Source organism: Reyranella sp. GW821-FHT14A01 (assembly GCF_058803965.1).
The window spans coordinates 111,381-166,183 of the sequence record NZ_JBXAPM010000014.1; the positions used below are offsets into that span (position 1 = coordinate 111,381).

The 54,803-nt window shown below is 62.1% G+C and carries 58 protein-coding genes (2 of these 58 cut by a window edge); 33 read left to right on the forward strand and 25 right to left on the reverse strand.

Translation table 11 applies throughout. The features are described from left to right. Window positions 1-996, forward strand: the 3' portion of a protein-coding gene (gene pdxR / locus AC1ROX_RS24090) for a MocR-like pyridoxine biosynthesis transcription factor PdxR (protein WP_493129950.1). The gene continues 408 nt to the left of window position 1, outside the view; 996 of the gene's 1,404 nt are visible here — the last part of the coding sequence; the start codon falls outside the window, past its left edge; the stop codon is at window positions 994-996. On the opposite strand, the gene AC1ROX_RS24095 is transcribed toward pdxR, so the two are convergent. Continuing rightward, entirely contained in the window at window positions 990-1,286 is a 297-nt protein-coding gene (locus tag AC1ROX_RS24095) for a hypothetical protein (protein WP_493129952.1), read from the reverse strand. The two genes, pdxR and AC1ROX_RS24095, sit on opposite strands and share 7 nt — an antisense overlap. A gap of 84 nt (window positions 1,287-1,370) precedes the next feature. Beyond that, window positions 1,371-1,811, reverse strand: coding sequence for a cupin domain-containing protein (locus tag AC1ROX_RS24100; RefSeq protein WP_493129954.1), 441 nt, complete (start codon window positions 1,809-1,811; stop codon window positions 1,371-1,373). A gap of 188 nt (window positions 1,812-1,999) precedes the next feature. Between AC1ROX_RS24100 and AC1ROX_RS24105 the strand changes: the two genes are divergently transcribed. Further along, window positions 2,000-2,902 (forward strand): 2-hydroxyacid dehydrogenase, encoded by a 903-nt coding sequence (locus AC1ROX_RS24105; protein WP_493129956.1) that lies wholly within the window; start codon window positions 2,000-2,002, stop codon window positions 2,900-2,902. Window positions 2,903-2,912: 10 nt separating this feature from the next. Here AC1ROX_RS24105 and AC1ROX_RS24110 read toward each other — a convergent pair whose 3' ends face one another. From AC1ROX_RS24110 to AC1ROX_RS24125, 4 genes are all read right to left on the reverse strand, one after another. Beyond that, window positions 2,913-4,007 carry an ABC transporter ATP-binding protein gene (locus tag AC1ROX_RS24110; protein ID WP_493129958.1) on the reverse strand — a complete coding sequence of 365 codons (1,095 nt, stop codon included), beginning with the start codon at window positions 4,005-4,007 and terminating at the stop codon, window positions 2,913-2,915. An 89-nt stretch (window positions 4,008-4,096) separates the two neighbouring features. Further along, window positions 4,097-5,392, reverse strand: a complete 1,296-nt coding sequence (locus AC1ROX_RS24115) for an extracellular solute-binding protein (RefSeq protein ID WP_493129960.1) — start codon at window positions 5,390-5,392, stop codon at window positions 4,097-4,099. A 40-nt stretch (window positions 5,393-5,432) separates the two neighbouring features. Then, the gene (locus tag AC1ROX_RS24120) at window positions 5,433-6,263 is read right to left on the reverse strand and encodes a carbohydrate ABC transporter permease (RefSeq protein WP_493129962.1); all 831 of its coding nucleotides are present in this window, start codon (window positions 6,261-6,263) and stop codon (window positions 5,433-5,435) included. 10 nt (window positions 6,264-6,273) lie between these two features. Further along, window positions 6,274-7,146 carry a carbohydrate ABC transporter permease gene (locus tag AC1ROX_RS24125; RefSeq protein WP_493129964.1) on the reverse strand — a complete coding sequence of 291 codons (873 nt, stop codon included), beginning with the start codon at window positions 7,144-7,146 and terminating at the stop codon, window positions 6,274-6,276. A 294-nt stretch (window positions 7,147-7,440) separates the two neighbouring features. On the opposite strand from AC1ROX_RS24125, the gene AC1ROX_RS24130 reads away from it, so the two are divergent. From AC1ROX_RS24130 to AC1ROX_RS24145, 4 genes are all read left to right on the forward strand, one after another. Continuing rightward, a complete protein-coding gene (locus tag AC1ROX_RS24130; protein WP_493129966.1) occupies window positions 7,441-7,821 on the forward strand; it encodes a hypothetical protein in 381 nt (126 codons plus the stop codon). 22 nt (window positions 7,822-7,843) lie between these two features. After that, the gene (locus AC1ROX_RS24135; protein ID WP_493129968.1) at window positions 7,844-8,182 is read left to right on the forward strand and encodes a hypothetical protein; all 339 of its coding nucleotides are present in this window, start codon (window positions 7,844-7,846) and stop codon (window positions 8,180-8,182) included. 288 nt (window positions 8,183-8,470) lie between these two features. Next, window positions 8,471-9,679, forward strand: coding sequence for a molybdopterin-dependent oxidoreductase (locus AC1ROX_RS24140; RefSeq protein WP_493129970.1), 1,209 nt, complete (start codon window positions 8,471-8,473; stop codon window positions 9,677-9,679). 3 nt (window positions 9,680-9,682) lie between these two features. Next, window positions 9,683-10,078, forward strand: coding sequence for a c-type cytochrome (locus tag AC1ROX_RS24145; RefSeq protein ID WP_493129972.1), 396 nt, complete (start codon window positions 9,683-9,685; stop codon window positions 10,076-10,078). A gap of 10 nt (window positions 10,079-10,088) precedes the next feature. Here AC1ROX_RS24145 and AC1ROX_RS24150 read toward each other — a convergent pair whose 3' ends face one another. After that, the gene (locus AC1ROX_RS24150; RefSeq protein WP_493129974.1) at window positions 10,089-10,541 is read right to left on the reverse strand and encodes a hypothetical protein; all 453 of its coding nucleotides are present in this window, start codon (window positions 10,539-10,541) and stop codon (window positions 10,089-10,091) included. A gap of 115 nt (window positions 10,542-10,656) precedes the next feature. Between AC1ROX_RS24150 and AC1ROX_RS24155 the strand changes: the two genes are divergently transcribed. The 4 genes from AC1ROX_RS24155 to AC1ROX_RS24170 all read left to right on the forward strand — a co-directional run bounded on the left by AC1ROX_RS24155 (window position 10,657) and on the right by AC1ROX_RS24170 (window position 14,324). After that, window positions 10,657-11,892 (forward strand): GTP cyclohydrolase II, encoded by a 1,236-nt coding sequence (locus AC1ROX_RS24155; protein ID WP_493129976.1) that lies wholly within the window; start codon window positions 10,657-10,659, stop codon window positions 11,890-11,892. A gap of 191 nt (window positions 11,893-12,083) precedes the next feature. Continuing rightward, a complete protein-coding gene (locus AC1ROX_RS24160) occupies window positions 12,084-13,232 on the forward strand; it encodes a URC4/urg3 family protein (protein ID WP_493129978.1) in 1,149 nt (382 codons plus the stop codon). A gap of 37 nt (window positions 13,233-13,269) precedes the next feature. Next, entirely contained in the window at window positions 13,270-13,908 is a 639-nt protein-coding gene (gene upp / locus AC1ROX_RS24165) for a uracil phosphoribosyltransferase (RefSeq protein WP_493129980.1), read from the forward strand. Window positions 13,909-13,928: 20 nt separating this feature from the next. After that, window positions 13,929-14,324 carry an MAPEG family protein gene (locus AC1ROX_RS24170; protein WP_493129982.1) on the forward strand — a complete coding sequence of 132 codons (396 nt, stop codon included), beginning with the start codon at window positions 13,929-13,931 and terminating at the stop codon, window positions 14,322-14,324. A gap of 92 nt (window positions 14,325-14,416) precedes the next feature. Here the strand turns inward: AC1ROX_RS24170 and AC1ROX_RS24175 are convergent, their stop codons facing one another. From AC1ROX_RS24175 to AC1ROX_RS24195, 5 genes are all read right to left on the reverse strand, one after another. Beyond that, on the reverse strand, window positions 14,417-14,890 hold the full coding sequence (locus tag AC1ROX_RS24175) for a copper chaperone PCu(A)C (RefSeq protein ID WP_493129984.1): 474 nt from the start codon (window positions 14,888-14,890) through the stop codon (window positions 14,417-14,419). 33 nt (window positions 14,891-14,923) lie between these two features. Continuing rightward, window positions 14,924-15,406: a TlpA family protein disulfide reductase gene (locus AC1ROX_RS24180; RefSeq protein WP_493129986.1), complete on the reverse strand. Its 483-nt coding sequence runs from the start codon at window positions 15,404-15,406 to the stop codon at window positions 14,924-14,926. Continuing rightward, complete coding sequence (locus AC1ROX_RS24185) at window positions 15,403-16,590, reverse strand: sialidase family protein (RefSeq protein WP_493129988.1); 1,188 nt, start codon at window positions 16,588-16,590, stop codon at window positions 15,403-15,405. Before AC1ROX_RS24185 ends, AC1ROX_RS24180 begins: the two co-directional genes overlap by 4 nt. After that, window positions 16,590-18,773: a TonB-dependent receptor gene (locus AC1ROX_RS24190; RefSeq protein ID WP_493129990.1), complete on the reverse strand. Its 2,184-nt coding sequence runs from the start codon at window positions 18,771-18,773 to the stop codon at window positions 16,590-16,592. The genes AC1ROX_RS24185 and AC1ROX_RS24190 overlap by 1 nt, the downstream gene beginning before the upstream one ends. 64 nt (window positions 18,774-18,837) lie before the next feature. Beyond that, window positions 18,838-19,230, reverse strand: a complete 393-nt coding sequence (locus AC1ROX_RS24195) for a DUF2946 family protein (RefSeq protein ID WP_493129992.1) — start codon at window positions 19,228-19,230, stop codon at window positions 18,838-18,840. 88 nt (window positions 19,231-19,318) lie between these two features. Between AC1ROX_RS24195 and AC1ROX_RS24200 the strand changes: the two genes are divergently transcribed. After that, a complete protein-coding gene (locus tag AC1ROX_RS24200; RefSeq protein WP_493129994.1) occupies window positions 19,319-19,744 on the forward strand; it encodes a DoxX family protein in 426 nt (141 codons plus the stop codon). A 12-nt stretch (window positions 19,745-19,756) separates the two neighbouring features. Here AC1ROX_RS24200 and AC1ROX_RS24205 read toward each other — a convergent pair whose 3' ends face one another. The 3 genes from AC1ROX_RS24205 to AC1ROX_RS24215 are packed head-to-tail and all read right to left on the reverse strand — an operon-like array spanning window position 19,757 to window position 21,442. Next, window positions 19,757-20,353: an NUDIX hydrolase gene (locus AC1ROX_RS24205; RefSeq protein WP_493129996.1), complete on the reverse strand. Its 597-nt coding sequence runs from the start codon at window positions 20,351-20,353 to the stop codon at window positions 19,757-19,759. A gap of 1 nt (window position 20,354) precedes the next feature. After that, window positions 20,355-21,113, reverse strand: coding sequence for a glucose 1-dehydrogenase (locus AC1ROX_RS24210; RefSeq protein ID WP_493129998.1), 759 nt, complete (start codon window positions 21,111-21,113; stop codon window positions 20,355-20,357). Window positions 21,114-21,124: 11 nt separating this feature from the next. After that, the gene (locus AC1ROX_RS24215) at window positions 21,125-21,442 is read right to left on the reverse strand and encodes a DMT family transporter (RefSeq protein ID WP_493130000.1); all 318 of its coding nucleotides are present in this window, start codon (window positions 21,440-21,442) and stop codon (window positions 21,125-21,127) included. Window positions 21,443-21,576: 134 nt separating this feature from the next. Between AC1ROX_RS24215 and AC1ROX_RS24220 the strand changes: the two genes are divergently transcribed. The 5 genes from AC1ROX_RS24220 to AC1ROX_RS24240 all read left to right on the forward strand — a co-directional run bounded on the left by AC1ROX_RS24220 (window position 21,577) and on the right by AC1ROX_RS24240 (window position 27,300). Further along, window positions 21,577-23,367: a peptide ABC transporter substrate-binding protein gene (locus AC1ROX_RS24220; protein ID WP_493130002.1), complete on the forward strand. Its 1,791-nt coding sequence runs from the start codon at window positions 21,577-21,579 to the stop codon at window positions 23,365-23,367. A gap of 60 nt (window positions 23,368-23,427) precedes the next feature. Further along, window positions 23,428-24,390 (forward strand): ABC transporter permease, encoded by a 963-nt coding sequence (locus AC1ROX_RS24225; protein WP_493130004.1) that lies wholly within the window; start codon window positions 23,428-23,430, stop codon window positions 24,388-24,390. Next, complete coding sequence (locus AC1ROX_RS24230; RefSeq protein WP_493130006.1) at window positions 24,356-25,303, forward strand: ABC transporter permease; 948 nt, start codon at window positions 24,356-24,358, stop codon at window positions 25,301-25,303. The genes AC1ROX_RS24225 and AC1ROX_RS24230 overlap by 35 nt, the downstream gene beginning before the upstream one ends. A gap of 72 nt (window positions 25,304-25,375) precedes the next feature. Beyond that, entirely contained in the window at window positions 25,376-26,287 is a 912-nt protein-coding gene (locus tag AC1ROX_RS24235) for an ABC transporter ATP-binding protein (protein ID WP_493130108.1), read from the forward strand. Next, window positions 26,284-27,300 carry an ABC transporter ATP-binding protein gene (locus tag AC1ROX_RS24240; protein WP_493130008.1) on the forward strand — a complete coding sequence of 339 codons (1,017 nt, stop codon included), beginning with the start codon at window positions 26,284-26,286 and terminating at the stop codon, window positions 27,298-27,300. The genes AC1ROX_RS24235 and AC1ROX_RS24240 overlap by 4 nt, the downstream gene beginning before the upstream one ends. Here the strand turns inward: AC1ROX_RS24240 and AC1ROX_RS24245 are convergent, their stop codons facing one another. Genes AC1ROX_RS24245 through AC1ROX_RS24255 form a run of 3 tightly spaced genes read right to left on the reverse strand, consistent with a single transcriptional unit; the run spans window position 27,301 to window position 30,522 of the window. Further along, window positions 27,301-28,185, reverse strand: a complete 885-nt coding sequence (locus AC1ROX_RS24245) for an efflux RND transporter periplasmic adaptor subunit (protein ID WP_493130010.1) — start codon at window positions 28,183-28,185, stop codon at window positions 27,301-27,303. It abuts the gene before it with no gap. Then, entirely contained in the window at window positions 28,176-28,409 is a 234-nt protein-coding gene (locus AC1ROX_RS24250) for a DUF1656 domain-containing protein (protein WP_493130012.1), read from the reverse strand. The genes AC1ROX_RS24245 and AC1ROX_RS24250 overlap by 10 nt, the downstream gene beginning before the upstream one ends. Window positions 28,410-28,422: 13 nt before the next feature. Next, a complete protein-coding gene (locus AC1ROX_RS24255) occupies window positions 28,423-30,522 on the reverse strand; it encodes an FUSC family protein (protein ID WP_493130014.1) in 2,100 nt (699 codons plus the stop codon). 127 nt (window positions 30,523-30,649) lie between these two features. On the opposite strand from AC1ROX_RS24255, the gene AC1ROX_RS24260 reads away from it, so the two are divergent. The 4 genes from AC1ROX_RS24260 (at window position 30,650) to AC1ROX_RS24275 (ending at window position 33,255) form a co-directional block, all read left to right on the forward strand. Continuing rightward, complete coding sequence (locus AC1ROX_RS24260) at window positions 30,650-30,931, forward strand: hypothetical protein (protein WP_493130018.1); 282 nt, start codon at window positions 30,650-30,652, stop codon at window positions 30,929-30,931. Window positions 30,932-31,282: 351 nt separating this feature from the next. After that, on the forward strand, window positions 31,283-32,086 hold the full coding sequence (locus AC1ROX_RS24265) for a hypothetical protein (RefSeq protein WP_493130020.1): 804 nt from the start codon (window positions 31,283-31,285) through the stop codon (window positions 32,084-32,086). Window positions 32,087-32,154: 68 nt separating this feature from the next. Continuing rightward, window positions 32,155-32,427 carry a hypothetical protein gene (locus AC1ROX_RS24270; protein ID WP_493130022.1) on the forward strand — a complete coding sequence of 91 codons (273 nt, stop codon included), beginning with the start codon at window positions 32,155-32,157 and terminating at the stop codon, window positions 32,425-32,427. A gap of 87 nt (window positions 32,428-32,514) precedes the next feature. Further along, complete coding sequence (locus AC1ROX_RS24275) at window positions 32,515-33,255, forward strand: hypothetical protein (protein ID WP_493130023.1); 741 nt, start codon at window positions 32,515-32,517, stop codon at window positions 33,253-33,255. A gap of 94 nt (window positions 33,256-33,349) precedes the next feature. On the opposite strand, the gene AC1ROX_RS24280 is transcribed toward AC1ROX_RS24275, so the two are convergent. Then, entirely contained in the window at window positions 33,350-33,997 is a 648-nt protein-coding gene (locus tag AC1ROX_RS24280; RefSeq protein WP_493130025.1) for a hypothetical protein, read from the reverse strand. Beyond that, window positions 33,994-34,887, reverse strand: a complete 894-nt coding sequence (locus AC1ROX_RS24285) for an ArdC family protein (protein WP_493130110.1) — start codon at window positions 34,885-34,887, stop codon at window positions 33,994-33,996. The genes AC1ROX_RS24280 and AC1ROX_RS24285 overlap by 4 nt, the downstream gene beginning before the upstream one ends. Window positions 34,888-35,307: 420 nt before the next feature. On the opposite strand from AC1ROX_RS24285, the gene AC1ROX_RS24290 reads away from it, so the two are divergent. The 3 genes from AC1ROX_RS24290 (at window position 35,308) to AC1ROX_RS24300 (ending at window position 39,635) form a co-directional block, all read left to right on the forward strand. Then, complete coding sequence (locus tag AC1ROX_RS24290; protein WP_493130027.1) at window positions 35,308-35,514, forward strand: hypothetical protein; 207 nt, start codon at window positions 35,308-35,310, stop codon at window positions 35,512-35,514. Beyond that, on the forward strand, window positions 35,511-37,862 hold the full coding sequence (locus tag AC1ROX_RS24295; RefSeq protein WP_493130029.1) for an AAA family ATPase: 2,352 nt from the start codon (window positions 35,511-35,513) through the stop codon (window positions 37,860-37,862). The genes AC1ROX_RS24290 and AC1ROX_RS24295 overlap by 4 nt, the downstream gene beginning before the upstream one ends. 126 nt (window positions 37,863-37,988) lie before the next feature. Next, on the forward strand, window positions 37,989-39,635 hold the full coding sequence (locus AC1ROX_RS24300; protein ID WP_493130031.1) for a patatin-like phospholipase family protein: 1,647 nt from the start codon (window positions 37,989-37,991) through the stop codon (window positions 39,633-39,635). A 79-nt stretch (window positions 39,636-39,714) separates the two neighbouring features. Here AC1ROX_RS24300 and AC1ROX_RS24305 read toward each other — a convergent pair whose 3' ends face one another. Further along, window positions 39,715-41,208, reverse strand: a complete 1,494-nt coding sequence (locus AC1ROX_RS24305) for a relaxase/mobilization nuclease domain-containing protein (protein ID WP_493130033.1) — start codon at window positions 41,206-41,208, stop codon at window positions 39,715-39,717. A 304-nt stretch (window positions 41,209-41,512) separates the two neighbouring features. Here AC1ROX_RS24305 and AC1ROX_RS24310 point away from each other — a divergent pair, with 304 nt between their 5' ends. Beyond that, window positions 41,513-42,922 (forward strand): type IV secretory system conjugative DNA transfer family protein, encoded by a 1,410-nt coding sequence (locus AC1ROX_RS24310; RefSeq protein ID WP_493130035.1) that lies wholly within the window; start codon window positions 41,513-41,515, stop codon window positions 42,920-42,922. Further along, a complete protein-coding gene (locus tag AC1ROX_RS24315) occupies window positions 42,919-43,470 on the forward strand; it encodes a hypothetical protein (RefSeq protein ID WP_493130037.1) in 552 nt (183 codons plus the stop codon). The genes AC1ROX_RS24310 and AC1ROX_RS24315 overlap by 4 nt, the downstream gene beginning before the upstream one ends. Window positions 43,471-43,513: 43 nt before the next feature. Here AC1ROX_RS24315 and AC1ROX_RS24320 read toward each other — a convergent pair whose 3' ends face one another. Continuing rightward, window positions 43,514-43,768 carry a hypothetical protein gene (locus AC1ROX_RS24320; protein ID WP_493130039.1) on the reverse strand — a complete coding sequence of 85 codons (255 nt, stop codon included), beginning with the start codon at window positions 43,766-43,768 and terminating at the stop codon, window positions 43,514-43,516. Window positions 43,769-44,398: 630 nt separating this feature from the next. Here AC1ROX_RS24320 and AC1ROX_RS24325 point away from each other — a divergent pair. The 3 genes from AC1ROX_RS24325 to AC1ROX_RS24335 all read left to right on the forward strand — a co-directional run bounded on the left by AC1ROX_RS24325 (window position 44,399) and on the right by AC1ROX_RS24335 (window position 46,879). After that, the gene (locus AC1ROX_RS24325; protein ID WP_493130041.1) at window positions 44,399-44,563 is read left to right on the forward strand and encodes a hypothetical protein; all 165 of its coding nucleotides are present in this window, start codon (window positions 44,399-44,401) and stop codon (window positions 44,561-44,563) included. Window positions 44,564-44,876: 313 nt separating this feature from the next. Continuing rightward, a complete protein-coding gene (locus AC1ROX_RS24330) occupies window positions 44,877-46,049 on the forward strand; it encodes a hypothetical protein (RefSeq protein WP_493130043.1) in 1,173 nt (390 codons plus the stop codon). Window positions 46,050-46,081: 32 nt separating this feature from the next. Beyond that, entirely contained in the window at window positions 46,082-46,879 is a 798-nt protein-coding gene (locus AC1ROX_RS24335) for a LamG domain-containing protein (protein ID WP_493130044.1), read from the forward strand. A 78-nt stretch (window positions 46,880-46,957) separates the two neighbouring features. Here the strand turns inward: AC1ROX_RS24335 and AC1ROX_RS24340 are convergent, their stop codons facing one another. Continuing rightward, a complete protein-coding gene (locus tag AC1ROX_RS24340; protein WP_493130045.1) occupies window positions 46,958-47,548 on the reverse strand; it encodes a tyrosine-type recombinase/integrase in 591 nt (196 codons plus the stop codon). 564 nt (window positions 47,549-48,112) lie between these two features. Here AC1ROX_RS24340 and AC1ROX_RS24345 point away from each other — a divergent pair. Then, entirely contained in the window at window positions 48,113-49,003 is an 891-nt protein-coding gene (locus AC1ROX_RS24345) for a hypothetical protein (protein WP_493130046.1), read from the forward strand. Window positions 49,004-49,489: 486 nt separating this feature from the next. On the opposite strand, the gene AC1ROX_RS24350 is transcribed toward AC1ROX_RS24345, so the two are convergent. Both AC1ROX_RS24350 and AC1ROX_RS24355 read right to left on the reverse strand, forming a co-directional pair. Further along, window positions 49,490-50,401 (reverse strand): nucleotidyl transferase AbiEii/AbiGii toxin family protein, encoded by a 912-nt coding sequence (locus tag AC1ROX_RS24350; protein ID WP_493130047.1) that lies wholly within the window; start codon window positions 50,399-50,401, stop codon window positions 49,490-49,492. After that, entirely contained in the window at window positions 50,388-51,239 is an 852-nt protein-coding gene (locus AC1ROX_RS24355) for a type IV toxin-antitoxin system AbiEi family antitoxin domain-containing protein (protein ID WP_493130049.1), read from the reverse strand. Before AC1ROX_RS24355 ends, AC1ROX_RS24350 begins: the two co-directional genes overlap by 14 nt. 218 nt (window positions 51,240-51,457) lie before the next feature. Between AC1ROX_RS24355 and AC1ROX_RS24360 the strand changes: the two genes are divergently transcribed. The 4 genes in view from AC1ROX_RS24360 to AC1ROX_RS24375 are tightly spaced (at most 9 nt apart) and all read left to right on the forward strand, a layout consistent with a single transcriptional unit that may run on beyond the window. Then, the gene (locus AC1ROX_RS24360) at window positions 51,458-52,354 is read left to right on the forward strand and encodes a DNA-methyltransferase (protein ID WP_493130051.1); all 897 of its coding nucleotides are present in this window, start codon (window positions 51,458-51,460) and stop codon (window positions 52,352-52,354) included. Further along, window positions 52,351-52,815: a BglII/BstYI family type II restriction endonuclease gene (locus tag AC1ROX_RS24365; RefSeq protein ID WP_493130053.1), complete on the forward strand. Its 465-nt coding sequence runs from the start codon at window positions 52,351-52,353 to the stop codon at window positions 52,813-52,815. The genes AC1ROX_RS24360 and AC1ROX_RS24365 overlap by 4 nt, the downstream gene beginning before the upstream one ends. A 9-nt stretch (window positions 52,816-52,824) precedes the next feature. Next, complete coding sequence (locus AC1ROX_RS24370) at window positions 52,825-54,153, forward strand: hypothetical protein (RefSeq protein WP_493130055.1); 1,329 nt, start codon at window positions 52,825-52,827, stop codon at window positions 54,151-54,153. 9 nt (window positions 54,154-54,162) lie between these two features. Further along, a protein-coding gene (locus AC1ROX_RS24375) for a DEAD/DEAH box helicase (protein ID WP_493130057.1) crosses the window boundary here: on the forward strand, window positions 54,163-54,803 show its start. The gene runs 1,264 nt beyond the window's last position; the window shows 641 of its 1,905 coding nt (coding positions 1-641); the start codon lies at window positions 54,163-54,165; its stop codon lies beyond the right edge, outside the window.

Below are 54,803 nucleotides of genomic sequence, written 5' to 3' on the forward strand. Positions count from 1 at the left end.
CAGTCGGTGGCACGGGTCTCCTATCCGGACCCACGCGGTGAGCCGGAGCTGCGCAAGGAGATCGCGGCGTACCTCGCGGTGGCGCGCGGGATGCACTGCACGCCATCGCAGATCCTGGTGACATCGGGTTTGCCGGCCGCACTCGGCCTCGCGGTCCGCGGGCTGGCGCTCGAGGGCAAGCGGGCCTGGATGGAGGAGCCGGGCTTTCCGCTGACCCGCACGGCGTTGCGTTTGGCGGGCCTGACTGTCGCGGCGATCCCGGTTGACGAGAAAGGGATGGATGTCGCGTCCGGCCTGAAGCGTGTCGCCGACGCGGCAGTCGCCGTCGTGACACCCGGCCAGCAGGCGCCGCTCGGCATGACGATGTCGCTGCCGCGGCGGCTGGCGCTGATCGCCTGGGCTCGCGAAAACGACGGCTGGATCATCGAGGACGATTATCTGAGCGAGTTGCAGCTGCAGGGACGTGCAGCACCGGCGCTCGCCTCGCTCGATCATGGTGGGCGGGTGCTGCATATCGGCAGCTTCAGCAAGACCATCAGCCCGGCGCTGCGCCTCGGCTTCATGGTCGTGCCGCGGGAACTGTCACGACAGTTCGCCGACCTTCTGGCCTGTCTGGGACCAGCGCCGTCGATGGCGATGCAGCTTGCCGTGGCGCAGTTCATGCGGGACGGTCACTACATCCGCCATCTCCGCCGCATGAAGCGCCTCTACGCTTCGCAACGGCAGAAGCTGTTGCGCTGCTTGAGCGAAGTGAGTTCAAGAGCGATGCAGGTAAAAGCAACCGCTGGCCTCGCTGTCGTGCTTGCGCTGCCCGAGGCAGTATCCGACGTGGACATGGCAGCCCGTGCGTTGTCCTTCGGCCTGGCGCCGACGCCGCTATCGCCCTGGTATGCGCGGTCGCCACAACAGGGACTGCTGCTCGGCGTGACCAACATCAACGAGCGGCGGCTGCTGGCCGACTGCCGGATCTTGGCGCGCCTGGCTCTGTCTTACTGACAGCTCTGCCCTTTCACCGGCACGCGCAGTTTCCAGCACAAGGTCTCGCCGTCGGCGGCGCGGCCGGAATTGCAGAAATAGACCTCCTTGTCTTTCTGCAGCCACAGGCCGCCCGGGATGGCTGCCTGGATCTCATAACCCATGGAGATCAGCAGGCCCGCCGACATCGCCGCCGCCTCGGAATATTGCGACACGCAGGTAGGCGGCTTCTGCGGGGGCGGCTGCTGGGGTTGCGCCCACGCTGCGGCGCTCGCCAGGCACAGGATCGCGAGCGGCAAGAGCGACTTCATTGGACTCCCTACGCTAAAACACAGAGATTTTAGGTTGAAAAGAGAGCCCATGCAACGCGGGCGGGTGGAGTGCCGTGCCTTCGACTACTCCACGACCGTCGTTTCGAAATCGGCCGGCATGGTGATCTCGATCAGCTCGAGATCGTCGCTGTGGTCGATCTCCTTGTGCTTCACGCCGGGCGGTTGATAGACGGTCGAGCCGGCGACGAGCTTGTGCTGGCCGTAGCCTTCGTATTCGAAGATCGCCCAGCCCTTCAGCACGTAGACGAACTGGAATTCGAGCGCGTGACTGTGGCGCGGCGCATCGGGATGCTGGCCGGGCACGGCGCGGATCACGTGTGCGCCGACCTTGCCGCCGGTCAGCTCCTTCAGGCCGAGCGGCCGGTACTCGAAGAAGGGCCGCAGCCCGTCCTTCTGGAAGGAGGCGGGGCCGAGATGGTTCACGATGCCGGGGCCGCCGGTCGCCGTCGCTTCCTTGAGCTTTTCTTCCTCGGCCTCGCCGGTCGTCGGAAAGAGATCGGGCATGTCATCCTCCATCTTGTGTTGGAGGCGAGCATGCCCTGTTACGCAGGCCCGGTCAGCAGCGCGGCCGCCCCTGATCGGGGCGTCGCCGGCGACGGCCGCTGCAGGACCCCGAAAGTCGACGATTCTTCGCGTCATAGCAGACAGTCCTAAATATGCGGACTATCGTCGGGACAAACGGGGGAGAGACCATGCCGAAGACATTATTCATCGATTCGACGCCCGATATCGATCGCGTGTGGAAACAGGTCCACGGCGCATCGGACATCCCGATCACCATCGGCATGGGGCCGGTTCCGGAAGAGGAAGTGTCGGGCAAGGTCGAGGGCTACGACACGGTCATCAACGATGCGACCTACTTCAGCGAGCCGACCCTGAAGCGCTGTACCGGCCTGAAGCACATCGTCTTCCTCGGCACGGGAGCGTCGAGCTTCGTCGACGTCGCGGCGGCCGAGCGGCTCGGCATCAAGGTCTCGACCATCGGCGGTTACGGCGACACCACGGTCGCCGAGCATGCGATGGGGCTGGTCTTCGCCGCGGCCCGCCACATCGCGACCATGCACGGCATCGTGCGCGGTGGCGGCTGGCGGCCGATGCAGGGCATGGAGCTCAAGGGCAAGACCTTGGGCGTGGTCGGGCTGGGCGGCATCGGCCGCGAGATGGCACGCATCGCCCAGGGCATCGGACTGAAGGTGATCGCCTACAATCGCTCAGCCGTTGCGGGCGGAAGCGTGCCGACCGTGACGCTCGACGAGCTGCTGGCGCAGTCCGACATCGTGAGCCTGCACCTCGCCCTGAACGACGCCACGCGTGGCTTTATCGACCGTGCAAAGCTGGAGAAGACCAAGCCCGGCGTCATCATCGTCAACACCGCGCGCGCCGGCGTCGTCGACGAGCCGGTGCTGATCGAGCTGCTGGGCTCGGGCCGGATCGGCCATTACGCGACCGACGTCTTCGGCAAGGAGCCGACACCGCCCGAGGAACCGCTGCTGAAGCTCGACAACGTCACGCTGACCGCGCACGCCGGCTACAACACGCCGGAAGCCGCGATGACGATGTACCGCCGCGCCATCGACCTGGCGGCGAAGGGATAAGCTCGTCGCCTCAGGTAATCGCGATCTCGGTATCGGGATCGAAGAAATGGAAGCGGCCGGGCTGCACGGAGAGGCGGACCTGGTCGCCGGCGACGATCGCCGATTCGGGTGGTACGCGGGCGGCGGTCACGCGCGCGTCGCCGACGCGGGTTTCCAGCAGGATCTCGGAGCCGAGCTGTTCGACCACCTCGACCTTGGCGGCGAAGCTGCGGCTCACCACGCCGTCGCCCAGCAGCAGATGCTCGGGCCGCAAACCCATCACCACGCGCCGGCCGACATAGGCTTCGAGGGCGCGGCTGCTGGGTTCGTTGACGGCAAGCTTCACCGCGGCCGACTGGGCCACGATCGTCTCGCCTTCCCGGGCGATGGTGACGTCGAGGAAGTTCATCGCGGGCGCGCCGATGAAGCCCGCGACGAACTTGTTGACTGGATTGCCATAGACCGCGAGCGGCGTGCCCGCCTGCTGGACACGGCCGTCCTTCATCACCACGACGCGGTCGCCCAAGGTCATCGCCTCGACTTGGTCGTGGGTCACGAAGACCGACGTCGTGGGAAGCTGGGCATGCAGGCGCTTGATCTCGATGCGCATCTGGGCGCGCAGCTTGGCGTCGAGATTGGAGAGCGGCTCGTCGAACAGGAAGACCAGCGGGTTGCGCACGATGCAGCGGCCGAGCGCCACGCGCTGCTGCTGGCCGCCCGAGAGCTGGCGCGGCTTGCGCTTCATCAGCTCGTGCAGGCCGAGGATGCCGGCGGCGCGGTCGATCGCCGCCTTGATCTCGCTCTCCGGCATCTTCTTGTTGCGCAGGCCGAAGGCCAGATTGTCGTAAACGCTCATGTGTTGATAGAGCGCGTAGTTCTGAAACACCATGGCGATGTCGCGGTCGCGCGGCGGGAGGTGGTTGACCACCCGACCGTCGATGCGGATCTCGCCGCCGCTGATGTCCTCGAGGCCTGCGATCATGCGCAAGGTCGTCGACTTGCCGCAGCCCGACGGTCCGACCAGTGCCACGAATTCCTTGTCGGCGATCGTGAGATCGACGTCCTTCACGGCGTGATGCAGCGCCCCGTAATGCTTGTTGAGCTTGTCCAGTACGATCGCTGCCATGATCCCCGCCGACCTTGCTTACGCTGAGCGTGACGACCCCGCCGCACTGAAGCGCGGCGGGGGTATCGATTCAATATCGCTTCAGGCCGTTATTGCGTCGCCGCCTTGGTGACCAGCGGCGCGCTGTCGGTGAGGACCTTGCCGATATCCTCGCGCTTGCCGGTGACGGCCTTGGTCACGGCGTCGTTGAACGCCTTATGCACGGCCGGCCACTGCGGGAAGTAGTAGGCGCCGCGCACCTTGTCGGGCGAATCGAGGGCCGCTTCCTTCAGCAGCTTCATGAACGGATCCTGGGCCGCGATCTTGTCCCAGAACTGCGTGTTGGGCGGCGGCGCGCCGGTCGCCTTCCAGAGTTTCATCTGGCCTTCCTCGTCCATCATCATGGCGCCCAGCATCTGCTTGGCCAGCGCCTTGCGCTCGGGCGAGATCGACTTCGGGATCGCCCAGCCCCAGATATCGTCCCAGGCGAAGTTCTTCTGGCGGTTGGGGCCGAGCGGGAAGCGCGCCGCGGCGACCTTGCCCACGACCTTCGACTTGGCGGCGTCGTTGAAGGTTCCCCACCACAGCGAGTCGGCCACGGTGAAGGCCGCATCGCCCGCCATGAACACCGCGTTGGCCTCGTTGCGGTCGTAGGCCGGCATGCCGCGCGGCGAGATCTTGTGGGTGTTGATGGCATCCCACCAGTATTCGACCGTCTGCTTCATGCAGGGCTCGCCGAGGCCGGACTTCCAGCCGTTCTGCGCCAGCACCTTGTTGTCGCGCTCGTAGAAGGGCATCAGTACGTCGCAATTGTTGCCCCACATCGACCAGAACCAGCTGAACCAGCTGTTGTTCATCGACATGGCACCGACATAGCCGAACTTCACCTTGTTGGCGGCCTGCAGCTTCTTGCTGGCCTCGACGACCTCGGCCAGCGTCTTCGGGACCTCGTTGGGCTGCACCAGGTCGGAGCGATAGAAGAACACGCTGAAGGTCTGGCCCATCGGCACGACCGTGTTCTGGCCCTGCGCATTGCCGAACACGACCTTGTCCATGCCCCACTTCTCGGCAAACTGCAGGCCGGGCACGTCGTCGGTGGGCTCGAGCAGATGGGCCCAGAGCTGACCCCAGTCGTCATTGTGCCAGATGACGTCGTACTGGTCGGAGTTCGAGGTCAGCGACGCCGTCATCTTCTCGACGTAGACGCCGTAGGAGTTCGGCACCTTCACGATCTTGATGCCGTTCTTGGCGCCCCAGGTCTCGAACATGGCGATCGAGGCGTCCTGGATCGGGCTCGGCTGGTAGCCGATGCGCAGTTCCTTGACGGCCTGGGCGTTGGCGCCGCCTGCGACGAGCAGTCCGGCAGCGGCTGCGATTGCAGCCAGGGTCCTTCGTCTTACGCTCATCTCGTTTCCTCCTAGGGTGGTCGTCGTTTTTGTCTTGTTGTTAGATCCGAAGGCCCCGGATCACATATTTCTGGCCGAACAGGGCCAGCAGGAAGGCGGGCACCAGCGCCATGACCGCGGTCGCGGCCATGAGATTCCAGCGCAGCCCCATCTCGGTGACGAACTGGGCCATCACGACGGTGATCACCGGCACCTTGTTGCCGGTCAGGATCAGCGCGAACAGGAACTCGTTCCAGGTGAACAGCCAGCACAGCACGGCGAGCGCGGAGATCGCCGGGATGGCCGAGGGCAGCGCCACGCGCACGAAGGCGCCCCAGCGCGTGCAGCCGTCGATCAGTGCGGCATGCTCCATCGACGGATCGATGCCGTCGAAGAAGCCCTTCATCAGCCAGGAGAAGAAGCAGATGTGGACGGCGATGTGCGGCAGCAGCAGGCCGAGATAGGTGTCGTAGAGGCCCCAGCTCTGGGCCACGAAGTAGAGCGGCAGGACCCAGGAGATGTAGGGCACGCAACGGAACACGTAGATCGTGCCGAACCAGGTCGACGCCGCCGGCCCCTTGAAGCGCGACAGCATGTAGCCGCTCGACACGGTGACGAGCAGCGAGAAGATCGTCGCCAGGGTCGAGATGATCGCCGAGTTGATGAAGGCGTGGATCAGCCGGTCGTCCTGCAGCACCTCGGCGAAGCTCGCGAGCGTGAACTCGGTGCCGCGATGGACGTAGTAGACGCCCGACTCCGGCCGCAGCGACGTCAGGATCAGCCACAGGACCGGGAAGGCGAACGCGAAGCAGATGCCGAACAGCGCCAACCCGAACAGCAGGCGGCGGACGCCCGTCGGCAGGCCGGAGAACATCAGGGATCTGCGGACCATCGCCATCGGATTAGGCCTTCGTGACGCGGTCGACGATGCGGTAGAGACCGATGCCGACCACGAGGATGATGAGACCGCCGACGATCGCCGCGGCCGAGCCGCGACCGAGGTCGAGGTTCAGGAAGGCGAGCACGTAGGCGTAGAGGCTGAACAGCTCGGTCGAGCGGCCGGGGCCGCCGCCGGTCAGGGTCCACACGATGTCGAAGGTGCGGAACGCGTCGATGGCACGGATCACCACGCAGACGACGATCACCGGCTGCAGCATCGGCAGGGTGAGATGGGTGAACACGCGCCAGGTCGAGGTGCCGTCGATCTCGGCCGCCTCGAAGGGCTCCTTGGGCAGGCTCTGAAGGCCGGCCAGCAGGAGGAGCGTGAACCATGGCGTCCACAGCCAGATGTCGGTCAGGACGATGATGGCGAAGGCGCTCCAGCGCTCGACCAGCCACGGCTGGCCTTCGAGGCCCAGCCCTTCGAGCACCGCATTCACGACCCCGAACTGGTCGTTGAACATCCAGCGCATCATGATGGCCGCGATCACCGGCGCCACCATCAGCGGCACCATCAGCACGGTCTGCACGATCTTCTGGCCGCGGAACGGCCGGTTCAGGAGGAGGGCGAGACCCAGCCCGAGGGCCAGCGCGCCCGCCACGCTCAGCACCATGAAGATGAAGGTGTTGGGCAGCACGACTTCGAGGAAGGCCGGGTCGGTGATGACCGACTTGTAGTGATCGAGCCCGACCCAGGTCTTCTTGGGATTATACAGCGCCCAGTCGCGGAAACTCGCATTGGCGCCGATCACGATCGGCACGACCTGGAAGAGGCCGAGCAAAAGCACGGCAGGCGTAATCAGCAGCAGCATGAAGCGCTGCTGTTCGCCGAACATGGGTCGTCGCGCTGGCGTCACCCGCCATCCTCCCCTGTATCTCTTCTTGTGCCGGCGCTTGTTTCACGCCGTTTCACACTCTGTGAGTCGCGGCGGCAACTTGCGTTTGAAATGCCGCGACGGGATGAACGCTAGCATTCCGCTCGTGGAGCGGGAAGGTGGATCGTTAAGCGGTTGCACCTCAGCGGATCGCACCAGCCGAGGAAGATATCGCTTCTGGCCGGCTTTTCAGGCAATGTCGGGTAGTATGACGAACGAGATACGCACTTCCATCTTGCACGATGGAGACGCAAGTTGAAGTACGTCGCCTACATCCTGATCTTCGCTGTCGTGACGGTGGGGACACGCATCGGGATTCACCACTGGCTTCCGCGGTTTGATGATGGGGCAGCCTGGTCCATTGGGATTTTTCTGGCGGCCATGATCTGCCCTTACATGGCGAGTCATCGCCGTGACCCGAAGCCACCGGTCGATGAAAAGCCCGCCCGTCAGTTTCAGTACACGTCCTCATACGATGGCGGAGTCATTGTTGGAGGCGGTGCGATGGCTGCCAGTGCCGGATTACCGGGTCTGGCTACATCTTCGGGCGCTTCTGGCGGAGGTTCCTCGGGCCATTCTTCCTGCGGGCATGCGGGCGACGGTGTTGGCGATTGTGGAGCCGGCGGTGGCCATTGATCTGCGGTCGCCGTAGCGAGCAATGATGCGCAGAATCATAATCCCCTTTGGGCTTGTTCAACTGGTACTGATCGCCGTGACGGCCATCACGGCGCGAGTCGTGGTCTACTGCATGAATCCTCTGGCAAAAGACGGCCAGGCTTGGACTGGCTGTATCTTTGCCGGAGTGATCGTCGGTTCCATCCTGGCGAAGGGTATCGCAAACGTCTGGCCGGAAACGGAGTCAGACGGCACGACCACGGATCGGAGAGGCTTCTGGGGAGGTTTCTCGATCGAGATCTCCGCTGATAGCGGCGGTGATGCCGACGGTGGGGGAGGTGATGGGGGCGGCGGCGATGGCGGCGGGGGAGGAGGGGAGTGATCCGCGCGCTGGAGCGACGGCCATAGGCGTCGGCATCCTTCATCACGGGGCGGCCAGCCGGCCCCGCGATCCTGCGGTGAGAGGGCCGGTCATCGGCACGGTGGGGCCGAACGCCAGTGAATTGCAGACAATTTTTGGCTGAATTCTTGTAACGAAGCGACGCTAGCATTCCGACGAGGAAGCGGGAAGCTGCATCATCGTGGCGATGATGCGCGACAGGAAGGCATTGGCTCGCCGCACCCTGTTATGCGCAATGTACCCGCCGTCGAGAGTAAAGGTGCGTAAGAGATGACGGAAACGAAGCGGCGATCCTTTTTGGGACGGGCGGCCGCCAGTGGCCTCATGGTCGTTTCCGGCTCGGCCTGGGGCCAGGCGGTGGTCGACCTGCCGTTCGCGCCGGCCGAGCGGGCGATCACGACGGCCTTCCCGCAGAAGGGGCCGATGATCCTGCAGCGGACCCGGCCGCCGCTGCTGGAGACGCCGTTCGAGGTCTTCGACCGCGGGGTGTTCACGCCCAACGACGCCTTCTATGTACGCTGGCACTGGGCGGTGATTCCGACCGAGATCGACGTCGGCAGCTTCCGGCTCGCCGTCGGCGGTCATGTCGACAAGGAATTGTCGCTCAGCTTGAAGGAAATCGTCGACGGGCTGCCGCGGGTCGAGTTGGCGGCCGTCAACCAGTGTTCGGGCAATTCGCGCGGCTTCACCGATCCCCGGGTTCCCGGCGCGCAATGGGCCAACGGCGCGATGGGCAATGCCAAGTGGATGGGCGTGCGGCTGAAGGACGTGCTCGACCGGGCCGGCGTGAAGGCCGGTGCGACGGCGGTCCGCTTCGCCGGCCTCGACGATCCGGTGGTGGCCGAGGCGCCGAAGTTCATGAAGTCGCTGGCGCTCGATCACGCGCATGATGGCGAGGTGATGATCGCCTACGCCATGAACGGCGAGCAGCTTCCGTTGCTGAACGGTTTCCCGCTGCGCCTCGTGGTGCCCGGCTGGTACTCGACCTACTGGGTGAAGATGCTGTCCCGCATCGAGGTGCTGGCCGAACCCGACGAGAATTACTGGACCAAGAGCGCCTACCTCGTCCCGGACACGCCGGGCGCCGACATGAAGCCGGGCCAGACGGGCCTCGCCATGGTGCCGATCACCCGCATGGTGCCGCGCTCGTTCGTCACCAATATCAAGGACGGCGCGGCTCTGAAGGCGGGCGAGAAGACCATGATCCGCGGCATCGCCTTCGGCGGCGACGCGGGCGTGAAGACGGTCGAGCTTTCGGCGGACGGCGGCAAGAGCTGGCTGCCGACGGTGCTGGGCGCCGATGAGGGCAAATACAGCTTCCGGCAATGGCAGGCCGAGGTGACGCCCGCGGTGGGCGACCTCGCGCTGATGGTCCGCTGCACCAGCGACGCCGGGCTCGTGCAGCCCGCGGCCAACAACTGGAACCCGAGCGGCTTCATGCACAACCGCATCGAGACCGTGCATGTGAAGGCGGCCTGAGCGATGGCGATCAATGGTTCTACGCTGGGGTTCGCCGTCGCCGCGATCGCCGGGCTGACCTTGGCTTTCATCGGCCATCCCGCGGTCCAGCTTCCGGCGCCGCGGGTTGCCTCACCGGGGACCGCCTCTGCCGCCACGACAGGCTTCGTGCTGAAGTCGGTGTCGCTGCAGTTGCCTCCGAGCGACGTCATCTTTCCGGGAGGCGCCAAGGCGGAAACGATGAACGGCAACTGCCTGGTCTGCCATTCGGCCGGCATGGTGCTGACCCAGCCCGACCTGCCGAAGGCGGCATGGGCCGGCATCGTCGACAAGATGATCCACACCTACAAGGCGCCGATCGACGATCGTGAGCGGGGAGAGATCGTCGACTATCTCGCGACCTTGAAAGTCGCGCAGTAGGCCGGACGCTCTACTCGATCTTCACGTCCATGCTGTAGTTCGCGTTGCCGCGCGTGCTACCGATCGCGATGATGTAGGTGCCTTTGCGCGGAAGTCGGCCCGTCCAGCGCGTTGCGTCCTCGCCGGGCCCGCCGCTGCGCAACGCCTTGCCGGTGAACGTCAGTGCGCCGTCGCCGTCGCGGCCGATCGTGGTGTCGGGCTCATAAATCTGGAAGAACGCATTGCCGCCGGGCGTCGTCATCGAGACGGTCATGAACTGACCCGCGTCGCCCACCAGCGAATAGAGATTGTATTCGCCGCGCTGCACGTGGCCGCCCACGGTCCCGCTCCTGGCGCCCGCGGAAAAATAGATTGGTCTCGGCACGGGAAGAGGGTCGGCCGCCGACAGTCCGGCCGGCGCGGCGACCCAGGCGAGGGCCAGGACGGCGAGAAGCGAGAAAACGGACAGGGCAGATTTCATCATGTCGCGTGAAGGGTCTCCCGACCGACCGCAAGACGCAAGGGCGCAGCGTCTTCCTTTGGTCATCCGGCGGCTGTACACTTCCTCGCTTTCCCGCTCCCAGAGGACCGGAAAGCACATGGCGCACATCAGATTGAATACTCATCCCAGCCAGGGCGGCCAGCCGGCCCCTCCGGTGGTCTGGGGCGCGCGCGACCCTGCGGTGAGGGGGCCGGTGGTCGGTACGGTCGGCCTCACCTCGCACCGCAACGTCATCGGCGTCCATTCCGGCAGCTACGGCATCTATCGCGCGCTGGCGATCGCGGCGCAGGAGCTGAAAGCCGATCACCGGCCCGACCTCACCAACACCTCGCCGGCCGAGCGCATCGGGCCGTTCGAGGGCTGGTTCGATCCGAAGAAGATCGTGTCGCTCGATCCGTGGGGCCACCTGGTCTCCGAGGTCTTCGCCGACAAGCTGGCGGCGGGCTGGGACATCCGCCCGACCATCGCCGTCACCAAGGCGCATGTGAACATGCCGGAGATCATGGAGGCCCTGGCGGCCGGCCGGCTGAAGCCCGACAACGACATATTGAGCGGCTCGGGCGACGTGAAGGTGACCAAGGCGGCCATCGAGCCGGTCTGGTGGCTGCCCGGCATCGCCGAGCGTTTCGGCGTCAAGGAAGTCGACTTGCGCCGCACGCTCTTCGAGCAGACCGGCGGCATGTACACCGAGCTGGTGACGCGGCCCGACCTCGAACTGTTCCTTCCGCCGATCGGCGGCGCCACGATCTATTTCTTCGGCGACGTGTCGAAGCTCGGCCGCCCCGAGACGAAAATCGCCTGCCGCCTCCACGACGAATGTAACGGCTCCGACGTGTTCGGCTCCGACATCTGCACCTGCCGGCCCTATCTCGCGCACGGCATCGAGATCTGCATCGACATGGCGCAGAAGGGCGGCGTCGGCGTCGTCATCTACAATCGCAAGGAAGGCCGCGCGCTGGGCGAGGTGACGAAGTTCCTCGTCTACAACGCACGCAAGCGCCAGCCCGGCGGTGATTCGGCGGCGCAATACTTCAACCGCACAGAATGTGTGGCAGGCGTGCAGGACATGCGCTTCCAGGAGCTGATGCCCGACATCTTCCATTGGCTCGGCATCAACCGCATCGACCGCTTCGCCTCGATGAGCAACATGAAGTCCGACGCGCTGCGCGAGCAGGGCATCGAGATCGTCGAGCAGGTGCCGATCCCCGAGCACCTGATCCCGGCCGATGCGCTGGTCGAGATGGATGCCAAGAAGGCCGCAGGCTATTTCAGTGCGACCAAGCCCGGTTCGAACGAGCTGGCGCGGGCCAAGGGACGAGGTCTCGATGAGTGATTCAACGGAGCGCGCCACTGCGGGCGGGGTCTTCCCCCGCCCTGAAGTGGCGCTCAAGCGCATGATGCGCCACTGGAGTGTCGCGCTCCAATGAGGCGTTCTTTCGTTCCAAATCACTTTTCTTGTCATCCTGAGCGCAGCGAAGGATCCTTCGCTGCGCTCAGGATGACACCGGTATATGGGCGCATGTCTTGAGAAACGATCTCGCTTACCTCCGCACCCCCGTCGCGATCCGCGAGCGGGCGGCGAAGGTTCTGAAGTATGTCGTGGACGGGCAGTCGCAGTGGTTCCAGCTCGATGCCAACGGGCTGGAAGCGGCGGTGCAGGCGACGCTGGCCGTCGCGCGCGAGCGGTTTCCCAATCCGGCGGCGATCCCGTTCCATTCGCGCTGGCGGCATTTCGAATCGGGCGGCCGCGACCGATGGAGCGCGCTGGCCGAGCGGTTGACGCATCTGCCGGCCGAGGAGATCGCGCGCCGTCGCATGGACCTCGCGGTCGTGTCCGTCCTGCTCGACGCCGGCGCCGGCGCGGCCTGGAGCTATCGCGAGCCGGGCACGGGCGAGACTTATGCGCGCTCCGAGGGGCTGGGCGTCGCCAGCCTGCACATGTTCGCCAACGGCGCGTTCAGCCGCGATGCCAAGGGCGATCCGTTGCGGGTCGATGCCGAGCGCCTGGCGCAGCTCACGCCGATGGACATCGCCATGGGCTTCCAGGTGAAGGCGCACAACCCGTTGCTGGGCCTGGAAGGCCGCGCCGAGCTGCTGCGCAAGCTGGGGAGCGTTGGGCTGGAACGGCCGGGTGCGCTGTTCGACATCGTGGCCACCGGCCGCGAGGTGAAGGCCGAAGCCATCCTGGCCGCCGTGCTCGACAAGCTTTCGCCGATCTGGCCGTCGCCGCGCGGCGACGTGTGGGAGCATCCGGTGATCGGGCTCGTCCCGTTCCACAAGCTCTCGCAGTGGATGAGTTATTCGCTGGTCGAGCCGATTGAGGGCGCCGGCCGCAAGGTTGCGGCGCTCGATGCGCTGACCGGCCTGCCGGAGTATCGCAACGGCGGCCTGCTGGTCGATGCCGGTGCGCTCAGGCCCAAGCAGAGCGTTCTGCTGGAGAAGAGCTTTGCCCCGGGCGACGAGGCGATCGTCGAATGGCGGGCGCTCACCGTGGCGCTGCTCGACCAGATCGCCGAGCATGTCCGCCTGCATTTGGGTATGGATGCACAGCGCCTGCCGCTGGTGAAGGTGCTGGAGGCCGGCACATGGTTTGCGGGTCGCCGGCTGGCCGCTGAGCGCCGTCCCGGCGGCGGCCCGCCCATCACCGTCGAGAGCGACGGCACGGTGTTCTGAAACGCGGTGTTCTGAAGTTTTTGGGGAGAAGAAGACGATGTCATTGCCGCACTCGATCCATGTCGTGTCGCATCCGCTGGTGCAGCACAAGCTCACCAAGCTGCGCGACAAGGCGACGTCGAGCACGAATTTCCGCCGCCTGCTGCGCGAGATCGGGCTGCTGCTGGGCTACGACGCCACGCGCGACCTGCCGATGATGCAGGCGCGCATCGAGACGCCGATCGAGGCGATGGAGGCGCCGCTGCTCGACGGCAAGAAGCTGGTGGTGGTGCCGATCCTGCGCGCCGGCCTCGGGCTGGCCGAGGGCGTCATCGACCTCGTGCCGCTGGCGAGGGTCGGCCATGTCGGCCTCTACCGCGACCCGCGGACGCTGCAGGCGGTCGAGTATTACCTGAAGATCCCGCAGGACATTTCCGACCGCGACGTCATCGTCTGCGACCCGATGCTGGCGACAGCCCATTCGGCCATCGCCGCGGTCGACCGGCTGAAGGAGTCCGGCGCCAAGCGGATCAAGTTCATCTGCGTGCTGGGTTCGGAGCAGGGGGCGCGGACCTTCGCCGAGGTCCATCCCGACGTGCCGGTCTTCGCGGCAGCGATCGATGCAAAACTCAACGATCACGGGTATATTGTTCCCGGGCTCGGCGATGCGGGGGACCGTCTCTTCGGGACCAAATAACAACGATGGGAGAAACGCCGATGTCCGCGGACCTGACGTACCTCTTCTTCTCCGTGATCCTGACGTTCGTCCAGATGCTGGTGGCGGCCACGGGCTCCAACCAGGCGCTCGGCCTGCCGACGCTGGCCGGTAACCGCGAGGGCCTGCCCGAGATCACCGGCTGGGCCGGACGGGCCAAGCGCGCCCATCTCAACATGATCGAGAATATGGTGCTGTTCTCGGCGCTGGTGCTGATCGTCGCCGTGGCCGGCAAGGCCAACGCCATGACCGCGATGGGCGCGATGATCTTCTTCTGGGGCCGCGTCGCCTATGCCGCGATCTACGTCGCCGGCATCGCCTGGCTGCGGACGCTGGCGTGGTTCGTGTCGGTCATCGGCATGGTGCTGATTGCGATCGAACTGCTGAAGGTAATGTAAGCCTGTCAATGGAGCGCGCCACTCCAGTGGCGCTCAAGCGTCTTGGATCAGCAAGACATGAGCGCAACTGGAGTTGCGCGCTCCAATGAGGGTTAATTCTTCCCGTGCCCTTGCGGCATGGCGCCCATGGCCTGGGCGGTGAGCTGGACGTCGACGCTGCCGGCTTTCTCGAAGACCAGGGTCAGCGGCACCTTGGCGTCCTTGGCGATCGGCGCCTTCAGTTCCATGAACATGATGTGGTAGCCGCCGGGCTTCAGCGCGACGGTGGCGCCCGGCGCGATCTCGAGGCCGTTCGTGAGTTCGCGCATGCGCATCACGCTGCCGTCCATCTGGACGTCGTGGATCTCGACCTTGTCCGAGGCGTTGCTGCGCGCGGAGACCAGCCGGTCGGCCGTCGTGCCCTTGTTGGTGATGGTCAGGAAGCCGCCGCCGGTGCGCGCTGACGGCGGCGTGGCGCGCGTCCACGGCGTGGTGATCTCGAGCGACCCGATCTTGTAGTCCTGGGCCATGGCGGGCATCGCGAGGAGGGAGACGGCGGCGGTGAGGATGAGGCGGCGGCACAACATGGAACGGACTCCTGGTTAATGAATTCGGGCAGCTCAGCGCTTCTTCTGCGCGTCGAGCCAGGCGCGGACCTCGGCGAGATCGGCCACGCCCGTGAGGACGGTCTCCTTGCCGTCACGGTCGATCAGCAGGGTGCGCGGCAGCTCGCCAGCCCAGGCCGGATCGATCTCGTAACGCAGCCGCTCGTTGAAACGGTCGGCGAAGGCCCAGTTCTCGGCCTTGCCGAGATCGGCCCGCGCCAGCATGTCCGACACACGCGCGGGATCCTGCGGCACCGGATCGGCGGCCACCATCACGAGACGCATGTCGGGCCGCTCGGCGCGCAGCTTGCCCCATTCCGGCATCTCGACGAGGCAGGGCGCGCAGGTGAGCCCCCAGAAATGCACGACGGTCGGCTGGCCGTCATGGGCGGCGCGCAGCTTGGACCAGCTGCCACGGCCGAAGGACTGCAGGTCGGCGGACTGTGCACCGGCCGAGGCCAGTACCAGCACGAAGGCGAGGAAGAACGCGCGGATCATGGCTGGTCCTCGAGGGGAATCAGGCGATAGCCGTCGGCCTTGGTGAGCCACGACAGATAGGCGCGGCCGGCATTGGCGACGAGCAGGGGATGATCGGAGGCGTCCTCGGTGTCGGCGACGGTGCGCGGATCGCTCCAGGTGCGGCCGCTATCGTGGCTCACCTGCCAGCGCACGGTCGACTTGGTGCCGTCGAACTCCTTCCACACGAGATGGAGCGCGCTGCCGTTGGCCAGAAGATACGGCCGCGCCGGCTGGCGCCGGGGCGTCGACAGCGCGCGCGGCGCGCCGAACGGCGTGTCGCCATTGTCGGCGCGGGCATAGAACAGGCCCTGGCGCGCCGAGCCGTCGGTGAACCAGGCGACGTGATAGGAGCCGTCCGGCAGGATCGCGATGCTGGGCCCGTGATGCGGGCAGGCCTCGATCTTCCACTCGTCGGCGCTGACGCGGCGCACGGGGCCGGGCGTCTTCTCGTCCTTGAAGGTGACGACGCCATGGTCGCGGACCGAGCCGGGGAAGATGTTGCGGAACACCACGGCGGGCTTGCCGGGACCGGCGAAGGCGACGCCGAGGCGGCAGCATTCGCAGGTATTGTCGAGGGCGATGCTGGTCGGGCCGAAGCCCGCCTCGCCATCCTCCCAGGCATAGGCGAGCGCCGCGCCGGGATAGGGCTTCCCGGCGGCGCGCGCCTTGGCGACGTTGCGCTTGTCGAGCCAGGCCGCGAACACGCGACCCGTCGAGGGATCGACCGCGGCCGTCTCGAAGCGCTGGCTGGTCGTGTCGGCGGTGATCGGCCGCGGCTTGCTGAAGGTCGCGCCGTTGTCCTTGGAGCGCGAGTAGAAGGCCCGGCCGTTGAAGTTGCGGTCCTGGAAGATCGCGAAGGTGACGACCAGCTCGCCCTTCGGTGTGACGACAATGCGGGCCCGCGCGTCGGGACCCCAGTCGAGGTTCGTCGGTTCGGGCGTCACGGCGACCGGCTCGGAGAAGGTCTTGCCGAGATCGGTCGAGCGCACGACCACGATCTTGTCGGCCATGGCGCGGACGAGCCACAGCGTGCCGTCGGGTCCGAAGGCCGGGGTGGCCGTGAAGGCTTCCGGCGCCGCGGCCGATGGCTTGCCGTGCTGATGCTGTGCGCCAGCAGTGCCGGCGAACAGCAGGACGGCGAAGAAGGCGAGAAAAGCGCGCATCAGAATTTCACCCTCAGGCCGGCGATGGCAGTCAGCGGCATGCCGAGCTGCGGTATGGCGGACGGGCTGACCGTCGAGCCCTCGAACGAGGTCAGCGTATAGCCCTGCGCCAGGTACTGGACGTTGGTCAGGTTCTGGATACTGCCATAGATGTCGACGTCCTTCACCGGCGACCAGCGGAAGCCGAGATCGATCAGGGTCGCCCCGTCGTTCAGCTGGGTGTGGTTGGTGTCGTTCCAGTATTGCGGGAACGATTTCATCGACGCGGTCAGGACGAGGTTCTCGATCGGCCGCCATTCGACGCCGGCCGTGAACATGTAGCTCGGCACCTGGCCGAGCTGCACGCCGGTGCGCACCAGGGTCGGGTTGGTCGAGCTGGTGAGATAGGCCGTGGTGCTGGTGAAGCCGCCGGTCAGCCTGAGCTGCTCGAACGGCTGCCAGGTGGCGATCAGCTCGATGCCCTGGAAGGTGGCGTTGCCGACATTCTGGTACTGGCGCACCGTCGTGAAGGACGGGCTGAGGCCGGCCGCGCTGACATAGGGCGCGGCGCAGGCCGGGTTGGTGTTGCAGACCGTGATGAAGTCGATAAAGTTGTTCAGGTTGTTGTTGAAGTAGGTGCCCGAGAGGGTGAAGGACTTCCATTCGAAGTCGAAGCCCAGCTCCTGGCCGAAGTTGGTCATCGGCTGGAGATTGGGATTGATCGTCGTATAGCCCGTGCCACTGGCGAACACGCGATACATCTGGTTCATGCCCGGCGCCGAGAAGTTGCGGTAGATGGCGCCGCGCAGGGTCAGCTCGTCGCTGGCGTAGAACTTGAAGCCGACCCGCGGATCGAAGCTCGCCGCGCTGGCATTGGGCACGACGTTCAGGGTGCTGGAGTTCGTCGTCAGCACGCTGGCGTTCATCGCCTGCCAGAAGTCGCCGCGCACGCCCACCGTGATGTCGATCGGGATGCCGGTGAAGCGATAGGTGCCCTGGCCAAACACGCCCTGGAAGCGGTGCTCGCCATTCACGACGAAGGTCGTGGGGTTGGCCGATACGCTGGCATAGAGGCTGTTGTAGTCGGTGACCAGCGTGCGGCGCGCATCGACGCCGATCTTGACGTCGCGCAAGGGGCCGAAATTGGCCTCGTAGAAGACCGAACCGCCGATGTCGGAGTTGGGCGCGGCCTCGATCTGGCTGACGAACTGGTTGGTCGCGTTGATGTTGTTCAGCGTGTAGCTGCCGCTGCCGACATTGATGGTGCCGAACGAGCCGCCGCTCACCCAGCCGCTGAAGTTCAGCGAGTGGTTCTCGTCGAACTTGTAGCTGCCGCCGGCCAGCAGGCGATAGGTCGACCAGTTGTTGTGGGCGTAGGTCCAGACAAGCCCGTCCTCGTAGGTCTGGTTCCAGTAGGCCTTGGCGAAGAGCTTGAGGTTCTCGTTGGGCGTCAGGAACACGCTGGCGGCGATATTGTCGGCCTTGGACGCCGTCGGCACCAGGTTGGCGTTGCGGTACTGCGCCGGCGTCAGGTTGTAGCCCGAGCTCTGCGCATGATTGTAGCTCAGCCCCGCTTTGACCTTGTCGCTGACGACGTAACTGGCGGCCGCTTCGCCGGTCGAGGTGTTGTAGCTGCCATAGCTGACGTCGGCCGAGGCGCCCGTCTTCTCGGGCTGGCGGGTGATGATGTTGATCACGCCGCCCATCGCCATGTTGCCCCACAGGCTGGTGGCGCCGCCGCCGCGGATGACCTCGATGCGCTCGACCGAGTTCTTGGGGATGGTGCTCCAGTTCATCGTCCGGAAGTAGGGATCGTTGACCGGCACGCCGTCGACCATGATCAGCGTGTTGATCGTGGTGCTGGTCCCGAAGCCCCGGATGTTGACCGGCTGCGCGGTCGGATGGAGCTGGCCGGTCGGGATGTTGGGCAGCCAGACGCCGGGGATGCGATTCACGAGCTGGTCGACGCCGGTCTCGGGCATCGCCTCGATCTGCTGACGCGTCATCACAGTGGTACTGACGTCGAGCTTGTCGAGATCGGAACCACGGCCGGCGCTGACGGTGACCGGCGCCAGCACGACGGGCTGCTGGCTGGTGGCCGGTGCGGGATCCCCGGCTGGCGGCGCGCCTTGCGCGCGGGCAAGCATCGGGATCAGCCCGAGGGCTGTGAAAGCGGTGGCCGTGGCCACGCGAACGGACAACATGAAAATCTCCCCACGAATGACAAAAGAACGCGACGCACGGCAGGGCGCGTCGCGGGTTCAGGCGTCAGACGTGGGAGGGCGGACCGCGCGGTCGGTGGGGCCCGTCGCGAATGCCGACGGGGGCCAGGGCTTCGTCGTTGGCCGCAAAGACGATCGTCTCGGCAACGGGTTCGACGAGCAGGAAAGCGGTGGTAGAGGGTTCGCCCAGCACCGGCGCATGCGCCAGGCCCAGGCAGCATTCGTGGATCTTGCCCGCCTGCTGGCCGGGCGCCTGCGAACCGTCCTCGTCGGCGGCGGGCAGGCAGAAGACGCCCCAGGTCTTGGCGGCGGCCTCGGGCCCGCCGTCGCGCATCAGGACGGCGTGGGCCAGCGGCTGGAAGAAGTTGAGCGTGATCGCAAACAACGCCACGGCGAAAGCCGCCGCGCGCCAGCCCTGGTCGGGTCGTTTGCGAACCATGGCCGAATTACGCACGAAAGCGAACGCAGTGGAAGAGGGCAGCTTGTCGCCTTATGGTCCCGCCGCATTTTCTCGGGGGAGAAAGCCTATGGGTCGAAACGACATGCCGCGCGCCATCGCGGCTTTCCTGGACAGCGGCATCGGCTGGTTCCTGGCGCGGCTGGTGCTGACCTTCGTCTTCTGGAGCGCCGGCCTCGCGCACATGATCGAGTTCCAGCACAGCGTCGCCGAACTGAAGGGGCTGGGCCTCGAACCGGCAGGCCCTCTCAACGTCCTGCTGGTCGCGACCTTGCTGATCGGCTCGCTGCTGATCCTGTTCGATCGCTGGCTATGGCTGGGCTGCGGCATCCTGAGCGGTTTCCTCGTGGTTGCCATCGTGCTTGCGCACCCGTTCTGGACGATGGTCGAACCTGCCCGCACGCCGCACTTCCATGTCGCCATGGAGCATATTTCGATGATCGGCGGCTTCATGGTGCTGGCCCTCGCGGGCCGCATGCGCGATTTACGGCGGTAAGGCGACCGTCGGCTAGTCCAGCAGCGCCGCCAGCCGCTTGTCTTTCGTCTTTCGCGCGAAGCTGTGCAGCAGCCACAGCGCACCGCCCTGGAAGCCGTGGAAGGTGCGGCTTCCGTCGCGCATCTCTTCCAGGAAGGTCGCAAACGGCACTTCGTGCGTGACGATGTCTTCGCCGTCGTCCGGTTTCGGTTGGGCAACCTTGCGCGCATCGAGGGCGACGAAGCAGTGCACGCGGTTGCTGAGGCGAGGGGCATTGGCGAAGAAAGCGCCGAGCGGGTGCCATTCGTCGCTGGCGAAGCCGGTCTCCTCCAGCAGCTCGCGCTTGATCTGGTCGATCGGTTGCCCTGGCCCGTCGTGGATGCCGCTCGGCAGCTCGATCACGGCCTGCTTCGCGCCGTGCCGATATTCCTCGACCAGGACGATGTTGCCATCGTGGGTGATCGCGACGGCGGTGACCCAGTCGGGCTGCTCGATGACATGGAAGGGCGTGAGCACGCGGCCGTTGGGCAGTTCGACCGTGTCGGAGCGCAGCGCCAGCCAGCGGTCGCGGTAATTGTACTTCGACTCCAGCACCTTCCACGGTGCGATGGTCTTCCTTTCTTCCGCCACGTCAGACCGCCGTCCAGCCGCCGTCGACCACCAGCTCGGCGCCGGTGACGTAGGAAGACTCGTCCGACGCCAGGAAGAGGATGGCATTGGCCACCTCGTCGACCTCGCCGGCACGGCCGAGCGGCACGCCCTTCAGGGTCTTGGCGCGCTGCACCGGATCGGCGGTGCGGCCCGAGGTGCGCATCGGCGGCATCAGGCCCGGATGCACCGAGTTCACGCGGATGCCTTCCTTGCCGTGCTGCGCGGCGGCGGCCTTGGTGATCAGCCGGACCGCGCCCTTGGAGGCGTTGTAGCCGACATGGATATAGGGTTGGCCGACGATGCCCGAGATCGACGACAGGTTGATCACCGAGCCCGGTCCGCCGGTCTTGCGGATGGCGGCGATGCCATACTTCATGCCGAGGAAGACGCCGGTCGAGTTGATGTCCATCAACTTGTGCCACAGCGCGGTGTCGTAAAGATCCTCGGCGGCCGAGCCCGAGATGCCGGCATTGTTCACCAGCACATTCAGGCCGCCATGGGCGGCCACCGTCTTGTCGATCGCGGCCTGCCATTCGGATTCATTTGTTACATCGAGATGCACGTAGCTCGCCGTGCCGCCGGCCTTCTTGATCTCCGCGACGACAGCCTCGCCCTCCTTGTCGAGCATGTCGGCCACGACGACGGCCTTGGCGCCCTCGCGGGCGAAAAGACGCGCGGTGGCTGCACCCATCCCGCTCGCGGCACCGGTCACCAGCGCCACCTTGTCTTTCATTCTCATGGCGATCTCCCTTAAGCGAGCTTGAGGCCGACGATGCCGGCCACGATGAGCGCGATCGAGACGATGCGGATCGTCGACGCGGTGTCGCCGAAAGCCAGGATGCCGACGGTGAAGGCACCGACCGCGCCGATGCCGGTCCAGATCGCGTAGGCGGTGCCCATGGGGATGGTTCGTTGTGCCCACATAAGCAGCGCACCGCTCACGATGATGGCAACGGCGGCGAAGATCAGCCATCCCGGCCGGATTCCCTCGTCCGTCCAGCCAAGTTTGAGGCCGACAGGCCAGCCGATCTCACAGAGTCCGGCCAGAAATAGAGAAATCCAAGCCATCCGGTGTCTCCCCCACGGCAAGTGCTATCATTGACGGCAAGGTTACAGCCTGTAACGATTGAGGATTGCACGCATCTTGCAGCATAGCGAGGGCGGCACATGGGAAGAGCCTCTAGGATGTTGGGAGCATTGAGATGAAAGAACGTGAACTGCGTGGCCTGATCGGGAAGGTAAAGGCCGGCAAGCTTTCGCGACGTGGTTTCGTGCAGGCGATGATGGCGGTGGGCATCGGCGCACCGGCGGCGGGCCAGATTCTGATGCATTCTGGTGTGGCGATGGCGCAGCCCGCCTCGACCTACAAGCCGACCAAGCGTGGCGGCGGCGGCCCGCTGAAGCTGCTGTGGTGGCAGGGTCCGACGCTCCTCAATCCGCATTTCGCGGTCGGCACCAAGGACCAGGACGGTTCGCGCCTGTTCTACGAGCCGCTGGCGGCGTGGGACGGCGAGGGCAACCTCAAGCCCAAGCTCGCGGCCGAGATTCCGACCAAGGAGAATGGCGGCCTTTCCGCCGACGGCATGTCGGTGACCTGGAAGCTCAAGCAGGGTGTCACCTGGCACGACGGCAAGCCGTTCACGGCCGACGACGTCGTCTTCAACTGGGAATACGCCAAGGATCCGGCGACGGCGGCCTACACGATCGCCTCCTACCAGGACGTGACGGTCGAGAAGACCGACCAGTACACCGTGGTCGTGAAGTTCAAGAAGGCGACGCCGTTCTGGGCCGATGCCTTCGTCGGCACGCGCGGCATGCTGATCCCGAAGCACCTGTTCGCCGACTTCATCGGCGCCAAGTCGCGCGACGCCCCCACCAACCTGAAGCCGGTCGGTACCGGCCCCTACATGTTCAAGGACTTCAAGCCGGGCGATCTGGTGACGGGCGTTGCCAACCCGAACTATCACCAGGCCAACAAGCCGTTCTTCGACTCGGTCGAGATGAAGGGCGGCGGCGACGCCGTCTCGGCGGCGCGCGCGGTGCTGCAGACCGGCGAATTCGACTTCGCCTGGAACCTGCAGGTCGAGGACGAAATCCTCCTGCGCCTGGAAAAGGGCGGCAAGGGCAAGGTCTCGATCACGCCGGGCGGCAATATCGAATTCTTCCTGATGAATACGACCGATCCGTGGACGGAAGTCGACGGCGAGCGGTCGAGCCTGAAGACCAAGCATCCGACGCTCAGCGACCCGGAAGTGCGCAAGGCGATCGCGCTGCTGGTCGACAACAAGTCGATCCAGGACCACATCTACGGCCGCACCGGCCCGGCGACGCGCAACTACCTCTACGGTCCGGCGCGCTTCAATTCCAAGAACAACCCGATCGAGTTCAACGTCGACAAGGCCAACGACATCCTCGAGAAGGCCGGCTGGAAGAAGGGCTCGGACGGCATCCGCGCCAAGGACGGCAAGAAACTCAAGTACGTCTACCAGACCTCGATCAACCAGCCGCGCCAGAAGACGCAGGCCATCATCAAGCAGGCGGCCCAGAAGGCCGGCATCGACATCGAGCTGAAGTCGGTGACGGCGTCGGTCTACTTCTCGTCCGACGTGGCCAATCCGGACACCTACACGAAGTTCTACACCGACCTCGAGATGTACACGACGACCATGGGCCAGCCGGATCCGGCGACGCACTTGCTCCAGTTCGCCTCGTGGGAGGCGGCGACCAAGGAGAACAAGTGGCAGGGCCGCAACATCACGCGCTGGCAGAGCCCGGAAGCCGACAAGCTTCTGAAGGACGCAGAGGTGGAGCTCGATCCCGTCAAGCGGGCCGCCATGTTCATCAAGGTCAATGATCTGGCCGTGCAGAACAACATCGTGATGGGCATCGTGGAGCGGCCCACGGTCTCGGCGCAGGCCTCGAAGCTCAACTGCCAGATCAGCGGCTGGGACAACAATACCTCGGACCTCAGCGACTGGTTCAAGGACGCCTAGCTCCCAAAACGCCCTCCCCGCGACGCGCGGGGAGGGCTTTCTTATTTGCAGGTCCATCGCGTGAGCAGGCAGTACGTAATCCGGAAGCTCCTGATCATGATCCCGAGTCTGCTCGGGATCAGCATCGTGCTCTTCGCCCTCCTGGCCATGGCGCCCGGAGATCCCTTCGACGAGTTGGCGACCAACCCGGCGGTTCCGCCCGAGGTGCGCGCCGCGCTGCGCGCCAAGTTCGGTCTCGATGACCCGATCTGGATGCGCTACTGGCACTGGTTGATCGCCCTGCTGCAAGGCGACTGGGGCTTCTCCTTCGTCAGCCGCATGGACGTGAGCACGCTGATCCTGCAGCGCCTGCCCGTGACGTTGATCGTCATCGGCGCGTCGCAGATCCTGGCCATCGCGATCGCCATCCCGGTCGGCGTGCTGGCGGCGACCAAGCCCTATTCGCTGTTCGACCAGGTCGCCAACACCTTCGCCTTCATCGGCTTCTCGCTGCCGACCTTCTTCACGGGCCTCGTGCTGATCCTGATCTTCTCGATCCAGCTCGACTGGCTGCCCTTCGTCTACCGCGCCGACATCAATGCGACGGGCTGGCAGTTCTACTGGGAGCACATCAAGCAGTCGATCATGCCGGTGACGGTGCTCGGCCTCTTCCAGGGCGCGGCGCTGGTGCGCTTCGTGCGCTCCTCGGTGCTCGATGTCATCCGCCTCGACTACGTCACCACGGCGCGGTCCAAGGGCATCGGCGAGCGCAAGGTCATCACCCGGCACGTGGTGCGCACCGCGCTGATCCCGGTCGTGACCCTGGTCGCGCTGCAGATGCCCATCGTCTTCAGCGGCGCGGTGGTCACCGAGCAGATCTTCCGCGTCCCCGGGATCGGCTCGCTGCTGATCACGTCGATGCTCTCCAACGACACGCCCGTCGTCATGGGCGTCACCTTCGTCTCGGCCTGCCTGGTCGTCATCTTCAACCTCATTGCAGATATCCTTTATGGCTGGCTCGACCCCCGCATCGCTTTCCGCTAGCGCGCCCGTCGCGGCCCCCGCCGCACGCAAGGCGCAGCGCTTCTCGCCCTGGCACGAGGCCTGGCGCCGCTTCCGGCGGCACAAGATGGCCCTGTTCTCGGCCTTTGCGCTGTTCCTGATCGTGTTCGGCGTGCTGGCCGGGCCGCTCCTCTGGCCGGTGGCGATCAACGAGATCGACTTCGCCGCCAAGCTGCAGGGGCCCTCCTGGGCCCATCCGCTGGGCACCGACGATCTCGGCCAGGATCTGCTCGCGCGCCTGATCTACGGCGGCCGCATCTCGATCGCGGTCGGTGTCGCGGCGATGGTCGTCGCCATCTTCTTCGGCCTGCTTGTCGGCTCCATCGCCGGCATGTCGAGCGGCCGGGTCGATGCCGCGCTGATGTGGGTCACCGACCTCTTCCTCTCGCTGCCGCAGCTGCCGCTGCTGCTGCTGGTCATCTACCTGTTCCGCGAGCCCGTGAAGGGCGTGCTGGGCGTCGAGGGCGGTGCCTTCGTGCTGATCGTGGCGGTCATCGGCGGGACGCGCTGGATGTCGGCGGCGCGGCTGGTCAGGGCGCAGTTCCTGTCCTTGCGCGAAAAGGAATTCGTCGAGGCGGCCCGGGCGCTGGGCGCCTCGCGGCTGCGCCAGGTGATGCAGCACATCCTGCCCAACGCGCTGGGGCCCGTGATCGTGGTCGCGACCATCGACATCGCCGCCGCCATCATCGCGGAATCGACGCTGTCCTTCCTCGGCCTGGGCTTTCCGTCCGACGTGCCGACCTGGGGCAGCGTGCTGCGGGACGCCAAGGACTATCTCGACATCGCGCCGCATTGGGCGCTGTTTCCCGGTTCGCTGATCTTCATCACCGTGCTGGCGATCAACTTCATCGGCGACGGACTGCGCGACGCGCTCGATCCGCGGCGTGTTCTCTAGGACTGGTGTAGCGTGGCCGAACCTCTGCTGGACATTCGCGGGCTGAAAACCTGGTTCAAGACCGACGACGGCATGGTGCGTGCCGTCGACGGGGTCGACCTGCATATTGACCGGGGCGAGACGCTGGGCGTGGTGGGCGAGTCGGGCTGCGGCAAGACCGTCACCGCCCGCTCGGTGCTGAAGCTGATCGACATGCCGCCCGGCCGCTTCGAGGACGGGCAGATCCTGTGGCAGGGCAAGGACCTGATTCCACTCTCCATGGAAGAGATGGACAAGATCCGCGCCAAGGAGATTGCCATCATCTTCCAGGAGCCGATGACCTCGCTCAATCCGGTCTACACGGTGGGCGACCAGATCGCGGAGGTGATCGAGCTGCACCAGAAGCTGTCGCGCAAGCAGGCGATGGTGGGCGCCGCCGAAATGCTGCGGCTGGTCAACATCCCCAATCCTCAGCGCCGCGTGCACGACTATCCGCACCAGTTCTCCGGCGGCATGCGCCAGCGGGTGATGATCGCCATGGCGTTGTCCTGCCAGCCCAAGCTGCTGATCGCCGACGAGCCGACGACGGCGCTCGACGTCACCATCCAGGCGCAGATCCTGGAGCTGATGCAGGAGATGAAGGAACGGTTCGGCATGGCCATCATGCTGATCACCCACGCGATGGGCGTCGTCGCCGAGACCTGCCAGAGGGTGACGGTGATGTATGCCGGCAAGGTCGTCGAGGAAGCGCCGGTCGAGGCGCTGTTCGGCAATCCGCGGCATCCCTATACGCAGGGCCTGATCCGCTCGATCCCGCGAGTCGACCGGTCGGCCGAGAAGAAGCAGCGGCTGGAGGCGATCGCCGGCACCGTGCCGAACCTGCTCGACCCGCCGCCCGGTTGCCGCTTCGCCGCGCGCTGCAAGTTCGCCATGGATATCTGCACCCAGGGCGTGCCGCCGCTCAAGGAAGTCGGGCCCGGCCATTATGTGAGGTGCGTGCTGTGAGCGCTCCGGTCACCTCTCCCACGGCAGTCCCGGCGCCGGACGTTGCCAAACCACTCCTTTCCGTCCGCGACCTGCGCAAGCACTTCGCGATCCGCGGCGGCATCCTCTCGCGCGTGGTCGACAAGGTGCACGCCGTCGACGGCGTCAGCTTCGACATCGGCGCCGGCGAGACGCTGGGCGTGGTGGGCGAGTCGGGCTGCGGCAAGTCGACGACCGGCCGCTGCATCCTGCGCCTGATCGAGCCCAGCTCGGGTGAGGTCTGGTTCCAGGGCAACGACGTCATGAAGATGGATCGCAACGCGCTGCAGGCAATGCGGCGCGACATGCAGATCATCTTCCAGGACCCGTACGCGTCGCTGAACCCGCGCCTTACCATCGGGGCGATCATCGGCGAGGCGCTGATCATCCATAAGCTCGTGAACTCGCGGCAGGCGCTGGAAGACAGGGTCGTGCAGCTTCTCGAGACGGTGGGGCTGCGGCCCGATCACATGCGCCGCTTCCCGCACGAATTCTCCGGCGGCCAGCGCCAGCGCATCGGCATCGCCCGCGCGCTCGCCGTCGAGCCCAAGCTGCTGATCTGCGACGAGCCGGTCTCGGCGCTCGACGTGTCGATCCAGGCACAGGTCATCAACCTGCTGGAGGACCTGCAGGAGCAGTTCGGCCTAACCTACCTGTTCATCGCGCACGATCTCAGCGTCGTGGAGCACATCTCGACGCGCATCGCGGTGATGTATCTCGGCAGGGTCGTCGAGATCGCGCCGGCGGCGGAACTCTACGACACGCCGCTGCATCCCTATTCGGAAGCCCTGCTCTCGGCCGTGCCGATCCCCGACCCGACGATCAAGCGCAAGCGCATCATGCTGCAGGGCGACGTGCCCAACCCGATCCGCCCGCCGTCAGGCTGCCACTTCCACACCCGCTGCCCGATCGCGCGGCCGGATTGCAGCCAGCGCTCGCCGGTCCTCGAAGAGAAGCGTCCCGGTCACTGGGCGGCCTGTCACTACAGGGAATAGCTACCTCTTCTCGCCGGACGGCTTCACTGTCACCGTTGCCGTCAAGCCCGCGACGAGGCGCACGTTCGGAGGAATGGGACCGAGCTGGATACGCACGGGCACGCGCTGCGCCAACCGCACCCAGGTGAAGTTCGGATTGATGTTGGCCAGCAGGCCGACCCCGTCGACGCCCGCTTCCGCGATGCCGCGGCTCACGCCCTGTACGGTTCCCGGGATCACCACGTCGCCGGCCATGAGCTGGACCTCGGCCACGTCGCCGTCGCGCACATAGGGCAGCTTGGTTTCCATGAAGTAGGCGTACACGTAGAAGGCGTCGCTGTTGATGATCGCCAGCACCGGCGTGCCGGTCGTGGCGTAGTCGCCGACGCTCGCCGTCATGTTGGTGACGTAGCCGTTCACCGGCGAGCGCACCTCGGTGCGTTCCAGGTTGATGTTGGCGGTTTGCAGCGCCGCCACCGCCTGGTCGACCTCGGCCGCCGCGACGAGGGCGGCGGCGCGGCGGGCCTCGACATTGGCCGCCGAGATGGCGCCGGGATCGACCCTGTAGACATCCTCGTCGCGCTTCTCGTTGTCCTTGGCGAGCTGCAGGCTGGCGCGCTTGTTCTCGACCAGCGCCTGGGCCTGCGCCTGCGCGGCGAGGAAGCGGTCGCGTTCGACGACGAACAGGATGTCGCCTTTCCTGACTTGCTGGTTGTCGATGACGTTCAGCTTCGAGATCAGGCCCGACACGTCGGGCGCCAGGTTGACGATGATCGAGCGCACGCGGGCGTCGCGCGTCCACGGCTCGTACATGTAGATATTCCAGAGCTTCCAGCCGACGCCGACCGCGATCGCGGTCATGAAGAGGGTGATGCCGACGCGGATCACCTGCCTGCCTAGAGCCAACGCGTGCCTCCCGATAAGACCAGCCCGCCGACGATCACCACGAAAAGCGCCCCGTCGAACAGTGGCCGGTGCCAGATATAGGCGTAGGCGCCGCTCCAGCTCAGCAAATGGCGCAGGATGAGGAACGGCACCAGCGCCACCAGCGCCCACAGGACCATCGGCGGGAGGTAGAAGCCGAAGAAGTCGAGCGGTTTCAGGCTCTCGATGCCGAGTGTGTTGGTCATGGCGGCGCTTCGATCAGGAAATCGCACGGGTGAGGAAGGCGCGGTCGATGCCGAGCCGGTCGGCAATGAAATGCAACGAGGCTTGGACGTGCGCCAGCGCAATCGTGCCGTCGTCGCCCGCTCTGCGCGGAAGCGCCGCGAGATCGGCGCGGGCCGAGGCCACGGCGGCAACCGCCTCGTCCACGATCTGCACGCGGGCGTCCAGACCGTCGGCCTGCGGCAGCCGCTCGAACCCGGAGGCCAACCGGTCGAGGCAGGCCGCGGCGCGCTCGCGGGCTTCGACGGGGAAGGCTGGCGTATCGATCCGGTTGCGCAGGCGGACCAGTTCGAGCGCCATCGAAGCGAGGCCGAAGCTGCCGTTCATCCTTTCGTCATCTTCCGTCCTGGTGAGATCGAGGCGCGGCATCAGCTTCAGCAGGGCGAGCAGGATCGGCATGCGTGCATTGATCTCGGGCCGCTCGCCGCGCGCGGCACCGGGCAGCGCGTTCACGGCATCGATCCACTCGCGCAGCCGCGGCTGGGCGGGATCGTAGGGCATCACCATCGCGATCATGAGGACGCCGCCGCAGAGGCCGAGCAGCAGGCCGATCGAGCTGTCGATATAGGGACCGATGTCGAAGCTCGGCAGGTTGGCCAACCCGAGCTGTGTGGCGAAGAAGGCCGAGAAGACCGCGGCCGGGAATGCGTAGGCCGGCTTGGTCATGACCAGGCCCGACGGGATCAGGACCAGGGCCAGGAAGGCGGCCAGCGGCACGAAGTCGCCGACCTGCGGCACGACGACGGCCATGCCGAAGAAACCGACGACCATCGACAGCGCGACGGCCGTCACGAAGCTGAGCGCCATCTGGGCGGGGTTCTCCGCCGTGGCGAAGAACACCATCATCACCGCGAGGCCGGTCATCGCGTTGGTGCCGGCGGTCCAGGCCGAGAAGATCCAGAAGGTGCCGATCGCGGCGACGGCCAGCACCGCGCGCGCCGCCTGGATCAGCGCCTTCGTCATGTCGGGCTCGACGGTCGCGGCCATGCGCGGTCCCGGCGGCTCGACCGCCGCGCCGCCGGTCGAGGCGGCGACGGCGCGGATGAGGCTCGTCACCATGTCGGCGGTGCGCTGCAGGACCAGCAGGCTCTCGCTCACCTGTTCAAAAGGCGCGGTGGCCGCCAGCGCTTCCATCTCGGTCCGTGCATCGGCCAGTGCCTGGCGCGCCTCGTCGAGCGCACTCACGGCAGCGGGCGAATGCGGGCCATCGGCCTCAGCCGCAATCGTCTCCAGCAGGCCGACCACCCGGTCGAGCACCGGTTCGAGCTGCGCGGCGACCGCCTGGTCCTCGCGGGCGCGCAGCTCGGCCAGCCGGATGAAGAGGCCGCGGGCGACCGAGAGCATGCCGAGGAACGCCCGCAGGATGCGCGACAGCGCTTCGTCGTCGCGCTTGAGGGCCGGTACCTCGAACACGGCGTAGGAGCGCAGTGCGTCGAACTTCACGATGTCGGCCGACATCTGCCGGCGCATGTCATGGAAGACATGGTCTGGTGTGCCGGGTCGCAGCACGACGGCGGCATAGCGTGCGAGCGAGGAGAAAGTCGTGCGGATGGAACCGTCCAGCACGTCGTGCGCAAATCGTGGAAAGAAGACGACGTGCACGAGGGCTGCGCAGACGATGCCGAGGCCAACCTCGGTCACGCGGTCGCCGGCCAGGCGCCACGCATCGTCGGGGGCGTCGACCGAGCCGAAGCCGATCATCAGCGCGGAATAGGCGGCGAGGCCGAAGCCGTAGGAGGCGAAGTTGCGCGACAGGGTGGCGCCGACGGTGCAGCAGGCGAGCCAGAGCGCCATGGCCAGGATGAACAATGGCCCGGACTGCGCGAACAGGCCGACGCAGACCAGGGCGAAGATCGCGCCGCACGCCGTGCCGACCAGCCGGTAGGCGCTCTTGGACAGGATGGCGCCGACCATCGGCTGCGATAGCAGATAGACGGTGACGATCGCCCATTGCGGCTCCTTCACCTCCAGCCAGTAGGAGATCAGCAGCGCGCCGATGCCGGCGGCGAAGGTCTTCACCGAAAAGGCGAGATCGGCCAGCGAGAAGGGTGGCGTGAAGGTGAAGCGGGACGTCATCGGCGGCCTGATTGGCGCCGGTACGTCTCGGCTGGCAGTTTCGACGGCCCTCTCCATGCTCATTGCCTTACCCTAGACCTGCTGATGAGCGAGGACTAGAAATCTGCGCCTAACAATCGAGGGTCCCATGTCAGAGGATAGCAAGAAGAAGGAAAGTGCGATCCTCACTGAGAATGAGGAAGCGCTCTTCCAGATCATGAAGATCGTCATTGCGACCGTTGCGGCTGGCGATCCGGTCAAAGGCAAGCAGCTGGACGACCAGCTTACCTATCTGAAGAACGCCTTTTACTCGAACGGGAAGAAGAAGGCGGCGATCATGGCGGAGTCGATACGCATCGCGGCATTTGCGTCGAGTCGCGATGCCGCTCGTTTGGCAAGCTTGCGGGGAAGCCCGAAGGGAAGCGCTTAATATTCCCGTTTCCAACGTCGACTAAGCTTTCGGCACCTTTGGTGCCCCCGGCCGGACTCGAACCGGCACGACCCTTACGGATCAAGCGATTTTAAGTAGTTTGAATGTACCCGTAAATAATTGAAAAATATATGTTTTCAGTGAAAAGGCCGTGCTATGTGTATGAAACTGTGACGTTTTTCGAGAATCCTGAGCAGGACAAGCGCCTCCTTCACCCCCGAGCCGAACGGCTCAAACTGGGCGAACGCCCGCCGGAAGCAGGGAAATTCGCGTGAACCACGGGCGATAAATCGTGCCCGATGGGTCGCAAGCCTGTTTGATGGTGTTCTTGTAGGCATCGGCGAGATCGCTTTGGCAAAGCCACCCTCAAAACTGTCGCTCGACGATGCGACGAAACTGCTCGTCCACTTGGTGCGCAGTCCCAATCACGCCAACTATGGATCGTACGGGTACGACATCTATCTCTCGACGGCGCTCCGCGTGTATCTGGAACGCAGCTATCAGCTGCCGTCCTGGGATTTGGATCAGGCCATCAAGCCTCTTATGCCGGAATTGTATGCGGCAGCATGGGAGTTGTGCCGACGCGGCATCCTTCGGCCCGGCATAAGTCACTACGGGGCACAGGCGACGGACGCGGGCGGCTCCGGTGAAGGCTATTCGATCACTCCTTTTGGCAAGCAATGGCTTGCTGAGTTCGACAAGGACGATTTCGTGCCAGTCGAGCCCGAGCGCTTTGGGCAGATGCTAGCGCCATTTCAGGCGCGCTTTGGCGTTGCGTTTAACGAGCGCGCCCAAGAGGCCATTCGCTGCTATGGCGCGCACGCTTATCTCGCAAGTTGTGTCATGTGCGGTGCGGCGGCAGAGGCAATCATGCTGGCCACCGCCATCGCCAAGGCTGATGAAGAGACGATCCTGAAGGAATATCTGGGAGCAGGCGGACGTAAGAAGATTGAGAACAGGATCATCGGTCAACGACGAAAAGAACTCGCTTCAGAATTTCAGGGATATCTCAGCCTTCTAAAATACTGGAGGGACGAAGCGGCGCACGGCGGTAAGTCAGGGATTGGAGACAACGAAGCGTTTACGTCGTTGGCAATGCTCCTCCGCTTCGCCTTGTTCACCGACAAAAATTGGAGCGAACTTACCGCTTCCTAGTTGTCATGCATATGTAGGACGAGCTCGCCTAGCTGGTAACGCCTACGGATTGATGCTCAAGTGCAGCGATGAGAGAGCGCCGCTTTCGCTTCCAGCCATCTGATATCTGCCTCGATATCATTACGCCGATTAACAATGACGAGTTGCCGATTGCAGCGGATCTACGGTCGCGCTTGAAGGAATTGAGCCGCCTGCACGACGCAACTCTTGAGAAAAACCGCAGGCCGACGGAGCAAGAGCGCTGGGAATTCACGCATCTGTACGAACAAGCGATCCCGTTGCTCGAAGAACAATTGAGAGTACGGCGCGTTAACCGAGACGATTTTTCCGGCTGTGTTTGAAAGACCAGCGATCAAGCGCTAGCGTTAGTCTTATGGTTCACGTCGCCGGGCTTGGGACAGAGCCGGATTGCCAACTATGATTCCAACATGAGCATCATCAGCCCCTTCATCACTTTCGCCCTGTTCACGCTCGGCTTGCTGGCTTGGCGACTACAGTTGATCGACAAACGCCGATTCGAAATCGCCGAAGAGGTCCTGGTGAAGTACGCGAAGATGGCGGCGCTGTTGAAGCGCTCGCGTCAAAGTAACTCTTATAGGGGGTTCCGGGAGTTTAGGGAGGAACGAAAGCCAGACACGCGCTATTGCGAATACTTGCTCCAAAGAGAGTGGCAATATCGGATTCCAGACGACATCCAGAAAGAGTGGAATGATGGCTATCGGGATGCAGTAGCGACAGCGGTACAAGCCGAAATCTATCTCACAACGGAAATTCGGGAGACGTTCAATTTCCCCGTTGAATGCTATCGGGGAGTCCAAGAGGCGGCTTCCATTCTCGACGGTATCTCGCCCTATCCGAGTATCGACCCCAACAATGAAGAACCATATCCAGAACCAGACTATCCCGATCTTGAGGATGACTACCTCACGAATGAACAAGAACAGGATTTGGAGCGAGTGTTCTTTCCTGTGCGGTTCGAAGATGCCATTCCGGGACAAGCGGCGACCGACGAATTGAGCCGTGAGGTCAGTCGGCGCTACCACAATCTGGTTGAACTATGCCGTCCTTACACGAACCAGAACCCATATCGGTTCCTTTATCGGTTCGCCCAAAGTCTCAAACCCGAGCCGGGATGGTGGGATAGGCTTCGCGCAGGAAAGCTCGATTAGGAACCTTAAGAGAGTCGCCAGAACCGCAGAAAGGATCAGGGCGCTCCTGTCTTCAATCAACGACGCGGTCGGCCGCGAGAGGCGGAGCACGAAGTTAGTCTTTTTCTTTTCTTCGAACTCGTAGCGGCACGATACGACAGAGTTTCCCCTTCAACTTCGTCTCAATAAATTCGCCCAAGATGCCAGTCGCGAACCGATCGGGCGTGTAGCCGGGGCACAGGGGGCCACCGGAGCCTAGAAAACTGCGATATCCGGTCTCGCTTAGGAACGGCTTACCCCTATCCACCGCGTGCGCCGAGAAGCCGAGCCACGAGACGAAAGTCGCGCCAATGCCGAACAGACCTTCCATCTCGATACGGACGCGCATCTTCTTATGATTGATCTCAAACGAGCCTGCTTGGCCCCAGAGAGGTACTTGGCCATCGTCTGCGCATGTCAAACGTTCCAGCACCGAACCGGGCGAATCTTCGTCAGCGATGATGCCCGGTTCATACTTGTTCAGCTTGGTAGCAAGGTCATGCGCTTCCTTGCGCAGATGCGCCACGGCGTTGGTGTCACCATCGAGCATTGCCTTGTGGTGCCGTTCGATCAGAGAACGGAAGAACGGCACCGCGTCGTCCATGGTCGAAGGGAGATGGCCGTATCGCCGATCTCTGATCCTAGCTTCGTTGGCCGTTTCCGTTTGTGCCAACAACGCGTCAAAGGCGAGCTGCCCCGGCAGTGTTTGGGTGCGGCGGGTCATGCTGCCTCCGCGATCCGGTCTTGCGGACCATTCAAAGAGTCGGCGGCGCGTTGCGCATGAGCCGATGCGGTAAAGATGGCGCGCTTATCATCGTTCAGGACCTTGATCCACGATGCGATGTAGTCGGCATGATCAGTCCGAACCGCCGGAGCGAGCGCCAAATCAGATGACAAGAAGGCGGCGCCGAGTTCGGCAACCAGCTCCTCCATTGCATATCCTTCGTCCCCCCAGCGCTTGCGGCCAAAGTCGCGATTGAGGCGGGACTCGTGCTTCGTCCAGTGCGTGGCTTCGTGGGCGAGGGTGGCATAGTAGCTCTCTGCATCCTTGAACACCTCGAACGGCGGCATCTGGATAAAATCTTGCGATGAATTGTAGTAGGCGCGGTTGCCGCCGTGATTGATGCTGGCACCGATAGCGGCAAAGAATGCATCGGCTGATGCGATACGCTGCACCGGATCGAGTGAGCGGGGGACGCTTGCATAGTATTGCGGCGGCAAGCCTTCGACCTGCTCGACATTGAAGACCGTGTATCCCTTCATGAAGGGGATATCTCGTTCAGTCTGGTTACCCGTAGCGGTATCGATTTCCGTGCGAGTGGTCTTGGAGGCGTAGACGACGAGCGAACCACGCTCGCCTTTGCGCACATGCGCTTTCAGTTCTTGCGCTTGCTTGTAGGTGATCCAAATAGGGGCGGTGTAGCCCTTGGCCTCGGCTTCCATCCAGAGGGAGAGCACGTTGATGCCGCGATAGGGCACACCATTTGCGCGAAGAGGCCGGGTAACGCGTCCCGCTGCATGCTCTGCATGCCATGGCTTGTGCCAAGGCCGCACGCCTTGTTCCAAATGTGAGAGAACGGTCTCGGTAATACGGGTGTAGACATCGGATTTCATCGGATTGCCTGTGGAGTTCGGGTTGCGCATGCAACCGACTAGCCACGCGGCAATGAGCGGGGGTGATGCGTCAGGGCCGGAAAGCGGCGGGTGGCGCGGGCCGGAGCGAAGCGACTACACGGAAGCCGCTTTCCGCCCGAAGGGCTTGGCCTTGACGCAACGGGGGCCGCAGGCCCCAACGAAAACAAGAAATTCAGCCGAAGGCTGGCACTAGATATTCGCGCGAGGGATCGTTACCCGAAGGGCGAAGACGTCCCTCCCTCGGCTTCAACCGAGGGGCGGCTTCGTGAGGCCGCCCGCAAGGCGGCCGAATAGAGCCCGGTCCGCAGGACGCACCTAGATTGCAGTAGTAAGCAACGACGCGGGTAGTGGGTCGGTCCGGGACACGCTATAAGGGTGTGGGTGCCCAGGGGAAGCGAGATGCCGGAAGAAGAAAAATCAGTAGAGTGGGTAAGCCAGTGCGTTGATGACGTCGTGCTTGAGGTATCTAAATTTGTGCGAGCCACGCTGAAAATCCAGCTTGAGAGCATGCGGGAACGACCGCTGAAGGCCAGCGAAGTCACGAAACTCGCCGTGGGGCTGCTTGAGACGCCGATGGAAGCCAGCGCCGAGGAGACGGCGACGTGAGGCTGACCTCCATCGGGCTTGAGTGGTTTCGCGGAGCGGCGGACCTAGTCACGCTCGATCTCAATGGCCGTTCCTGCGTCGTGTTCGGCAAGAATGGCGCTGGCAAGTCTTCTTTCGTCGATGGCATCGAGTTCGTGCTCAAGGATGGAAAGCTCCAGCAGCTGGCGCACGAGTACAGCGGCCGCAATCAGGAAAAGGGCCTGCCAAACACCAGGCGACCGGCCGAAAAGAAGACCCAGATTCAGATCGCTTTCAAGAATGGTGAAATCCTGAAAGCAGGGATCAAAGCGAATAACCTGCCCGAGATGTCCATTGTGGCCGGCGTAGATATGCCTGGCTGGGATTATGGGCGCACGGTCCTTCGGCAGACTGATGTGACAGCATTCATTGAGGAAGCAAAGGGCCGGAAGTATTCAGTGCTTCTCCCGCTGCTCGGGCTGCACGAATTCGAAGTAGCGGCTGAAAACTTGCACCAACTGCACCGTGAACTTGAGAGGCAAGGAAGGGTTCAGTTCAAAAAGGGCGAGTTGGAAGCGCAGACCAGGAAGAGGGAGAAAGTGTTCGGCGGGGCGAGCGACATGGCAATCGCGGAGGAAATCAGCACGACTTACAGCGCCGAGTGTCCGAGCGGTACGGCTACTGATCGTATGGCGCACTGCGATGGAATTATTGCGTCTCTTCAGGCTAAGCTCTCAAACCTGTCGGATCTGCACCGACGCTACACTGTGCTCAGAGGGATAGCTGAAGCGGATGTGATCGGAAGCGTCACCGGTCTCCGTGCATCTAACGCGAAGCTGGCCGAAAGCGCAGAAAAGCTGATTGCTGAACGCCTGGCCGTGCTCGACGCTGCCGCTGAATTTCGTGAGGGGCTGACTACTCAACAAGAGATCGACTGCCCCGCGTGCGGCACGACGGTGCGTGCAGAAGAGTTTGCTGCACACATTGCATCAGAGAAGGAGCGACTTGCTGCCCTGACGACATCGTTCGACGAGAGGAAGTCGGCGATGAATGACTTGGCTTCGGCCATCCGCAAGATAAAAGAGGGTCTCAAGTCACCTATCCTCAAGGCTTGGGTCAATGAGGGCAAGCAGGGCGAGCTGAAATCGCATCTTGAATGGATCGAGAACTGCAACGCGGACGATTTCCGGGAGAAGACCGATGAAGCAAAGCTTAATAAGGCTGAGAACGTTTGCCAGCGCTTGATCGAAGCGGCGGCGGCGGAAACAGTGCAGGCACCGGAAGAGGTGGCTGCGCTTAACGCCGTCAAGGATCGCACTGAGACAGCGAAGCAGGTCTTTGCTTCCGATGCCTTGCGCGAGGAAATTGGCCATGCGGAAGAGGTTGTTCGCTTTGTCGCGGCTCTCGAGGTATCTGTCCGGAAGCAAATTCGCGAGCGGAGTCAGAAGGCAATCGACGATATCTCGGAAGACATTAAGACGATCTGGAACGTGTTGCATCCGGGGAGAGCGATAGAAGATGTTAAGCTGTATCTGCCCGAAGGGGACAAAGCCATCGACATCGGCCTGACCTTTTACGGCACCGAGCAGGCGTCTCCGCGTCTAACACTTTCTGAAGGCTACCGGCATTGCCTTGGGCTGTGCATCTTCTTCGCGCTCGCGAAGAGCGAGGCCGAGGCGGACCGGCCGATAATTCTCGACGACGTCGTGATCAGCCTCGACAAGGAGCATCGCGGGATGGTCTTCAACGTGTTGAAGAACCTCTTCTCAGACCGCCAGATCATCGTATTCACCCACGACCGCGACTGGTTCACAGATCTTCGGCAGCAGCTTGATGAAGGGCAGTGGTTGTTCAAGGCGCTCCTGCCATACGATACGCCCGAGCGTGGAATCCGGTGGGCCACAGAGCTACCGGGAAGCTTCATGGAGGCCGAGGCTAAACTTCCTGCCGACCCGAGAGGTGCGGCTAACTTCGCCAGGTCGATCATGGACGCAAAGATCCCCACGGTCGCTGAGAAATTGCAGGTGCGGATGCCGTACCTCAGGGGCGAGCACAATGACCGCCGGGGCGCGCATGCACTCCTTGCTCGGATTGTGAGTGACGGTAAGAAGTGCTTGCAGAAAAAGTTTGGCTCTGCTTATCAGCCCTTCACGGAAGGTTTGAACGCACTCGGTGAAGCTGATGCACTTCTCGTCACTTGGGCGAACCGAGCGTCCCATGACGATATTGAAGTCGCCGAAGCGAAGCAGCTAATCGAAACCTGCAAGACGGCGCTTGCTCAATTGCGATGCGTTACCTGCGGGAAGGATATCTGGTTCTCGGAGGCGGCGTCGCAGGAGTGGGTGCAATGCACGTGTGGTGAACTCCGGTGGCGATACGGAAAGAGCTGAGAGCGTCGGTCCTCTGTCTCTACGATTTAGGGCTAAAGGTGACATGCCGATCTTCGCAGAACCTTAGTTGCGCAAGCTGAAGCGGTCGATATCGGTGTGGTTTAATTGCCGAGGTAAACTTGCGCTATGGATAGCTTCGAAAAAGCAAGACAGGTGCGTAGAGGCCTGGTTATTCAAGGCGGGGGCGCGAAAGGAGCGTTCGCGCTTGGATGTATGAAGGCGTTCCAGGAGCACGGGGTAGACTTCTCCGCCGTTGCCGGAACGTCCGCAGGAGGGTTATGCGCCATTATCTGGTCAACAGGGCGCGTAGAAGAAGGAGTGGCAGCTTGGAAGGAGATCGATCATAGCGGCTTTTTCGGTCGCAATCCCGATGGGTGTGTGCGCCGCTTGATTAAGGTCCTCTGCGTCGCTGGAAAGCTTTTTGTGAGCTACCTAAAGAACGTTGAACCAGAAGGCCGGCACCAAGCTGGCCGCGATATTGTGTGTTCACTCGTAATGGGTGTGTTCGCTTGGCTTTTGCTGTTTGGCTTCCTTCCCTTCTGGGGCTGGTTGGTGGCGGCACTGGTCATTCCCATCATAGCTCTTCTCGCATTTGCGAACGAACTGCCGCTGATAGGTTGGGATAATCGTGTACGGCGGCTGATAGCGGACGTGATCGGATTCATCGCAGCGACGCGGTTCTTGGTTTCTGTCCTATGGCTTCTGCTTGAGTGCGCAGGCTTCGTAACTTTGGAGATACGCATTACTCTAAGTGAGGGGATTATCTACGGCCTCATGCTGGTGGCTATGCGCCTGCCCGTCCGAGTCCAAACGACGCTGATGGAGGGCAAACTTCTTGCCGTCCAAGTCGGCCGCTTTCTGGAATCGGATCTTAAGATTCCGACCTACGTGACGGTCGCGCACGAGAGTGCTCCCCACTCGCCGCGCTTCATGTTGCCGACGCCGGGCGTATTCAAGGCTTATTACGTAGGTTTGCACTTAGCGCCGGTTGAGGTGCGGGGACAGTATGCGTATGCAAGCGCGGCATTGCCGTTCGGTATCTTTGCCCATGCCGATATCGGCGGAAAGATTTTTGTCGATGGTGGCGTTGCTGACAATACGCCGGTGCTGGCGATGGCGCGCGAGGAGGTCGATGAGATATGGCTGATTTGTCTTCAGCCGGATCGCCTGGATATTCGCGAGCACATCCGAAACGTCTGTATGCAAACAATGTTTGCTGATGGTCCCCAAGCCTTTCCGGAAGGAGGGCATGACGCTATGGACGCTTGGCTTAGTCGAGTCAGGATCGTCTTGCTCTCGCCGCGGGCGTCGTTAGGTGGGCTTTTGATGGGCACGCTTAACTTTAGCAAACGGCGAACGGAGAGCTGCCTGCGTCATGGCTATCGGGTAGCCACTCGTGTGATTGCCGGGGTTGACGATGGAAAAGAGCCTCGCACATACCAGCTTCGCTTCTCGTTTCTCTCAAAAGTACGTCTGTCACTGCGCGCGCAGCCGCCATGCAGCATGTGGCGTTTATTCGCGCGGAACGATGCCAACGGCGAGGCTTTGCGGGACTTCCATCTACCTCGCGGCGTTCGCCCGGCCCGGGGAGAGGAGGGTACGGCGGCCTGGAGCTGGTCTGTCATCATGGTATGGCTGCTCTTCATGACTGACGCCGTTGCCAGTGATCACACGTGGAAGCGCATGGTTGTCGGCTCTTTCGTAGGCCTAGTCATGCTCGGCTTGCCGTCTTGGTGGGCAAGAGTGAAGCGCAATTTGGGGCTGAGATTCTGAATGCAAGCGGGGCGAAAGCATGGTCGCCGCCCAAAAGACAACTGAAGCAGGCTGGATCATACAGGGCGAATGGCCTACGTCAGCGTCCGCGACGTCGACCGAAATCTCGCCTCGCATTCGCTTGCTTGAATGCGGCCATGCGCTTCTCCATGTCGGCGACCGGATCCGGTGCCTGGTTCGGGAGAGCGGCAGTGGCAAATGCATGTTTCAGCTCCGGTTCATCCGCGAGCAGCGTCTTGATGTCCTGCACCTTGATCGACGCTCCTTCGCTGAGCTGTGGCGGCGCCTGGTTGACGGCGGTTTCTCGTGATGGCGGCAGAACGGTAGGCATAACACGAACGCGTTCGGCATTCGCTAACGCGCGAGCGGCATTCGTTCGCTCTACCTTCTGAGAATGGGCAAGAACATCCATCTCGAGTTGCTGCCGCGATCTCAGGATCTGTAGATCCTGCGCATGCTCGCGAAGTGCGATGCGCGCGGTCCCGTCGGAGAGCTTCCGTTCCCACTGGGCGAGCGCCACGCGTTCCCCGCGATGGATCGTGTCGACTCTCTTCCGCAATGACTTGGGTGAGAGGGCGAGCCAAGCCATATCCCGTGCCCGCAGCTTGCCCGCCTTTTGGAGAAACGCGCGGTTGGCGAACACGAAGCAGGCTCGCTCAAAGAGGCCGCCCTTGTTGGCCTTGACCACCATCTGCATCTGCCTGGCTTGATGCTGGTAGAGCGTGCGCCATCGTGGCCGAAACTTCTCCTCGGCTGCGGCGCGATCACGGGCGATCCTGCTCTCGGTCTGCCCATCCAGAGCCCTGCGCTCGCTGGCATGCTTGGCATAGAGCTGGTCGAATTGGTCAGTTGCTTTCGAAGACGCATGTTGTTGCTGACGCCACTCTCGAAGCTGCTTTTGTTCGTTTGCCTCGCGCGCGGTGTACTGAGTCCGGGTCAGCGACTTGGTGTCCTTGACCATGATGCCTTGCTGCCGCAGGTCGTTGTTGCGGACGCGTTGCTCGCATCGGATCCCGCCATGGTCGCGCTCATACTGCTCGGCCCATCGGGAGAAGCGAAGCTGATCGAAGGCGATGTTTCGGGCGTGGCTCCCGTCGAGTTCGATCCGGTTCACGATGACATGGATATGCGGCTGCGGCTCGTCGGTGTGCTGGACGATCAGAGTCTGCAATCCCTCGAGCCGCAGGGCCTTCAGGCTGGAATGTGCCGCCGCCATCATCTCGGCCTGGTCGGGAGTCTGATCGGGTGCCCAGGAGAGGGAATACACATAGACAGGCTTGGTGAGTTTCCGGCCCCGTTTGTTCTTCTCGCGCTCCCGGTAGCGGTCATAGCTCGCCGACATCTGGTCGATGGCTTGGGCAGGCGTATCCGCTTGCATATTGAGCATGGCCGTAAATCCGACTCGGTACGCCGTCTGCCGATTGACCTTGTCGTGCAGAGCGTAATCGCCGACGGCTTTGAAGTCGTCCTTAGCGCTCGTGGAAAGCCGCTGCTGGCCATCCACCTTGTCGTGCAGGTAGTACTGGCCAGCGCCCTCGAAGGACTGACCGGACTGGGCGACCCTGGGTATCACTCTTGGCTCCCTACCAAGGTAAATTCCCGAAGTTGGGAATTTACACATCTTGCTACCGTCTTCGCAACTGAGGGTCGCATCAGATCTGGCCAGTGTTTCAGCGGCTTGCGGGACTTATCCGCATCAAATGCGTCCGTAGGTCATGACCGCATGCATTCATGCTCCGCCTCATGCGTGCGTACTCAAAACCCTTGTTCTTCGGTCCTTTTCGGGTCGGTTCATGCATCGGGTCATGCTTCAGATTCGAGGCTTTTGATTTTCTCAACCGTGGGGCAAAATCGTGGCGGAGCGGTTGTGGGGAGACGTGTCGAGCAACGCGAGCGCGCATACGAAATCGGCGGGGACCGGGTTTCCCCCACGCGGAGCAGCCGTCCAAGGCAGGATCGATATCCCTCCGGCGTCGGTCTGGGGGCATCCCTGGCAGCTCGGCCAGACCTGGCAGTGGGCGGCGGGCAAGATCCTACTAGGGGCTTGGGAGGGCCGAGAGATCGGGTGGGGCGACGACCGGCACGTCGTCACCGTCGCGGGTTCCCGGGCGGGCAAATCCTCGACGGTCCTCATTCCCAACCTGCTCCGCTACCCCGGATCGGCCTTGGTCCTGGACCCTAAGGGCGAACTGGCCCGGGCGACCGCCAAGGCGCGGGAGGCCATGGGCCAGAAAGTCTACATCCTCGACCCGTTCGGAGAGACTGGACGGCCCTCCGACCAGCACAATCCTTTCGACGAACTGAAGGAGAGCAAGGCCGGGCATGTTACGGCCGACGCTGCCCTGCTGGCGGATGCACTCATCATCTCGAACGACAAGGACCCGCACTGGACGGACTCGGCAAAAAACCTCATCCGGGGCCTGACCCTCCATCTCCTGAGCACCGGCGAGAAGCCAACCATCCGGGAGCTACGGCGGCTCCTGAACACGGACGCGGCAGAGTTAGAGGACGTTTTGAAGGCAATGCGCCGTTCGGAGGCCTATGACGGCGCGGTCGCGAATGTGGGCGCTGCGTTTCTGGGCAAGGCCATGGCGGGCGGCGAAGAGCTCGCCAGTATCCTCTCGACCGCACAGGAACAGACCACCCCACTGGACGACGTGCGGGCCGTCACGGACAGCTCAAGCTTCCGCCTGCGCGACCTCAAAGAGGGCAAGGTCACGATCTATCTTGTCTTGCCGGGTATGCGGATGGGCACGCATTTCAGGTGGCTGCGCGTCATCATCCAACAAGCGTTGGCGGCGATGGAACTGAGCAACGCCCGGCCTGACTTGCCTGTCCTATTCTTGCTCGAAGAGTTTCCGGCGCTGGGATACATGCGCCCCATCGAGACAGCCGCAGGCTTTGTCGCCGGATTCGGCGTCAAACTCTGGACCGTTCTGCAGGATTTCTCGCAGCTCAAGACTCAGTATCCAAGATCTTGGGAAACATTCCTTGGAAATGCCGGCGTCATTCAAGCATTCGGAAATGTCGATCTCACGACGACCGAGTATCTCTCAAAACGACTTGGCAATCTGACCGTGACTGAGACTCAGCACGTTCAGGTCTCGGCCTCAGCCATGGCTCATGGTGATCTTGGTCAGCGCGAGCATCTTCGTCATGTCCGCCTTCTCGAACCAGACGAGATTACGCGCTTCTTCACACGCGAGAGCAATCTGCAGCTGCTTCTCGTGCCAGGGCGGCCGCCCATCTATCTCAATCGTCTTCCTCATTCAGGATCAAGGTCATGAGCTACACGTCTATTCGCGAACGCGACGACAACGGCAGGCTCACGCGAGCGGGATTCGAATGGTCGGAGCGCCGCGATTCAACCTTCGTTCCTCTCTTCTCCGGGTTAGTGATATCGGTGCCCGGCGTCTTGTACGGACTCTTTCTGGTCCTCATCAACAAGCCGCTTGGGTATGTCGTCCTCTTTGGCGCCGCTTTCATCATGTGGCTGTTTTGGCATGGCCTCAGGCATGGGACATCGCGCACGCGCTCTCTCGTGTTCGGCGCCGAGGGGGAAATCGATTCACCCCAAGGTCTTCCTAAATCTCCCGACCTTAAGCGGTGGGAAATGAAGCATTCAGATATTGTTTCCATCGAAGCGGTGATGGAACTGAGCGAGAGCACCGTAGAGATGTTCAGGCGTAGTGGTAGAAAAGCACTCCTTGCGCACAAGCTCACGCAAGATGAAGCGCGCGAGGTGGCCGTTCAATTGACGACTGCTCTCCACGAAATGCGCGCCGCCATTGGCGGCGCGCAAAAGGCGATGGCAAGTCAGGTCGTCATCGACTGACGATGAGGGCGCGGCCCGAAGGCCGCGCCCGCAGTGAGCCGCATTAGTATTTGGTTGGGCGACGTCTCGGCTCGCGGGCCGCTTGGTCTTCGTTGCCGTCGGGCTGCTGTTCGCTGAACTCGCGGACGACGATCCGGCCAGCGACCGGGTAGCTGTCGAACCTGAGCGAGAGGCCTTTGCCGTCTCTGTTTGCCCAGCCTGCGCCGACACGTATCCAGCGGGCTTTCTCGTTTCCGTCGATGACCTGCCAGATGGCATGGCTCGGGCGGTTGCTCTTGGTTTCGGTTTCGTTGCTCATTGTAGTCTCCTTTTCCAATCTGGCTCAGCACGTCGCTGGCCTTATGGGGGCGTGAAACCCCGGAGATGGTGAGCGGGTCACACAGGCAACACGGGAGCGCAGCGAATGGAGCGGGCGGCCTGTTGACCCATAGCGAGCGATCCGGGGTAGACCCCATACCCAAAGGCCAATCGACGTGCTGGCACCCAGATCGGGAGACGACTGGTGAGCAAAGACGATGCACAGGCAGCAACCTGCCCTGCCTTCGAATACCAACGACGCGGTGAACTGCGAGCGGACGAGCCCGGCTTATCCTGGCTCAGAAGACGGCTGGGCCAACGGTCAGGTGCGTTGACAGGTAGAAGGACAGCCAGAAGCGAAATGAAGCGGAACACCGCAGAGCACGGGGACTCGAGCGACGCAAAGACTTCGAGCCCTCGGTTAAATCCTTTGAGATCACGCCGCGCACCGCACCGCCTTGAAAGCAGACCTAATCTCATCGGGCTGCGAAGAGGTTCAACAAGGGCCCGCTCCATTCGCGCGAGAATGCGCTCCCGTGTTCCATGCATGAACCTGCATCCCTGGATGGATTGGCCGGTTGCTCAAGGCCGGGCGCGGTGCCCGGCTGGAACCAACACAAAGGAGTAACCAATGACCACCGAAAACAAGTCATCGCCCAAGGGTGTCCCGGCTACCGCACCTTCCGAGAACATTGCGTTCTGTCTGAGTGCCGCCCTTAACCTTCCAATTCACGGCAAACGATTGACGGTCGTTTTCAACGCATCCCTCACCAGCGGCGATAAGTCCACCGGCTAGCACCGGTTCGCATCGGGGCCAGCATTGGCCCCGATGCACTAGGAACACGTTCCTAGCGCGGACAGATAGGCCCTCCGGTTAAGATGGATATGGATGCTGCTCGACAGTATCCGGGGCGTGATAACCCCGATTGCTAAGTGGCTCGCATGTGCCAAGAGAACATGCCGCCTTCGGTCGTATGGCCGGGAGGCGGCAGTGTATGTCCAAGCCTCGCGGCTAAAGACTGCCGCGCCGTTTTCTTAGCAATCACGGTTATCAACTCCCGCGCCACCAGAGGAATGGTCCTCTGCGGCGCACGCGACCGTGAGGGGAAATGGCATCACACAAGAGTCTGCACATTGCAGCATATGTATTCGTGGCAGCCTGGCTTGCCTGGTCCACATCGGCCTATGCCGCCTGCACCAGCCCGGCAGGAGCAGAATCACAGACTCAATACGATTTCACCGGCCATGTGCTGAAGTACTGCGACGGCACGAATTGGCTGTCCATGAGCGGAGCGAGCAGCGGTAGCGCAGGCTATATCCAGTTTTCAAGCGGCTCGGGCGGGTTTTCGAATTCGGGTACGACGGCGGGCCAGCAACTATTCTGGGACAACACCAACAAGCGCCTCGGCATCGGCACAGCTACTCCTGCCTACTCTCTAGATGTGAGCGGTGCGATCAGAACCAGCGGGAACATCTATTCTGTTGTCGCGGGCGGCGGGCAGTATATTCACCTACGCAATCCGACCAACGAAGTTGATTGGATTCTGAAGCATGGTGGTGCACACTTTCACATCGCGAATAACCCTTCAGGTAGCGAAAAGCTTACGATACAGAATAGCAGCGGCAACGTCGGCTTGAGCACCACGTCGCCTAGTTACCTGCTTTCCCTCAGCGGCGAGGCCGCGCGCACGATTGGCATGGAGCGCACGAGTGCCGGAACGAACGGCTACGGGCTGACTCTCCTAGCGGGTGGCGCGAAATCAGCAACGACGGATCTGAACGGCGGCGATCTCACATTGTCGTCTGGCACGGCGACAGGCATCGGCTCTTCGAACATCTATTTCAGGACTGCCACCGCAGGTGCGACGGGAACAGCAGACCGTACACCGTCAACGTCGATGACAATCTTCGGCAACGGCAACGTCGGCATCGGCACGACGTCGCCGGCGGTCAAACTCGACGTAACGGGCACCATCGTAAGCCGCCCTGGGAATGTGGCGTCAGGCGGGGCGGTTGATCTTTCGACAAGCAACACCGTGACGCTCGCCTCGGTCGGTGGTTCCACCATTACGCTTTCGAACATGGTCCATGGCGGCAACTATACGCTCGTCGTTCAGGACACGACCTCGCGGACCTACACGTTCTCGGGCTGCAACACGTCGAAAATCCGCCCCGCCAACGCGGCCACCACCGCAAGCTCTCAGACCATCTACAACATTCTCACGCTCTATAACGGCTCGACTTACGATTGCTACATCACCTGGACGACCGGGTATCAGTGATGCGCAGATTGTTCGCAATGCTGCTCGCTTGCATGGCGCTGATCGTGGACGCACACGCCTTCAGCGGCGCACCTACGCAAATGCAGATGGCCCCGCAAATCTTACCCATGGGAACGTGCACGCAGCTATCGTCATCGTGGACGCCGCAATGGGCCGCGCTCAAGCAATACTGGAAGCTGGACGGCGCGGATTCCGTTCCGATTGCGAATGCCACCACCGTACCCGCCGCTATTGGCAAAGTTGCCAGCATGGAAAACGCCAATGGCACTGGAGGCAAGCATGTCTACGGCGTGATGGGCAACGGCATTGGAATGGATGGCGTGGATGACGGTGTTGTCATCGCTTATGGCACGAGCCTTGAGCACACCACCATCACAGTGTCCGCGTGGTTGAAATTGAATGCTCTTCCTGCAGATGCCAATCCAGATCTTGTCGTCTCGAAACTGCAAAGCAGCGGTTTCGGGCTATCCATCATGCCGGGAGGAGGCATACAGTTCCAAGTCTGGAGCGGGGGCGCCTATCGGTCCGCAACATCTGCCGCCGCTGTAATCGACACCGGCAACTGGCACCATCTGGCAGGCACCTATGACGGCACAAACGTTGTGGTTTACATCGACGGAGTAGCGAAGGCCGCGACAGCCTACACGGGCCTCATCGAGTACCCAATAAACAATGCGCTATGTATCGGAGCTGATACAGCCAACAGCAATTCGGCCTGTACAGGCGGCCGACGTATCAATGGGATCATCGACGATGTTGCACTCTGGAATGTTGGGCTGACCGGGGCAGAGGTGCTTACTCTTTACAATCGAACCGGCTGCACAAATTAGGATTGGTCTGCCGTACTGCGCGGCTGTCAGATACTCGCCCGGCTGAGTGCATAAGCAGTCAGCTCTCTAATTTCACGACTACGTGACCCACATACGTGATGCGATTTCGCGTTCCTCGTCCCCCATCGCCTGGAGATAGATGGCCGTTGTTTTCAGGCTAGCGTGACCAAGCCAACGTTGCACGAGGTTGAGGGGCACACCACACCGGACAGCATGAAGACCAAAGCCGTGCCGAAGGCCGCGCGGCGTGGCATGCGGCCCCGGCGGAACATCCGCCTCCCGCATTACCTCCTTCACGAGCCTCCACGCCTGACTTCGGCAGATTGACCAAAGCAGCTGGCCCCGGTCGCCAAGATCGTGGTGACGATCCAGGGCGGCAAAGAGACTCTGCGGGATGGGCACTTCCCGGATGACAACTGCCCCATTGCGGCGCTTGAGACTGCGCAATGCCAGAAACTGCTCGCTTCGCTCGACCGCGGCAGCGGTTACACCGAGTGCCTCCGAAATGCGGCACCCTGTGTGAGCGAGGGTCAGGCAAAGTGTGGCCACGTCCTGGCGGGGCCAGGACGTGGCCACCTCTATAAAATCAGCCCTTTCGCGGCGCGTAAGGTATTTCCGCAGGCCGCCATGGGTATAGAGGCTCCCGGCTTCGGTGTGCTGATGCAACATGATGCGTCCTTTCGTCGGCGGCTCCGACGAGGACGCGACAGTCTTGCCTATTCTGTTGAAGCGCCCAGAACGCCTGGATTCATTGAATTCAGACGACTTAGCAGAACCTATATTAGCGCGGGCGCATAGGGGTAGCAACACACCAACGGTTGCAACGGCAGGACGTGCAACAGAATAGGCAATTCTGTTGAGTCGGCCACTCAGAACGTCGTCAGGGAGTTCCTCAATTCTTGTCGCTCGGCCTCAGCTCGCCGATCGTCAGTTCTGATCAATCATAGTGCCGCGATACGCGGTCTCTTCATTCACTCAGGCGGTCAACATGACTCATAAGCTTGGCGTATGTCTTGATGGCGCTCGTCATGTTTGCCGCGGTCCTGCCGTGGCAGCTCGCTTTGAAAGCGACACTGGCGAAGCGCGGGCGGGCGACAAGTGGTCGTTCGAGCCGACGCGTGCTCGCTGAGCAAGCCGAGAAGCGCCTGGTTTCAAGTATTTTTGATCGTGGCGGTGCTCTGGCCGCTTCGTGCTTCCTCCGCTCAACACTCAGATCAATAGGAGTCCGACGTAATGCTTAAATCCTACGCTGTCTTGGCATTGACCTTTGCGTGCGTCGCCTCCGCCGCGCACGCACAAGAGAAGCCAATCGAGTTGCCGGTGGTGCAAGACCGTCCGCCTTTGGAAGGCTACGGTACTGCGAAAGCGGATGTGTTGGGCATTCGGTTCGGCGAAAGCCGCTCCGACACGCTCGCAATGCTCCGCAAGGCTTTCCCCGACGGCAACATTGAGGAAATCGGTACGAACATCACGCTGGGCGACAATCGCGGGAACAAGGTGACGGTTGCCTATCCCCACACCGTCATCCTCACGAACAGGAATGACAATACGTCTGAACGGATCAGGATCCTCTTTTCGAGCGCTGCCACAGGCGGGCGCGTCGTGGAAATCGAGCGGCGAGTCGATTATCCGTCAAACAATCTAGGGGACATGGCGGCCGTGCGGGCCAGCATTCGGGAGAAGCACGGCGAACCTACGCTCGTTGAGCGCTTCGACCATCAAAATCGTATCGAAATTACGTACACGTGGGAAAAACGGCCCATCAAGTCGTTCGGCGAGGTGGACGTTCTCAAACGACGTGGTGGCGAAGCGAGGCCGGACAGTCAGAACGTGTGCCTGCTCACCGCGGGCAACTCCGCGTATCGGGGCTCCTCCGGCAACATCTACTCATACATCGCGCCGGGTCGCCGCAAAGGCAATCCCGGCTGGGACGTATGTGTCGGCGCCATCCAATACACGATCTTCTTTGGCAAGAACCCGCAAACGGTGAGCGCCATTCAGGTTGTTGCGACCGACTATGCGCGTTCGATGGCGGATTCTCTTCTTCTCGATGAGACATTCACGAAGTTGGTCGACGAGAAAGCGAAGAACGTCAAAGGATCGGCGGGAGCGCCGAAGCTCTAAGCGTCGCCATGGCATCCTTCATTCCATGATCTAACGTGAGAATTCCCATGCAAAATCATATGTCCGTTGTCGCTCTTGCCGTAGCAACAGCGGTTACACTTGCCGGCTGCTTTGGCGGGAAGCCGAGCGAAAAAGAGATGGCGGAGGCGCTACTCGCGAGCGCCCAATTTCAGGCCGGTATCATGATGGCGAGCAGTTTCCAGCGAGGCAGCAATTTTGAGAGGGACCTGGCCGAGATGGAAAGGCGTGGCGTGGTTGGGAGCGCCGCATGCATTGAAGCGCAAGGGGCGCCTGGATACGTATGCGATTTTCGATGGGGGCTAAAGCAACCAGACGGATCTGTGAGCTATGGCGCACCGAGGAAGGGACGTTTCTACAAAGTCGGGAGTACGTGGAACGTTGATCTGTAGGCGCTGGGTCCGCCTTTCTCAAGCGTGTCTAGGAATTCTGCTGGATGAGCGGACCGGCGTGAAGCTGACAATAGTACTATTGTTCAAGCACTTTCCGGAGAGCATCGACAAGTGCGCCTCGTTTCTCCGGCGATAGTTTATCCAGATTGATCTGACGCCATTTGACTGCCGGAAGGTCCGCGACTTCGGGAATGCCAAGCAAACCCCAATCGGGTGTGCCCTGCTCGAATGAGATGAGGAAGTCGCGGTGCTCCTGCGGCATGTCGTCGACGACCATCGCGATAAGGTGGTCGCGCGTAGCCGAGAGTTCCGCGAGCGAGACCGGATACTCGGTCATGCCCTCGAAGCCTTGGGCATACTCTCCGTCCAGCGGCTTGAGGGTGGGCCGCAAGACTTCGAACATGGGGCGATCATGCGAGATCATGTAGACGAGAAACGCTTTTCGGAGCTCGTCGCCAATGCCTTCATTCGCCAAGAGGTCGCGAACGTCGAAGAGGTCGCGTGGATGCTGGCGATCAAGCGCAGCGACTAGCTTACCTGCGTAGAGGTCGGCGAAAGAAACGACCTGGATTTCAGCGAACCCGAATTGCTCTTCGACGGTGGCCGTGACGCTTCGGATCTCCGGCGCATACACCGTGCCGCGCATGACAGGCGTGACTTCGATCTTGATCTGTACGTTGTCCGCACGGACGGTCAGTTTTGATACCGTGTCGTCCATACGCGCCATGGCGATTGTGCTGCCGCGCACGCCTTCGCGTATCGCCTCGGCGATACGCTTCATGGCCGCGTCAATCGCAGCAAGAGACTTAGGCCGAGGCGCGACCGGCAAATACACAAGATCGATATCGACCGACAAACGCGGTAGGTCGCGTACGAACAGATTGATCGCGGTCCCTCCCTTGAGGGCGAAGCAGTCTTCGGGGGCTACGTAGGGAAGGACACGCAGCAGCAGGGCGACCTGGCGGCGATACTGCTCACTGAACGCCATTGAGGTCCTTGGGTACGGTGATGAGGTAGGTCGAATCCAACTTGCCGCCTTTGACGAGCATGCGTTTGCCCGATCCTAGATCGATTTCTTCTTTCTTGAGATGTCGCCGCCATGCATGCGTATGCCGGTCGGCAAAGAAAAAGAACAGCCGCTTGACCTTGACGCTCTTGCAGTCCGCCAAGAGCTTCTGAAGACGGCGCGGGCTGAGATTGGTCAGTCCCTCCATCAGCATATCCACCTGATGAAAACTCTCGTCGTCCGGCAGCTCATCGAGAAGCTCCAGGATGGCGCGCTCCGGCGTGGACAAGGTGAGGGGCCAATCCCACGTCCCCCACGGCTGATAGGTGAAGCCGCGCTGGAGCGGATCGTTGCTGGTGCCCGCGTTCTTCTTGATGTCGAATTGCAGACTGCTCAGGCCGTACGTGACGGGCTCATTTTTGAAGAGACGCAATGCGTTGTGGTGAACGAACTGCACGCCGAGATCGAGCTTGCTCAGCCAGGTCGGCAGCGCGTCTTTACTGTACAGATGGACCGTCTTGGTCTGCTGCGGGAGGTAGTGGGCGAAGCCTTGGAGCTCGAGCGCGGTCCGCCCGCCGACCACGATAGGGTCATCTAGGATGATGGTCTGAAGCGATATGATCGCTTGCTGCCAGGTGAGCTGGCCGCGCGGCTTGCGGTAGACGCCTCGCACCACGGAAGCCAGCCAACTAGCGGTGACGTAGTGATTCACCAGCTGCCGAGAGTAACCGTGCTCCTTCAGCCAGGCTGAGGTAACGAGAAGGCCCTCGGGCAGATCTCGTTCTAAGCGGTTTAACAGATTGTCTTTATGTAACGCCACAATTTACAATATATCTAATACTCAAACCAAAGGCAAGTTTGTATTTTTTCTTTAATGTAAAGTACCACTAGACCAACTGGAGAAGATGGAAACCATAGTCCCCGCTGATGCTCCCCAAAAAGGCCCAACAGCCTTACGCAACAACATCCTCTTCCGCCTTCGTCAAAATGTCGGCAGAATAGAGGAACAACTCGTGAACCTACATCCTAGAGGGACTCTTGGGCCTTGTTTCAAAATCAACAAATATCGTGCGGCTGAAACCCGCAAAAGTTGCGCGTCTGCAGCGGGACGCAGAGGCGCAAATTGTCTGCGAGGACAACCTGACGTATATGCGCAAGTTACCCGCAGATTCGATGAAGCTGATCGTGACGTCACCGCCCTATAACCTTGGCAAAGAATACGAAGAGAAGCGTTCGCAAGAGCGCTACATTGAAGAGCAGGTCGCTTGCATTGCGGAGGCCGTGCGACTGCTTCATCCAAACGGATCAATCTGCTGGCAAGTCGGAAATCACGTTCAGAATGGCGAAATATTCCCACTCGATATTGTTCTTTATCCGCTTTTCAAGAATCACGGGCTGCAACTTCGCAATCGCATAGTCTGGACATTTGGTCACGGTTTGCATTGCCAAAAGCGGTTCTCCGGAAGACATGAGACCATCCTCTGGTTCACGAAATCAGAGGACTACACTTTCAACCTGGATCCGGTTCGTGTGCCTTCGAAGTATCCGGAAAAGAAACACTTCAAGGGACCAAATAAAGGGAAGCTGTCCAGCAATCCCCTTGGGAAAAATCCTGCCGACGTTTGGGACATTCCCAATGTTAAGTCCAACCATGTAGAGAAAACCGACCATCCTTGTCAGTTTCCAGTTGGACTGGTGGAGCGGCTAGTCCTGTCGCTGACGGACAAGAGTGACAACGTGCTCGATCCCTACATGGGAGTGGGTTCTTCTGCGATCGCCGCTCTGAAGCTTGGTCGTAATGCTTTTGGCTGCGATCTTGACCAAGAATACGTTGATATTGCCTGGGAGCGGATACACCAGCTTCGTGCAGGCGCGTTGAGAACGCGCCCCATGAATAAGCCCATCTACGATCCGCATGCTAAAGGGAATGAATGAAACTCGCATTCACCTACGATGATCACCACAATGCGGGCGCGGCGTGGGAACAGAGAGAGCTTAAAGAATGGCTCACGGATGTGTTTGAGGCACCCACAATTGCGATTCAGCGGCATTGTACGCAGCAGATACATGAGCATGTTCAGCAGGAATTCATGAATGAAGGGTGGGCGACGGATGTCCGCCTGGATGCGCAACACCAGCTCGCTGTCACTGCCATCAAGGACGATCTGGCATTTCAGTTGCAAACTGGAAATATGAGCCGCGCTCCTTATGATCTTCTGAAGTTGCAATATCTGTTTCAGAGCGAGCGAATTGAGGCGGCGGCGCTTGCGCTTCCAACACGGAAAGCCGCTAAGGAGATTGGAGACAATCTCGCAAATGCTGAACGCGTATGTCGCGAGATGAAGCTCTTTGACCGAGTGATCACCGTGCCGATCATCGTCGTCGCGTTTGAATAGGGGCGGGCGATGGCTAAATATGAAATCAAACTTACGCCCAGGTCTGAACGCGAGGCGATGATTCAAAAGCGGGCTGAGACATCACCGGATACTGATACGCTTTATGACTTCCGGGGCGATAAAGCGACCCTCAAGATTATTAAGCTGCCTATCGATGTTCCGGTCTACCGGATGGACAATTTGCGAACGTATTCAGAGCAACAGGACGCGATTGCTAAGGGCTCTCTCGACAAGAACTACTTTGCCAAAGGGCAGGAGCTTAGTTCGGTGCAGGCGGTCCAGCATGGCATTCTTGCCAAGCTTGCAAAGCGCGAAGCGACCTCAATCTCGTCCATTGTCGATGTTCTGGACACTGAAGGTCAGCGGGCGGCTATTTTGATCACGAGCACCGGGGTTGTGGTCAACGGAAACCGCAGACTTAGCGCTATGCGCGAACTGTACGCTGCCGAGGCCTCAGTGAACTCGCGGTGGGCGCATGTTAAGTGCTTAGTGCTGCCCGCCGATACCAGTCCCGATGAAGTTGATGATATCGAGGCGAATGAACAAGCGCGCCCTCAAACGAAGCTGGACTACGATTGGATTGGCGACGCTCAGCTTGTTCGCCGCCAAGTCAATAAGGGACGATCTCCGGAAGTTGTCGCGCAACAGCTTCGCCGCAACCCATCCGACGTTAAAAATCTCCTGCAAGCTATCGATGAGGCAGATCTTTATTTGAACGAGTGGGTCAAGAAGCCCGGCCAATACTCCATCGTAAGCGGCGATGCGGAGCAGATATTTGGTGACTTGCCGAAGAGATTGGAAAAGAAGACGGTCGGCCTGCAGAATGCTAGCCGGGCCATTGCTTGGTCTCTGTTCGAAAACAAAGACAAACTGCCTGGCCGCGTTTACGCTTTCAACTCAGCGTTCGGTAAACTGGCCCCAGTAGTGTTGGCGAACGTTGCTGAACAGCTTGATCTGGCCAAGCCGATCGCTGAGGAGGCCGGGAATGATGACGAAGGGTTCGCGGTTGATATCGAAGATCCGAGCGCCTCAGACGACTATTCCGGTATTATTGAAGCGCTAAAGAATGAGGATACTCGAGAAGAGGCTGTCGAAGCCCTAATCGAGGCCAGCCAAAGCGCGATTGAGATGGATCGCGGGCAACGTTCGAAGAGTGCCGCCCTCAAGACCTTAACTCAGGTACATGCCAAGCTGGCCGGGCTAGATTTGGCAACGGCTGGAGTGTCCACTTACCCTGGACTCGGCAAGCAACTTGAATCAATTCGCGATCTAATCGGCAGATTAGACGTAAAGCTTGCGGCCCTGAAGCAGTCACCGCCTGATCAAAACGACGGGTGAGGGTGAGCTGTGAGCAATCCGGTCGGAGTTATCATCGAGTATGACGAAGGGAATTGTGGTCGGTTTTGTGTTGCGCAAGCAGACACATCTGCGCCGATTTGGTCGCGTATCAAGGTCATGGTCGTATCTAATAATTTAGATGCCAAGATCACTGAAAATAGTGTCCAGGTGTCCTGGCCAGACGCGTTGAACATTGTCCGGGAATTTGGATCAAAGGGAACACAACGGACGCTTGATTTCAGGTTCAAGCCGGATGAAAGAGCGGCCTCTCGCCTGAGGGTCTTTGCTGAGGAGATACAAGCGACGAGAGCGAAGCAAGGCGCACTTGTCTCCACGCGTTCCGAAGAACAGATAAAGAGAGACCTTCGAGATATGGGGTTTCAGAAGCGGGAACTGAAGCCGTTCCAGCTTCGCGACCTGACACACCTGTTGAGCTTGTCGAATGGCGCAAATTTTTCAGTGCCTGGCGCTGGAAAAACGACTGTTACGTTTGCGCTTCATATGCTGACTCGAAAGCCGGGCCAGAAGTTTTTCGTCGTTGCTCCAAAAGCCGCGTTCCAAGCATGGAGAGATATTGTTCATGAGTGCCTGATTCCCAGCGCTCCGGATGGCGGCAATGAGCCCTTCACTGTCCTCGATGGGCGAGAGGG

Excerpts from the sequence above, each read along its gene's own strand:
- AC1ROX_RS24095 (WP_493129952.1), bottom strand. The coding sequence starts at position 1,286 with ATGAAGTCGCTCTTGCCGCTCGCGATCCTGTGCCTGGCGAGCGCCGCA.
- AC1ROX_RS24100 (WP_493129954.1), bottom strand. The coding sequence starts at position 1,811 with ATGCCCGATCTCTTTCCGACGACCGGCGAGGCCGAGGAAGAAAAGCTC.
- AC1ROX_RS24105 (WP_493129956.1), top strand. The coding sequence starts at position 2,000 with ATGCCGAAGACATTATTCATCGATTCGACGCCCGATATCGATCGCGTG.
- AC1ROX_RS24110 (WP_493129958.1), bottom strand. The coding sequence starts at position 4,007 with ATGGCAGCGATCGTACTGGACAAGCTCAACAAGCATTACGGGGCGCTG.
- AC1ROX_RS24115 (WP_493129960.1), bottom strand. The coding sequence starts at position 5,392 with ATGAGCGTAAGACGAAGGACCCTGGCTGCAATCGCAGCCGCTGCCGGA.
- AC1ROX_RS24120 (WP_493129962.1), bottom strand. The coding sequence starts at position 6,263 with ATGGTCCGCAGATCCCTGATGTTCTCCGGCCTGCCGACGGGCGTCCGC.
- AC1ROX_RS24125 (WP_493129964.1), bottom strand. The coding sequence starts at position 7,146 with ATGTTCGGCGAACAGCAGCGCTTCATGCTGCTGCTGATTACGCCTGCC.
- AC1ROX_RS24135 (WP_493129968.1), top strand. The coding sequence starts at position 7,844 with ATGATGCGCAGAATCATAATCCCCTTTGGGCTTGTTCAACTGGTACTG.
- AC1ROX_RS24140 (WP_493129970.1), top strand. The coding sequence starts at position 8,471 with ATGACGGAAACGAAGCGGCGATCCTTTTTGGGACGGGCGGCCGCCAGT.
- AC1ROX_RS24145 (WP_493129972.1), top strand. The coding sequence starts at position 9,683 with ATGGCGATCAATGGTTCTACGCTGGGGTTCGCCGTCGCCGCGATCGCC.
- AC1ROX_RS24150 (WP_493129974.1), bottom strand. The coding sequence starts at position 10,541 with ATGATGAAATCTGCCCTGTCCGTTTTCTCGCTTCTCGCCGTCCTGGCC.
- AC1ROX_RS24155 (WP_493129976.1), top strand. The coding sequence starts at position 10,657 with ATGGCGCACATCAGATTGAATACTCATCCCAGCCAGGGCGGCCAGCCG.
- upp (WP_493129980.1), top strand. The coding sequence starts at position 13,270 with ATGTCATTGCCGCACTCGATCCATGTCGTGTCGCATCCGCTGGTGCAG.
- AC1ROX_RS24170 (WP_493129982.1), top strand. The coding sequence starts at position 13,929 with ATGTCCGCGGACCTGACGTACCTCTTCTTCTCCGTGATCCTGACGTTC.
- AC1ROX_RS24175 (WP_493129984.1), bottom strand. The coding sequence starts at position 14,890 with ATGTTGTGCCGCCGCCTCATCCTCACCGCCGCCGTCTCCCTCCTCGCG.
- AC1ROX_RS24180 (WP_493129986.1), bottom strand. The coding sequence starts at position 15,406 with ATGATCCGCGCGTTCTTCCTCGCCTTCGTGCTGGTACTGGCCTCGGCC.
- AC1ROX_RS24185 (WP_493129988.1), bottom strand. The coding sequence starts at position 16,590 with ATGCGCGCTTTTCTCGCCTTCTTCGCCGTCCTGCTGTTCGCCGGCACT.
- AC1ROX_RS24190 (WP_493129990.1), bottom strand. The coding sequence starts at position 18,773 with ATGTTGTCCGTTCGCGTGGCCACGGCCACCGCTTTCACAGCCCTCGGG.
- AC1ROX_RS24195 (WP_493129992.1), bottom strand. The coding sequence starts at position 19,230 with ATGGTTCGCAAACGACCCGACCAGGGCTGGCGCGCGGCGGCTTTCGCC.
- AC1ROX_RS24200 (WP_493129994.1), top strand. The coding sequence starts at position 19,319 with ATGGGTCGAAACGACATGCCGCGCGCCATCGCGGCTTTCCTGGACAGC.
- AC1ROX_RS24210 (WP_493129998.1), bottom strand. The coding sequence starts at position 21,113 with ATGAGAATGAAAGACAAGGTGGCGCTGGTGACCGGTGCCGCGAGCGGG.
- AC1ROX_RS24215 (WP_493130000.1), bottom strand. The coding sequence starts at position 21,442 with ATGGCTTGGATTTCTCTATTTCTGGCCGGACTCTGTGAGATCGGCTGG.
- AC1ROX_RS24220 (WP_493130002.1), top strand. The coding sequence starts at position 21,577 with ATGAAAGAACGTGAACTGCGTGGCCTGATCGGGAAGGTAAAGGCCGGC.
- AC1ROX_RS24230 (WP_493130006.1), top strand. The coding sequence starts at position 24,356 with ATGGCTGGCTCGACCCCCGCATCGCTTTCCGCTAGCGCGCCCGTCGCG.
- AC1ROX_RS24235 (WP_493130108.1), top strand. The coding sequence starts at position 25,376 with ATGGTGCGTGCCGTCGACGGGGTCGACCTGCATATTGACCGGGGCGAG.
- AC1ROX_RS24250 (WP_493130012.1), bottom strand. The coding sequence starts at position 28,409 with ATGACCAACACACTCGGCATCGAGAGCCTGAAACCGCTCGACTTCTTC.
- AC1ROX_RS24255 (WP_493130014.1), bottom strand. The coding sequence starts at position 30,522 with ATGACGTCCCGCTTCACCTTCACGCCACCCTTCTCGCTGGCCGATCTC.
- AC1ROX_RS24260 (WP_493130018.1), top strand. The coding sequence starts at position 30,650 with ATGTCAGAGGATAGCAAGAAGAAGGAAAGTGCGATCCTCACTGAGAAT.
- AC1ROX_RS24270 (WP_493130022.1), top strand. The coding sequence starts at position 32,155 with ATGAGAGAGCGCCGCTTTCGCTTCCAGCCATCTGATATCTGCCTCGAT.
- AC1ROX_RS24275 (WP_493130023.1), top strand. The coding sequence starts at position 32,515 with ATGAGCATCATCAGCCCCTTCATCACTTTCGCCCTGTTCACGCTCGGC.
- AC1ROX_RS24280 (WP_493130025.1), bottom strand. The coding sequence starts at position 33,997 with ATGACCCGCCGCACCCAAACACTGCCGGGGCAGCTCGCCTTTGACGCG.
- AC1ROX_RS24285 (WP_493130110.1), bottom strand. The coding sequence starts at position 34,887 with ATGAAATCCGATGTCTACACCCGTATTACCGAGACCGTTCTCTCACAT.
- AC1ROX_RS24290 (WP_493130027.1), top strand. The coding sequence starts at position 35,308 with ATGCCGGAAGAAGAAAAATCAGTAGAGTGGGTAAGCCAGTGCGTTGAT.
- AC1ROX_RS24300 (WP_493130031.1), top strand. The coding sequence starts at position 37,989 with ATGGATAGCTTCGAAAAAGCAAGACAGGTGCGTAGAGGCCTGGTTATT.
- AC1ROX_RS24315 (WP_493130037.1), top strand. The coding sequence starts at position 42,919 with ATGAGCTACACGTCTATTCGCGAACGCGACGACAACGGCAGGCTCACG.
- AC1ROX_RS24320 (WP_493130039.1), bottom strand. The coding sequence starts at position 43,768 with ATGAGCAACGAAACCGAAACCAAGAGCAACCGCCCGAGCCATGCCATC.
- AC1ROX_RS24325 (WP_493130041.1), top strand. The coding sequence starts at position 44,399 with ATGACCACCGAAAACAAGTCATCGCCCAAGGGTGTCCCGGCTACCGCA.
- AC1ROX_RS24330 (WP_493130043.1), top strand. The coding sequence starts at position 44,877 with ATGGCATCACACAAGAGTCTGCACATTGCAGCATATGTATTCGTGGCA.
- AC1ROX_RS24335 (WP_493130044.1), top strand. The coding sequence starts at position 46,082 with ATGGCGCTGATCGTGGACGCACACGCCTTCAGCGGCGCACCTACGCAA.
- AC1ROX_RS24340 (WP_493130045.1), bottom strand. The coding sequence starts at position 47,548 with ATGTTGCATCAGCACACCGAAGCCGGGAGCCTCTATACCCATGGCGGC.
- AC1ROX_RS24345 (WP_493130046.1), top strand. The coding sequence starts at position 48,113 with ATGCTTAAATCCTACGCTGTCTTGGCATTGACCTTTGCGTGCGTCGCC.
- AC1ROX_RS24350 (WP_493130047.1), bottom strand. The coding sequence starts at position 50,401 with ATGGCGTTCAGTGAGCAGTATCGCCGCCAGGTCGCCCTGCTGCTGCGT.
- AC1ROX_RS24365 (WP_493130053.1), top strand. The coding sequence starts at position 52,351 with ATGAAACTCGCATTCACCTACGATGATCACCACAATGCGGGCGCGGCG.
- AC1ROX_RS24370 (WP_493130055.1), top strand. The coding sequence starts at position 52,825 with ATGGCTAAATATGAAATCAAACTTACGCCCAGGTCTGAACGCGAGGCG.